General features: G+C 69.0%; 54 protein-coding genes. 33 read left to right on the forward strand and 21 right to left on the reverse strand.

Translation table 11 applies throughout. The features are described from left to right. The coding region (locus AB0L60_RS13270; protein ID WP_364612065.1) for a phosphoenolpyruvate carboxykinase domain-containing protein at positions 1-339 on the forward strand (339 nt) is incomplete at its 5' end. A gap of 2 nt (positions 340-341) precedes the next feature. Continuing rightward, complete coding sequence (locus tag AB0L60_RS13275; RefSeq protein WP_364612068.1) at positions 342-722, forward strand: DUF5313 family protein; 381 nt, start codon at positions 342-344, stop codon at positions 720-722. Between the two features lie 12 nt (positions 723-734). On the opposite strand, the gene AB0L60_RS13280 is transcribed toward AB0L60_RS13275, so the two are convergent. Beyond that, positions 735-1,778 carry an extracellular solute-binding protein gene (locus AB0L60_RS13280; protein ID WP_364612071.1) on the reverse strand — a complete coding sequence of 348 codons (1,044 nt, stop codon included), beginning with the start codon at positions 1,776-1,778 and terminating at the stop codon, positions 735-737. Positions 1,779-2,128: 350 nt separating this feature from the next. Here AB0L60_RS13280 and AB0L60_RS13285 point away from each other — a divergent pair, with 350 nt between their 5' ends. The 11 genes from AB0L60_RS13285 (at position 2,129) to pdxS (ending at position 16,783) form a co-directional block, all read left to right on the forward strand. Further along, the gene (locus AB0L60_RS13285) at positions 2,129-4,339 is read left to right on the forward strand and encodes a SulP family inorganic anion transporter (RefSeq protein ID WP_364612074.1); all 2,211 of its coding nucleotides are present in this window, start codon (positions 2,129-2,131) and stop codon (positions 4,337-4,339) included. Positions 4,340-4,524: 185 nt separating this feature from the next. After that, a complete protein-coding gene (locus AB0L60_RS13290) occupies positions 4,525-6,732 on the forward strand; it encodes a bifunctional SulP family inorganic anion transporter/carbonic anhydrase (RefSeq protein WP_364612077.1) in 2,208 nt (735 codons plus the stop codon). A 264-nt stretch (positions 6,733-6,996) separates the two neighbouring features. Then, entirely contained in the window at positions 6,997-7,776 is a 780-nt protein-coding gene (locus tag AB0L60_RS13295) for a (2Fe-2S)-binding protein (RefSeq protein ID WP_364612080.1), read from the forward strand. Positions 7,777-8,262: 486 nt separating this feature from the next. Next, positions 8,263-10,320, forward strand: a complete 2,058-nt coding sequence (gene thrS / locus AB0L60_RS13300; RefSeq protein ID WP_364612083.1) for a threonine--tRNA ligase — start codon at positions 8,263-8,265, stop codon at positions 10,318-10,320. Beyond that, positions 10,317-10,910, forward strand: a complete 594-nt coding sequence (locus AB0L60_RS13305) for an HIT domain-containing protein (protein ID WP_364612086.1) — start codon at positions 10,317-10,319, stop codon at positions 10,908-10,910. Before thrS ends, AB0L60_RS13305 begins: the two co-directional genes overlap by 4 nt. Position 10,911: 1 nt before the next feature. Continuing rightward, a complete protein-coding gene (gene pgsA, locus AB0L60_RS13310; protein WP_354837122.1) occupies positions 10,912-11,583 on the forward strand; it encodes a phosphatidylinositol phosphate synthase in 672 nt (223 codons plus the stop codon). A gap of 20 nt (positions 11,584-11,603) precedes the next feature. After that, positions 11,604-12,566 (forward strand): phosphatidylinositol mannoside acyltransferase, encoded by a 963-nt coding sequence (locus AB0L60_RS13315; protein WP_364613067.1) that lies wholly within the window; start codon positions 11,604-11,606, stop codon positions 12,564-12,566. Beyond that, positions 12,563-13,687: a glycosyltransferase family 4 protein gene (locus AB0L60_RS13320; protein ID WP_364612090.1), complete on the forward strand. Its 1,125-nt coding sequence runs from the start codon at positions 12,563-12,565 to the stop codon at positions 13,685-13,687. Before AB0L60_RS13315 ends, AB0L60_RS13320 begins: the two co-directional genes overlap by 4 nt. Further along, positions 13,687-14,727: an NUDIX domain-containing protein gene (locus AB0L60_RS13325; RefSeq protein ID WP_364613070.1), complete on the forward strand. Its 1,041-nt coding sequence runs from the start codon at positions 13,687-13,689 to the stop codon at positions 14,725-14,727. Before AB0L60_RS13320 ends, AB0L60_RS13325 begins: the two co-directional genes overlap by 1 nt. A gap of 114 nt (positions 14,728-14,841) precedes the next feature. Next, positions 14,842-15,510, forward strand: a complete 669-nt coding sequence (locus AB0L60_RS13330) for a hypothetical protein (RefSeq protein WP_364612093.1) — start codon at positions 14,842-14,844, stop codon at positions 15,508-15,510. A gap of 352 nt (positions 15,511-15,862) precedes the next feature. Further along, complete coding sequence (pdxS, locus tag AB0L60_RS13335; RefSeq protein WP_354837128.1) at positions 15,863-16,783, forward strand: pyridoxal 5'-phosphate synthase lyase subunit PdxS; 921 nt, start codon at positions 15,863-15,865, stop codon at positions 16,781-16,783. An 81-nt stretch (positions 16,784-16,864) separates the two neighbouring features. On the opposite strand, the gene AB0L60_RS13340 is transcribed toward pdxS, so the two are convergent. From AB0L60_RS13340 to AB0L60_RS13390, 11 genes are all read right to left on the reverse strand, one after another. Next, on the reverse strand, positions 16,865-17,353 hold the full coding sequence (locus tag AB0L60_RS13340; RefSeq protein ID WP_364612097.1) for an MmpS family transport accessory protein: 489 nt from the start codon (positions 17,351-17,353) through the stop codon (positions 16,865-16,867). 772 nt (positions 17,354-18,125) lie between these two features. Continuing rightward, complete coding sequence (locus tag AB0L60_RS13345) at positions 18,126-18,737, reverse strand: hypothetical protein (RefSeq protein WP_364612100.1); 612 nt, start codon at positions 18,735-18,737, stop codon at positions 18,126-18,128. Positions 18,738-18,778: 41 nt separating this feature from the next. Continuing rightward, positions 18,779-20,239: a hypothetical protein gene (locus AB0L60_RS13350; protein WP_364612103.1), complete on the reverse strand. Its 1,461-nt coding sequence runs from the start codon at positions 20,237-20,239 to the stop codon at positions 18,779-18,781. Next, positions 20,236-20,937 carry an FHA domain-containing protein gene (locus tag AB0L60_RS13355; RefSeq protein ID WP_364612106.1) on the reverse strand — a complete coding sequence of 234 codons (702 nt, stop codon included), beginning with the start codon at positions 20,935-20,937 and terminating at the stop codon, positions 20,236-20,238. Before AB0L60_RS13355 ends, AB0L60_RS13350 begins: the two co-directional genes overlap by 4 nt. An 11-nt stretch (positions 20,938-20,948) precedes the next feature. Beyond that, a complete protein-coding gene (locus AB0L60_RS13360; protein ID WP_364612109.1) occupies positions 20,949-22,241 on the reverse strand; it encodes a VWA domain-containing protein in 1,293 nt (430 codons plus the stop codon). Further along, on the reverse strand, positions 22,238-23,149 hold the full coding sequence (locus tag AB0L60_RS13365; RefSeq protein ID WP_364612112.1) for a protein phosphatase 2C domain-containing protein: 912 nt from the start codon (positions 23,147-23,149) through the stop codon (positions 22,238-22,240). Before AB0L60_RS13365 ends, AB0L60_RS13360 begins: the two co-directional genes overlap by 4 nt. Positions 23,150-23,152: 3 nt before the next feature. Continuing rightward, entirely contained in the window at positions 23,153-25,420 is a 2,268-nt protein-coding gene (locus tag AB0L60_RS13370) for a tetratricopeptide repeat protein (RefSeq protein WP_364612115.1), read from the reverse strand. Beyond that, complete coding sequence (locus AB0L60_RS13375) at positions 25,417-25,641, reverse strand: hypothetical protein (RefSeq protein ID WP_364612118.1); 225 nt, start codon at positions 25,639-25,641, stop codon at positions 25,417-25,419. The genes AB0L60_RS13370 and AB0L60_RS13375 overlap by 4 nt, the downstream gene beginning before the upstream one ends. Positions 25,642-25,789: 148 nt before the next feature. After that, a complete protein-coding gene (locus AB0L60_RS13380; RefSeq protein WP_364613073.1) occupies positions 25,790-26,611 on the reverse strand; it encodes a PaaX family transcriptional regulator C-terminal domain-containing protein in 822 nt (273 codons plus the stop codon). 84 nt (positions 26,612-26,695) lie between these two features. Then, a complete protein-coding gene (locus tag AB0L60_RS13385; RefSeq protein WP_364612121.1) occupies positions 26,696-27,898 on the reverse strand; it encodes a saccharopine dehydrogenase NADP-binding domain-containing protein in 1,203 nt (400 codons plus the stop codon). Between the two features lie 19 nt (positions 27,899-27,917). Next, positions 27,918-28,940 carry a CocE/NonD family hydrolase gene (locus AB0L60_RS13390; RefSeq protein ID WP_364612124.1) on the reverse strand — a complete coding sequence of 341 codons (1,023 nt, stop codon included), beginning with the start codon at positions 28,938-28,940 and terminating at the stop codon, positions 27,918-27,920. A gap of 89 nt (positions 28,941-29,029) precedes the next feature. Here AB0L60_RS13390 and AB0L60_RS13395 point away from each other — a divergent pair, with 89 nt between their 5' ends. Then, entirely contained in the window at positions 29,030-29,881 is an 852-nt protein-coding gene (locus AB0L60_RS13395; RefSeq protein WP_364612127.1) for an acyl-CoA thioesterase II, read from the forward strand. An 82-nt stretch (positions 29,882-29,963) separates the two neighbouring features. Here AB0L60_RS13395 and AB0L60_RS13400 read toward each other — a convergent pair whose 3' ends face one another. Then, the gene (locus AB0L60_RS13400) at positions 29,964-31,655 is read right to left on the reverse strand and encodes an APC family permease (RefSeq protein WP_364613076.1); all 1,692 of its coding nucleotides are present in this window, start codon (positions 31,653-31,655) and stop codon (positions 29,964-29,966) included. Between the two features lie 208 nt (positions 31,656-31,863). Here AB0L60_RS13400 and pdxT point away from each other — a divergent pair, with 208 nt between their 5' ends. From pdxT to ruvB, 7 genes are all read left to right on the forward strand, one after another. Next, positions 31,864-32,487: a pyridoxal 5'-phosphate synthase glutaminase subunit PdxT gene (gene pdxT / locus AB0L60_RS13405; protein ID WP_354837552.1), complete on the forward strand. Its 624-nt coding sequence runs from the start codon at positions 31,864-31,866 to the stop codon at positions 32,485-32,487. A 52-nt stretch (positions 32,488-32,539) separates the two neighbouring features. After that, positions 32,540-33,292, forward strand: a complete 753-nt coding sequence (locus AB0L60_RS13410) for a YebC/PmpR family DNA-binding transcriptional regulator (protein ID WP_364612130.1) — start codon at positions 32,540-32,542, stop codon at positions 33,290-33,292. 95 nt (positions 33,293-33,387) lie between these two features. Further along, positions 33,388-33,912: an O-acetyl-ADP-ribose deacetylase gene (locus AB0L60_RS13415; RefSeq protein WP_364612133.1), complete on the forward strand. Its 525-nt coding sequence runs from the start codon at positions 33,388-33,390 to the stop codon at positions 33,910-33,912. A gap of 97 nt (positions 33,913-34,009) precedes the next feature. Then, complete coding sequence (locus AB0L60_RS13420) at positions 34,010-34,456, forward strand: hypothetical protein (RefSeq protein WP_364612137.1); 447 nt, start codon at positions 34,010-34,012, stop codon at positions 34,454-34,456. 114 nt (positions 34,457-34,570) lie between these two features. Continuing rightward, positions 34,571-35,140 (forward strand): crossover junction endodeoxyribonuclease RuvC, encoded by a 570-nt coding sequence (gene ruvC / locus AB0L60_RS13425; protein WP_364613080.1) that lies wholly within the window; start codon positions 34,571-34,573, stop codon positions 35,138-35,140. Further along, entirely contained in the window at positions 35,137-35,742 is a 606-nt protein-coding gene (gene ruvA / locus AB0L60_RS13430; RefSeq protein WP_364612140.1) for a Holliday junction branch migration protein RuvA, read from the forward strand. Before ruvC ends, ruvA begins: the two co-directional genes overlap by 4 nt. Positions 35,743-35,748: 6 nt before the next feature. Beyond that, entirely contained in the window at positions 35,749-36,837 is a 1,089-nt protein-coding gene (gene ruvB / locus AB0L60_RS13435; protein ID WP_364612143.1) for a Holliday junction branch migration DNA helicase RuvB, read from the forward strand. 81 nt (positions 36,838-36,918) lie between these two features. Here the strand turns inward: ruvB and AB0L60_RS13440 are convergent, their stop codons facing one another. Continuing rightward, positions 36,919-37,887, reverse strand: a complete 969-nt coding sequence (locus AB0L60_RS13440) for an NADP-dependent oxidoreductase (RefSeq protein ID WP_364612146.1) — start codon at positions 37,885-37,887, stop codon at positions 36,919-36,921. Between the two features lie 69 nt (positions 37,888-37,956). Here AB0L60_RS13440 and AB0L60_RS13445 point away from each other — a divergent pair, with 69 nt between their 5' ends. Further along, positions 37,957-38,943, forward strand: a complete 987-nt coding sequence (locus AB0L60_RS13445; RefSeq protein ID WP_364612149.1) for a helix-turn-helix domain-containing protein — start codon at positions 37,957-37,959, stop codon at positions 38,941-38,943. Between the two features lie 4 nt (positions 38,944-38,947). Here the strand turns inward: AB0L60_RS13445 and AB0L60_RS13450 are convergent, their stop codons facing one another. After that, complete coding sequence (locus tag AB0L60_RS13450; protein WP_364612152.1) at positions 38,948-39,643, reverse strand: GntR family transcriptional regulator; 696 nt, start codon at positions 39,641-39,643, stop codon at positions 38,948-38,950. Between the two features lie 149 nt (positions 39,644-39,792). Here AB0L60_RS13450 and AB0L60_RS13455 point away from each other — a divergent pair, with 149 nt between their 5' ends. The 4 genes from AB0L60_RS13455 to AB0L60_RS13470 are packed head-to-tail and all read left to right on the forward strand — an operon-like array spanning position 39,793 to position 43,611. Further along, positions 39,793-40,941, forward strand: coding sequence for an acetamidase/formamidase family protein (locus AB0L60_RS13455; protein ID WP_364612155.1), 1,149 nt, complete (start codon positions 39,793-39,795; stop codon positions 40,939-40,941). Then, positions 40,941-42,137, forward strand: coding sequence for an amidase family protein (locus tag AB0L60_RS13460; protein ID WP_364612158.1), 1,197 nt, complete (start codon positions 40,941-40,943; stop codon positions 42,135-42,137). Before AB0L60_RS13455 ends, AB0L60_RS13460 begins: the two co-directional genes overlap by 1 nt. A gap of 23 nt (positions 42,138-42,160) precedes the next feature. Next, positions 42,161-42,343 (forward strand): hypothetical protein, encoded by a 183-nt coding sequence (locus tag AB0L60_RS13465; RefSeq protein WP_364612161.1) that lies wholly within the window; start codon positions 42,161-42,163, stop codon positions 42,341-42,343. Further along, positions 42,328-43,611 carry a DUF222 domain-containing protein gene (locus AB0L60_RS13470; protein WP_364612164.1) on the forward strand — a complete coding sequence of 428 codons (1,284 nt, stop codon included), beginning with the start codon at positions 42,328-42,330 and terminating at the stop codon, positions 43,609-43,611. Before AB0L60_RS13465 ends, AB0L60_RS13470 begins: the two co-directional genes overlap by 16 nt. Before the next feature lie 838 nt (positions 43,612-44,449). Here AB0L60_RS13470 and AB0L60_RS13475 read toward each other — a convergent pair. Together AB0L60_RS13475 and AB0L60_RS13480 are read right to left on the reverse strand one after the other, a co-directional pair. Continuing rightward, on the reverse strand, positions 44,450-45,745 hold the full coding sequence (locus AB0L60_RS13475; RefSeq protein WP_364612167.1) for an amidohydrolase family protein: 1,296 nt from the start codon (positions 45,743-45,745) through the stop codon (positions 44,450-44,452). An 81-nt stretch (positions 45,746-45,826) separates the two neighbouring features. Then, positions 45,827-46,537, reverse strand: a complete 711-nt coding sequence (locus AB0L60_RS13480) for a GntR family transcriptional regulator (RefSeq protein ID WP_364612170.1) — start codon at positions 46,535-46,537, stop codon at positions 45,827-45,829. A 225-nt stretch (positions 46,538-46,762) separates the two neighbouring features. On the opposite strand from AB0L60_RS13480, the gene AB0L60_RS13485 reads away from it, so the two are divergent. From AB0L60_RS13485 to AB0L60_RS13510, 6 genes are all read left to right on the forward strand, one after another. Beyond that, complete coding sequence (locus AB0L60_RS13485) at positions 46,763-47,962, forward strand: amidohydrolase (RefSeq protein WP_364612173.1); 1,200 nt, start codon at positions 46,763-46,765, stop codon at positions 47,960-47,962. Between the two features lie 69 nt (positions 47,963-48,031). Beyond that, entirely contained in the window at positions 48,032-48,877 is an 846-nt protein-coding gene (locus AB0L60_RS13490; protein ID WP_364612176.1) for an ABC transporter ATP-binding protein, read from the forward strand. Then, a complete protein-coding gene (locus tag AB0L60_RS13495; RefSeq protein WP_364612179.1) occupies positions 48,874-49,773 on the forward strand; it encodes an ABC transporter permease in 900 nt (299 codons plus the stop codon). Before AB0L60_RS13490 ends, AB0L60_RS13495 begins: the two co-directional genes overlap by 4 nt. A gap of 46 nt (positions 49,774-49,819) precedes the next feature. Then, positions 49,820-50,953: an ABC transporter substrate-binding protein gene (locus AB0L60_RS13500; RefSeq protein ID WP_364612182.1), complete on the forward strand. Its 1,134-nt coding sequence runs from the start codon at positions 49,820-49,822 to the stop codon at positions 50,951-50,953. 13 nt (positions 50,954-50,966) lie between these two features. Beyond that, positions 50,967-52,247, forward strand: coding sequence for a cytosine permease (locus tag AB0L60_RS13505; protein ID WP_364612185.1), 1,281 nt, complete (start codon positions 50,967-50,969; stop codon positions 52,245-52,247). Between the two features lie 9 nt (positions 52,248-52,256). After that, positions 52,257-53,765, forward strand: a complete 1,509-nt coding sequence (locus AB0L60_RS13510; protein WP_364612188.1) for an amidase family protein — start codon at positions 52,257-52,259, stop codon at positions 53,763-53,765. On the opposite strand, the gene AB0L60_RS13515 is transcribed toward AB0L60_RS13510, so the two are convergent. The 4 genes from AB0L60_RS13515 to AB0L60_RS13530 all read right to left on the reverse strand — a co-directional run bounded on the left by AB0L60_RS13515 (position 53,725) and on the right by AB0L60_RS13530 (position 55,594). Then, positions 53,725-53,883, reverse strand: coding sequence for a hypothetical protein (locus AB0L60_RS13515; protein ID WP_364612191.1), 159 nt, complete (start codon positions 53,881-53,883; stop codon positions 53,725-53,727). The two genes, AB0L60_RS13510 and AB0L60_RS13515, sit on opposite strands and share 41 nt — an antisense overlap. Further along, positions 53,880-54,131 (reverse strand): hypothetical protein, encoded by a 252-nt coding sequence (locus AB0L60_RS13520; RefSeq protein ID WP_364612194.1) that lies wholly within the window; start codon positions 54,129-54,131, stop codon positions 53,880-53,882. Before AB0L60_RS13520 ends, AB0L60_RS13515 begins: the two co-directional genes overlap by 4 nt. Before the next feature lie 140 nt (positions 54,132-54,271). After that, positions 54,272-54,841: a DivIVA domain-containing protein gene (locus AB0L60_RS13525; RefSeq protein WP_364612197.1), complete on the reverse strand. Its 570-nt coding sequence runs from the start codon at positions 54,839-54,841 to the stop codon at positions 54,272-54,274. Positions 54,842-54,928: 87 nt separating this feature from the next. Next, positions 54,929-55,594, reverse strand: a complete 666-nt coding sequence (locus AB0L60_RS13530; RefSeq protein ID WP_364612200.1) for a TetR/AcrR family transcriptional regulator — start codon at positions 55,592-55,594, stop codon at positions 54,929-54,931. Positions 55,595-55,666: 72 nt separating this feature from the next. On the opposite strand from AB0L60_RS13530, the gene AB0L60_RS13535 reads away from it, so the two are divergent. Then, positions 55,667-57,160 carry an NAD(P)/FAD-dependent oxidoreductase gene (locus AB0L60_RS13535; RefSeq protein ID WP_364612203.1) on the forward strand — a complete coding sequence of 498 codons (1,494 nt, stop codon included), beginning with the start codon at positions 55,667-55,669 and terminating at the stop codon, positions 57,158-57,160. Positions 57,161-57,223 lie beyond the last annotated feature (63 nt).

A 57,223-nucleotide genomic window follows, 5' to 3' on the forward strand; every position in this document is an offset into this window, starting at 1 on the left:
AACTGGTTCCGGCGCAGCGCCGACGGGAAATTCCTGTGGCCCGGCTTCGGCGACAACGTGCGCGTGCTGAAGTGGGCCCTGGAGCGCCTGGACGGCACCGCTCCGGCCGAGCGCACCCCGATCGGCTTCGTGCCCACCGCCGCCGCGCTCGACCTCGACGGACTCGGCGATGGCTATCGCGGCCTGATCGACGCCGCCCTCACCGTCGATCGCCGCGAATGGGTGCGCGAGCTCGAATCGATCGATGAGTGGTATGCCACCATCGGCGGCAACCGTCTCCCGGATGCCCTGCGCGCCGAACTCGCCGCCCTGAAACTCCGCCTGGCCGAGGAAGTCTGACCGTGCGCGACCGGACCAGCCCGAATCCGCTGCAGCGCCTGCGCTACATCTGCGGCGGGACGCTGCCGCCGGCCATGTCGCAGTGGGTGATCGACGATCTGACCGGGCCGGGGGCGGCGCGGCGCTACATGCTGCGCATCCTCATCCCGATCATCCCGCCGCTGTGCCTGTTCCTGCTCATTCCCGGTCCCCTGTGGATCGGGCTGGCCATGATGGCGCTGCTGTACCTGCCGCTGATCTACTTCACGGCCGCGCTCATGTACGTGTTCCGCCGGGCCCGTCTCACCAAGCACGGTCTGAATCCGGCCCTGGCCGACCAGCGCGAACGCGATCGCGCCGCCGCCGCGCGGGCCGCCTACGAGCGAGCGCACGGCCGCGGCTGAACCCGGGGCGGATCAGCTCAGGTAGCGCTGCGTGAATTCGGTCAGGATGCCGGTGCCGTTGCCCTTCACCTGATCCCAGGAGAAGGGCAGCTGCTTGACCTCGTCGTAGGAGCGGGTGCCGGGTGCGACCGGGACGTCGGTACGGGCGGGAATCATCTTGTGCGCGGCGGTGATCTGCTGGGCCTCGGGGGTGAACATGTAGTCCACCAGGGCTTTCGCGGCCGCTGGGTTGTGGGTGGTGTTCAGGATGAAGACCGGCCGCGGGGTGATGACGGTGCCCGAGGACGGTGAGATGACCCGCAGCGGAACGCCTTTGGCGGCCGCGTCGTAGGCCGCGTAGTCGACGCCGCCGAGGATGACGGCGTAGGCGCCCGCGGTCACCTGGTCGAGGGCGGGGCCGTTGCCGCCGCGCACCACCATGCCATTGTCGAAGAGGGCGTCGAACATGGCCCAGGTGCGGTCCTTGCCCCACGCACTGACCATGGCGGCCAGCAGGTCCCGGGCGGTGCCGGATTCGCGCGGGTCCGGCATGATCACCCGGCCGCGGAATTCGGGTGCGGCCAGATCGGCCCAGTCGTTGGGCAGGCGCGGGCTCGCCTTGCTGTTGATCACCATGGTGAGCGCCGACCCGTCCCGGCCGATGAAGCCGTGATCCTTGCCGATCCAGCCGTCGTGCACCCGGTCCGCGCCGCGCGGGGTGTAGGGCAGGGTGCGGCCCTGCAGGTCGTACTCCGCCGCGGGCGTCCAGGACGCCAGGTACACCACATCGGCCCGCGGCTGCGGGCCCTCCTTGTCGAGTATGGCGGTGATCTTGCCGGTTTCGCCGTTGACCACGTTCACCTTCACCCCGGACATCCGGGTGAACCCGGCCAGCAGGTCGTCGGTGAGGTCCTGCGGATTCGCCGAGTACAGGGTGAGCTGCCCGGACAGCCCGGGCGGCGGGGTCCACGAACTGGTCACGGCGGGAACGGATGCGGGTTCGGCGTGCGTGCCGCAACCGGTGGTTACGAGCGCGGTGGCGACGGCCGCGATGACGGCGCGGCGGGGGAGCGACATTCCGCGGAACCCTTTCCGAAGGACCCCGTCTCACTTCGGGTTCCACAGCAATCTGGCGCGAGAGATTAGGCAGCGTCTCTGACTCGTCAGGGTGCGCCGGGTGAACATCCGGTGACATCTTGGACCGCGGCGGTCCTTTTGCGCGGCGCAGTGAGCTGTGTCACAGTTTGATAGCGGTTCGCCTCAACTGTCGCAAACGTTTTTCATTTCTTTTGCACTGTCTTTACGATTACCCGCGATCTGCCAAGCGTCGTGGTTCTCCAGCCTCGCCCGCCGCTGCCTCTCGATTCGATGCCAGTACATGTTGACCGATGAACCGGGCGGCCCGGCCGTGCCGGCGAAGGAGAGATATGTCCACCGACACCGATCAGCCTCCACGGACGTCGCTTCCCGGTTTCGCCGCCCTGGTGCGCCACGATCTACCCGCCTCGTTCGTCGTCTTCCTGGTCTCCCTGCCGCTGTCCATCGGCATCGCCGTCGCCGTGGGCGCGCCGGTCGCCGCCGGACTCATCGCCGCGGTGGTGGGCGGCGTGGTCGCCGGACTCTTCGGCGGATCGACCCTCCAGGTGAGCGGGCCCACCGCCTCGCTGACCGTGGTGGTCGCCGAATCCATCACCCAATTCGGCTGGGCCGCTACCTGTTTCATCACCATCCTGGCCGGTGGCCTGCAGATGCTGTTCGGGCTCAGCCGGATCGCACGCGGGGTGCTGGCCATCGCGCCGGTGGTGGTGCACGCCATGCTCGCCGGAATCGGCATCGTCATCGCGCTCGAACAGGTGCACGTGCTCATGGGCGGCGATTCGCTGACCTCGTCCTCGGACGCCATCGTCGCGCTGCCGCACCAGCTGGCCTCGGTTCACCCCGGTGACCTGTGCATCGGACTGGTCGTCATCGCCATCCTGCTCGGCTGGCGGCGGCTGCCCGAACCGGCCACCCTGGTGCCGGCGCCACTGGTGGCGGTGGTGGTCGCGACCCTGCTGGCGCGCGTGCTGCCGGTGCGGGTCGAGCGCATCACGCTCAATGGCTCACTGCCGGCGGAACTGCACCTGCCCCAGGTGCCGCACGGCAGCTGGACCACGGTGGCGCTGATGGCGGTGACCATCGCGCTCATCGCCAGCGTGGAGACCCTACTATCGGCCGTGGCGGTGGACCGGATGCGCCAGAACTCCAGGCGCCGAACGGATCTGGACCGCGAGCTGCTCGGCCAAGGCGCGGCCAACATGGTCTCCGGACTGGCCGGCGGCCTGCCGGTGGCGGCGGTCATCGTGCGCAGCATCACCAATGTCAAAGCGGGAGCGCGCACCAAGGCCTCGACCATGCTGCACGGGCTGTGGATCCTGCTCTTCTCGGTGGCGCTGGTCGACGTGGTGCGCTCGATTCCCAAGGCGGCGCTGGCCGGACTGCTCATCGTGGTCGGCATCCAGCTGATCAAACTTGCCCACATCCGGCACGCCCGGCGCACCGGCGACCTGGTGGTGTACGCCGCCACCGCCTTCGTGGTGGTGTTCTGGAATCTGTTGCTGGGCATGCTGGTCGGGCTCGCACTGGCCTTCGGCCTGCTGCTGTGGCGGGTGGTGCGGGTGTCGGTGTCGGCCGAGGAGGTGGACGCACGGCGCTGGCGGGTCACCGTCGACGGCAGCTTCACCTTCCTGGCGCTGCCCAAGCTCACCGCCGAACTCGCCAAGGTGCCCGGCAGCGCCGAGGTGGTGGTCGAGATGACCGTCGACTTCATGGACCACGCCGCCTACGACGCGGTGCAGGACTGGGTGGACCAGCACCGGAGTGCAGGCGGCACAGTCGAATTCGTGGAGGTCGGCGCGGTGCGCATGGCCGATGTCGCCGACGGGCCGCCCGCCCGCGGGCACTCCCGGCATCTGCTGAACGAGGTCCTCGGACCCTGGCGGCGCACCGCCACCGACGTGGACCCGATCGTCGCCGGCGTGGCGGCCTATCACCGCAGCCACGCGCACGTCGTGCGCCCGCACCTCGGGGTGCTGCGCGACGGTCAGGAACCGGACTCACTTTTCGTCACGTGTGCCGACTCCCGCATCGTGCCGAACGTGATCACCAACAGCGGTCCGGGCGACCTGTTCACGGTGCGCAATGTGGGCAACCTGATTCCGCGTGGCGCCCAGGACTCGTCGATGGAGGCCGCGCTCATCTACGCCCTCGACAAGCTGGATGTCCGCTCGGTGGTGGTGTGCGGGCACTCCGGGTGCGGCGCCATGGGCGCGCTGCACAGCGAGCTCGTCACCGGCTCCCAGCTCGACGACTGGCTCGCGCATGCCCGGCCCAGCCTCGAGCGCTTCCGGCTCGGCCATCCGGTCGCGGTGGCCGCCGCGGCGGCCGGATTCGGTCCGGTCGATCAACTCGGCATGGTGAACGTGGCGGTGCAGCTGGAAACGCTGTACGCGCATCCGGTGGTTCGCCGCGGCGTGCAGGAGCGCGGCGTGGTGCTCTCGGGCCTGTTCTTCGATATCGCCACCGCGCGCGTGGTGGAGGTCACCGTGGACGGGATCGCCGAGATCGATGACGTCGGGCGGGTGGCCCAACCCGCGTGACGGCCGGGGAAGGAAGGGGTGTGGGCCCGACGGGGTTCACACCCCCTGTGCATTGGGGGCCTTCTTTCTCAGATTTTGCTAAGTCTTTACCTTTAATCTTGGCTCTGCTCGTCCGGTGAGTCTGCGGCCAGAGCTGTCCGCAGCCTTTATTCGATGCCCCCTGTACATGCTCGCTGAGGAGCGAAATGTCTCGCGACACCGATTCACCGCCAGGTAGGACCGGCGGCCGGCTCGACAGCCTGCTGCGTCATGATCTTCCTGCATCCCTTGTCGTCTTTCTCGTCGCACTGCCGCTCTCGCTCGGCATTGCGGTCGCCTCCGGCGCGCCCATCGCCGCCGGACTCATCGCCGCCGTGGTCGGCGGCCTCGTGGTCGGCCTGCTCGGCGGTTCGCCGCTGCAGGTCAGCGGGCCCGCGGCCGGCCTGACCGTGGTGATCGCCACCACCATCAACGAATTCGGCTGGAGGACAGCCTGTTTCATCACCGCGCTGGCCGGTGTGCTGCAAATCCTGTTCGGGCTCAGCCGCATTGCCCGCGCCGCGCTGGCCATCGCGCCGGTCGTGGTGCACGCCATGCTCGCCGGTATCGGTGTCACCATCGCGCTGCAGCAATTCCATGTGCTGCTCGGCGGCACCTCGCAGAGCTCCGCGTGGGAGAACCTGAAGGAACTGCCGAACCAGCTGCTCAACCTGCACGGCGACGACTTCGTCGTCGGCCTGGTGGTCATCGCCATCATGCTCAGCTGGAAGTACGTGCCGGGCAAACTGAAAGTGCTGCCCGGCCCCCTGATCGCCGTGGTCGCCGGCACCGTGCTGTCCTTGGTGCTGCCCGGTAATCCGGAGCGAATCGTGTTGAGCGGCTCGCTGTTCGACGCCATCGGCCTGCCCGACCTGCCCTCCGGTGAGTGGGGTGAGGTGGTGCTCGCGGCACTGACCATCGCCCTGATCGCCAGCGTGGAGAGCCTGCTGTCGGCGGTCGCCGTGGACAAGATGCACACCGGCGAGCGCACCAACTTCGACCGCGAGCTGATCGGTCAGGGCGCGGCCAATGTGATCTCCGGCGGCCTCGGCGGCCTGCCCGTCACCGGCGTCATCGTGCGCAGCGCCACCAATGTGCAGGCCGGCGCCCGCTCGCGCGCCTCGGCCTTCCTGCACGGCCTCTGGATCCTGGTGTTCTCGGTGGCGCTGGTCGGCCTGGTGCAGCAGATTCCCAAATCGGCCCTGGCCGGTCTGCTCATCGTGGTCGGTATCCAGCTGGTCAAGCTCGCCCACATCAAGCTGGCCCGGCGCACCGGCGACCTGCTGGTGTACCTGGTGACCGTGTTCGGCGTGGTGTTCCTGAACCTGCTCGAGGGCGTCATCATCGGCCTGGCGCTGGCCTTCGGCCTGCTGCTGTGGCGGGTCGTGCGCGTCTCGGTGACCGCCGGCGAGGTGGCCGGCACCGATCGCTGGCTGGTCAGCATCGACGGCACCTGTACATTCCTGGCCCTGCCGAAACTGTCCTCGGAACTGGCCAAGGTGCCCGGCGGGACCGACGTGCTGGTCGAGATGAGCGTCGACTTCCTCGACCACGCCGCCTACGAGGCCATCCACGACTGGGCCAGCCAGCACGAGAGCACCGGCGGCACAGTCGAATTCGTGGAACTCGGCACCGCCCGCATGGCGCACGCCCTGACGGGCCCGCCGGTGCGCGGGCGCGCCCGCACCCTGCTCGACGATGTGCTGCGCCCCTGGCGCGAGGACGACGGCAACCCGATCACCCAGGGCGTGGCCGCCTTCCATCAGCGCAACGCCCACCTGGTGCGCCCGCACCTGGACGAGCTACGCGACGGGCAGAACCCGCACTCGCTCTTCCTGACCTGCGCGGATTCGCGGATCGTGCCCAACATGATCACCAACAGCGGGCCCGGTGACATGTTCACCATCCGCAATGTCGGCAACCTGGTGGTCCCCGGCGGCCGCGACAGTTCCATCGAGGCGGCGCTCGCCTTCGCCGTCGACGATCTGGTCGTGGACAACGTCGTGGTCTGCGGTCACTCCGCGTGCGGGGCGATGAAGGCACTGGTCGCGGGCGGGCCCACCGGACCCGGCATGGGCAACTGGCTGGTCCACGGCCGGGCCAGCCTGGATCGCTTCCACTCCGGTGACCCGGTCGCCGCCGCGGCGGCGCGGGCCGGATTCGGGGTGGCCGACCAGCTGTCCATCGTGAATGTGGCCGTCCAGCTGGACACGTTGCGCGCCCACCCGGTGGTCCGGCGGGCGATCCTGGAACGCGGCCTCGAGGTTTCCGGCCTGTTCTTCGACATCGGGTCCGCCCGAGTCCTGGAGGTCACCGCCACGGGCATCCGGGAAATCGACGCACCCGAGCTATCGGCGTTGGCCCACACCCACTGATAGCGCCCACCCTGCGATGGTGCGGGCTTCCCGTTCGGGAATGCCCGCACCATCGTGTTTCCCGGGGTGGCGATCCGGGCGATGCTCGCGGCCGGGCGCGTCGGCGCGGTGGGGGAACTCGCGCGGCATACGCTGAGCGCGCCTCGCGGCATCGCGAGTCGTACGGGTGTGCCGGGGGTCGCGGGGGAGCGGCCCACATCGGCGCGAAACGTGACATCGTGGGTAGTAATCACCGTGGATCGGCCGGATCGGAGTCGAATGGAAATGGTTGCGCAGCCCCCCGTTTCACAGGCGCTGGTGCCGGGCACCGACCTACTACGACCACAGTGGCTGGCCGAGCGGATCGCCGACATGGGGATCTCGTGGGGGACTGCCAACACGCGGGTCTCGGGGACGCTGTGGTGGTGCATGGCGGCCTCGTCGCTGGTGGATCCGATCGTCGCGGCCATCGCGAGCGGGCGGCCCGCGTTCGACCCCGCGCTCGAGCACATCGCCCTGGAGATCCGGCCCGACGGCGGCGTGGAGCGGGTGCTGCCGGAACCGCGCGGCTATCTCGTCGGCGCGGGTCCGCTGCCCATCGAATCCTGGTCTCCGATCGCGCCATCACCGCGATCCGGGGAGACCGCGGGCCCCGCGAGTGCCGGTCCGGTGGTGCCCGCCGAGGACGCGAACGCCGAGTCCGGAGGCTGCTGTGCGACGGCGTCCGTCGGACATGCGTTGCGGCACACACTGTCTCGCGTGATTCCGGTGGTGGCCGAGGTGTCCGGCGCGGGTGCGGCCTCGCTGTGGGCGATCGTGGCCGACGCCATCGGCAACCGCGCCCTGGACATCGGGGCCGAGGACGCCGGTGCCCGCCTGGCCCGCGATGTCGCGGGCCGGCTGCCGGTGCCACGATTCCAGGACGTCGGCGGCCGCACCTTCGTCCGCCGCATCTCCTGCTGCCTGGTCTTCGAGGTGCCGGGCTGCGAGATGTGCACCAGCTGCCCCAAACGCCCCGCCCCCGAACGCGAAGCCCTGCTCGCCGAGGTGGCTGCGCGCGGCTGACGGCCGGCGGAGCGCGTCGGCGCGACCGTGCCCGCCCGCAGCCGCCGCCCCCGGCTGCCCGAAACCTCCTGCGGCGCACGACAAGCGCACACGTCCGAGGCCGCCGCACGCGGGTGGCGGTCTCGGCCCCGCGATGAATTCGCTTGCCGTGCCGGTGCGGTCGCTCGGAGAATCATGCGGTCGACCTGCCCGGGAGCGCTGGACTCCGCGGTTCGGGCCGATCTTGTTCCACAGGTGCCGCCGGATCCTCGATTCTTCGTGCTGATCGGGTGTTCCACCTGGTCATCGGGGCGGGATCGGCCGGGGCCGGGACCCGCGCGGTGGCGGGCGACGCGGCGGGGCCGGTCCATCGGCGCGCGGTGACAACCGTGCCGATAGAGTGGTGCCGCCGGGGCTCTGCCCTTCACGAAGGGGGTGCCCGGTCATCCAGTCCAACCTGTACGGCGGATCGACCACCCGCCGTGAACCGCCAAGGAGTGTCCAGCCGTGACCACCTCACCCCAGCAGACCCCAGTCGCCCGCGTCCGGGTTACGGCTGGGACTACCGCCGGGGCCGCGGTGCGCGAGGCGGACCTGCCGAGCAAGGGCCCGGCCGCGGTCATCGTGGTGCGTGATGCCGAGGGCGCGCTCAAGGACCTGTCCTGGGTGCCCGAACTCGACACCGAGGTCGAGGTCGTCACCGCCGATTCCCCGGACGGCCGCAATGTGATCCGGCACTCGGCCGCGCACGTGCTGGCCCAGGCGGTGCAGCAGGAGTTCCCCGAGGCCAAGCTGGGCATCGGCCCGTTCATCAAGGACGGCTTCTACTACGACTTCCAGGTCGACCGCCCCTTCACCCCCGAGGATCTGGCCAAGCTGGAGTCCCGGATGAAGAAGATCATCAAAGGCGCGCAGCGGTTTTCGCGCCGGGTGGTCGAGGTCGACGAGGCCCGCGTCGAGCTGGCCAAGGAGCCGTTCAAGCTCGAGCTCATCTCCGACAAGTCGGGCATCGACGATCCGGAGGTCATGGAGGTCGGCGGTAAAGAGCTGACCATCTACGACAACCTGGACCCGCGCACCGGCGAGAAGCTGTGGGGCGACCTGTGCCGGGGCCCGCACATCCCGACCACCAAGTACATTCCGGCCTTCAAGCTGACCCGCTCCTCGGCCGCCTACTGGCGTGGTGACCAGTCCCGCGAGGACCTGCAGCGCATCTACGGCACCGCCTGGGAATCCAGCGAGGCGCTGGACGAGCATCTGCGCTTGCTCGAGGAGGCCGAGAAGCGCGACCACCGCAAGCTCGGCCTGGAACTCGACCTGTTCTCCTTCCCCGACGAGCTCGGTTCCGGTCTGCCGGTGTTCCACCCCAAGGGCGGCATCATCCGCAAGGAGCTCGAGGACTACTCGCGCCGCCGCCACATCGCCGCCGGCTACGAGTTCGTCAACACCCCGCACATCACCAAGGGCCATCTCTTCGAGGTCTCCGGCCACCTGGACTGGTACCGCGACGGCATGTTCCCGGCCATGCACCTCGATGCCGAACTCAACGAGGACGGCTCGGTGCGCAAGCCCGGCCAGGACTACTACGTCAAGCCGATGAACTGCCCGATGCACAACCTGATCTTCCGGTCGCGCGGGCGCTCCTACCGTGAACTGCCGTTGCGCATGTTCGAATTCGGCTCGGTCTACCGCTACGAGAAGTCGGGTGTCGTGCACGGCCTGACCCGGGTGCGCGGCATGACCCAGGACGACGCGCACATCTACTGCACCAAGGAGCAGATGCACGCGGAGCTGACCAACACCCTGCAGTTCGTGCTCTCGCTACTGCGCGACTACGGCCTCGACGACTTCTACCTGGAGCTGTCCACCAAGGACCCGCAGAAGTTCGTGGGCTCCGACGAGCTGTGGGAGGAGGCCACCGAGACCCTGCGCAAGGTGGCCACCGACTCCGGTCTGGAGCTGGTGCCGGATCCGGGCGGGGCCGCCTTCTACGGCCCGAAGATCTCGGTCCAGGCCAAGGACGCGCTCGGCCGTACCTGGCAGATGTCCACCATCCAGCTGGACTTCAACCTGCCCGAGCGTTTCGAGCTGGAGTACACCGGCTCCGACGGCGGCAAGCACCGCCCGGTCATGATCCACCGCGCGCTCTTCGGCTCCATCGAACGCTTCTTCGGCGTGCTCACCGAGCACTACGCGGGCGCGTTCCCGGCCTGGCTGGCGCCGGTGCAGGTGGTCGGCATCCCGGTCGCCGAGACCTTCGTCGAGCACCTGGACGGCGTGATCGAACGCCTGCGGGACAACGGCATTCGCGCCGAGGTCGACCGCAGCGACGACCGCATGCAGAAGAAGATCTTCAACCAGACCGCGCAGAAGGTGCCGTTCATGCTGCTGGCCGGCGCGCGCGATGTGGAGAGCGGCGCGGTCAGCTTCCGCTTCCGCGACGGCACCCAGGTCAACGGCGTGCCCGTGGCCGACGCGGTGGCCACCATCGTGGACTGGATCGGGCGCCGCGAGAACGAGTCGCCGACCGCGGAGGGCTTCGAAATCCGCAAGGCGGATCGATGAGTGAATGGATTGCCCCCGTGTCCGAGCAGATCGTGGATACCGGTGCCGGGGATCCGGACCGCCTGCAGCGGTTGTGGACCCCGTACCGGATGTCCTACATCACCGGCGAGGCCGAGGATCAGAAGATCGACGCGGCCAAGAAGACCGGGCACCCCTTCACCGACATTCCGGAGATGTCGGACGAGGACGGCCTGATCGTCGCGCGTGGTGAATGGGTGTACGCGGTGCTGAACCTGTATCCGTACAACCCGGGCCACATGATGGTGGTGCCCTATCGCCGGGTCGCCAACCTCGAGGACCTGACCACCGAGGAGAGCGCCGAGCTGATGGCGTTCACCCAGCAGGCGATCCGGGTGATGAAGCAGGTGTCGCGGCCCGAGGGCTTCAATGTCGGCCTGAATCTCGGTGGCGTTGCCGGTGGTTCACTCGCCGATCACCTGCATCAACATATCGTGCCGCGCTGGAGTGGGGACGCGAACTTCATTACCGTCGTCGGCGGAGTGAAGGTGATGCCGCAGCTGCTCCGGGAAACCCGGGCGCTGCTGGCACAGGCGTGGAAGGAAGCCGACGCATGGAAGGACGCGGGATAGCGTGCTGAGCTTCTTCGGTCGCGAGACGTTCGCCAAAGCGACTGCGCCCCTGGGCAAAGCGCTGGTGAGCACGGGGCTCACGCCCGATGCGATGACGCTCATCGGCACCACCGCCTCGATCGTCGCGGCGGTGACCCTGTTCCCGACCGATCACCTGTTCTGGGGAACCATGGTGATCTGGTTGTTCGTCATGTTCGACATGCTGGACGGGGCCATGGCCCGCGCCCGGGGCGGCGGCACGAAATACGGTGCGGTGCTGGACGCCACGTGTGACCGCGTGGCCGACGGCGCCATCTTCGCGGGGCTGGCCTGGTGGTCGGTGTACCACGCGAACTCCAAGCATCTGTTCGTGGCGACCCTGGTGGTGCTGGTGACCTCGCAGGTCATCTCGTACGCGAAGGCGCGGGCGGAGGCCAGCGGGCTGTCTGCCGACGGCGGCCTGATCGAGCGGCCCGACCGGCTGGTCATCGTGCTGGTCGGCGCCGGATTCACCGGTATCGGCGGCTATTTCGGCATCACCTGGCTGTCGTACGCGGTGTACGCGGCCATGTACGCGCTGGCCGTGCTCAGCATCATCACCGTCTTCCAGCGGGTGCTGGCGGTGCGCAATTCCCCCGGCGCCCGCGACATCATCGCCCCCACGGCGAAGGCTCCGGAGGAACCGCAGCGGTGACAACCGATTTCACGTCCGCGATGACCGACAAGGCGTACGCGGCCGGGTGGCGGCTTGTCCGCAGCCTGCCGGAGGGCATGGCGCGCAAGGGCTTCGACGCGGGCGCGAACGCCGCCGCCCGGCGATCGAACCGGAAGGCGCACCGCGGGCACCCGAACCAGCTGCGCCGCAACCTCGCCCGCGTGCTGGGCACGACACCGGAGGCGGTGCCGGACAGCCTGATCGCGGCGAGTATGCGGTCCTATGCCCGCTACTGGCGCGAGGCGTTCCGGCTGCCGTCGATGGACCACGCCGCGCTCGGACAGCTGCACGTGGACGGTGTCGAACACCTGGACGCGGCGCTGGCCCGGGGCAAGGGCGTGCTGCTGGTGCTGCCGCACTCGGGCAACTGGGATATGGCCGGGGTCTGGCTGGTGCAGAACTACGGCCAGCTCTCCACGGTCACAGAGCGTTTGAAGCCGGAGTCGCTGTTCGAGCGGTTCGTCGAGTACCGGGAGAGCCTGGGCTTCGAGGTGTTCCCGCTGACCGGCGGCGAGCAGCCGCCGTTCCCGCAGCTGGCCGATCGCCTGCGGGACAACAAGGTGGTCTGCCTGATGGGGGAACGCGACCTCACCGGCAAGGGGGTGCCGGTCACCATGTTCGGTGAACGCACCTGGCTGCCCGCCGGCGCGGCCAAACTGGCCGCCGACACCGGCGCCGCGCTGCTGCCCGTGCACTGCTGGTTCACCACCGGGGCCGACAGCCGCGAGGGCTGGGGCATGCAGGTCTTCGAGGCGCTGGATCTGTCCGGGGGCATCGCGCCCGCCACCCAGGCGCTGGCCGATGTGTTCGCCGCCAATATCGCCGCCCATCCGGCGGACTGGCACATGCTGCAACCCCTGTGGGAAAGCGACCTGTCGCAGGCCAGACTGGAACGTATCGCCGCTGCGCAACAGGCGCTGGGCTATGACGCGCAGGGGTCGCAGGGAACAGGGGCGCTATGAGAATCGGCATGGTCTGCCCGTATTCGTTCGATGTGCCGGGCGGGGTGCAAGCCCATGTCGTGGAGCTGGCGCAGGTGCTCATCGAGCGCGGCCACAAGGTGAGCGTGCTCGCGCCCGCCGCCGACGACACGCCGCTGCCCGATTTCGTGGTGTCGGCGGGCAAGGCCGTGGCCATCCCCTACAACGGCTCGGTGGCGCGACTGTCCTTCGGGCCCACCGCCTATACCCGGATCCGCCGCTGGATCGCCGAGAACGACTTCGACGTCCTGCACATCCACGAACCCAACGCACCCAGCCTGTCCATGCTGGCGCTGAAGATCGCGGAGGGGCCGATCGTGGCCACCTTCCACACCTCGACCACGAAGTCGCTGGTGCTGAGCACCTTTCAGGGTGTGCTGCGGCCGTACCACGAGAAGATCAGCGGCCGGATCGCGGTGAGCGAGCTGGCGCGGCGCTGGCAGGTGGAGGCGCTCGGCGGGGACGCGGTCGAGATCCCGAACGGCGTCGACGTGCCCGCGTTCGCGCACGCGCCGCTGCTGGCCGGGTATCCGCGCGCGGGGAAGTCGGTGCTGTTCCTGGGCCGGTTCGACGAGCCGCGCAAGGGCATGGAGGTGCTGCTCGGCGCGCTGCCGGAGCTGGTGCGCCGGCATCCGGAGCTCGAGCTGCTGATCGTCGGCCGCGGTGACGAGGACCGGCTGCGCCGCGAGGCGGGGGAGAACGCGGGACACCTGCGCTTCCTCGGTCAGGTGTCGGATGCCGAGAAGGCCTCGGCCATGCGCAGTGCCGACGTCTATGTCGCCCCCAATCTCGGCGGTGAGAGCTTCGGCATCGTGCTGGTCGAGGCCATGGCCGCCGGGACCGCCGTGGTGGCCAGCGATCTGGACGCCTTCCGCCGGGTGCTGCGCGACGGCACCGCGGGCCAGCTGGTGCCGGTCGGGGACTCGGCGCGGCTGGGCGAGGCGATCAGCGGCATGCTCACCGACAACGCCCGGCGCGAGGAGTTCATCCGCACCGCCAATCAGGTTGTCGGCGAATATGATTGGCCGGTCGTGGCCGAGCAGATCCTGCGGGTGTACGAGACCGTGACCGTCGGCGACGTGCGCGTCAGGACCGCCGGATGATCACCTTCTCCGCGACGACCATCCTGGTCCTCGCCCTCGTCGCGGCCCTCGTCGTCACCGCCGCGGTCTGGGCCTACACCACCGCCAACCGCCTCGACCGCCTGCACGTGCGCACCGACCAGGCCCGCCACGCGCTGGACGCGGCCCTGGCCCGGCGCGCGGTGGTCGGGCGCTCGGTGGCCACCACCCTGGCAGGGCTCTACGATCCATCCCTGGTCGAGCAGGCCCGCCGGCTGACCGCCCTGGCCGACCGCGCCGAACGCTCCAACTGGCGCGACCGCGAAACCGTCGAAAACCAGCTCGCCGCCGCCCTGTCCGCGGTCGACATCGCGCTGCTGCCACCCCAGCTGGTGGCCGAACTCGCCGATGCCGAGGCCCGGGTCCTCATCGCCCGCCGCTTCCACAACGACGCGGTCCGCGACACCCTCGCCCTGCGCACCCGCCGCCTGGTCCGCTGGCTGCACCTCGGCGGTACCGCACCGCTGCCAACCTACTTCGAGATCGCCGAACGGGTCACCCCCGCCGCCTCCACCGGCCTCGACGTCGACACCGTCCGCACCTCGGCCCGCGTGGTCCTGGTCGACGAGAACGACCGGGTCCTGCTGCTGCAGGGCGTCGACCCCAAGGTTCCCGACGTCCCGTTCTGGTTCACCATCGGCGGCGGCGTCAACCCCGGGGAAACCCTGCGCGAGGCCGCGATCCGCGAGCTCTACGAGGAAACCGGCCACGCCGCCGACTCCTCGGCCCTGCGCGGCCCCCTCTGGCGCCGGGTGGCGGTGTTCCCCTTCAACGGCGAACTCATCCGCTCGGAGGAACTGTTCTTCGCGCTGCGTGCCAAGGCGTTCGACCCGGTTCCTGCCAACCTCGACTACATCGAACGCCGCTCCATCACCGGCAGCAAATGGTGCACTCCCACCGACATCGCCCAGATCGACCACTCCGGCGAGACCGTCTACCCCTACCACCTCGACCAACTCCTCGCCGAGGCCATCGCGGCCGCCGATTCCGACATCGATCCCGAAGTCCGCTCCATCCGCTGACAACCGCCGGCCTCGGTCCGGTGGGTGGGATCGGCGGCTGAAAGCTCGCATTCCGGGCGGCGGGCGGGGCTACGGTGGGGCGATCAATGGTGATCTGTGGCAAGGACTTACGGCATGAAGCTGATGTATGTGTTGTGGGGCGCGGGGCTGGGGGAGCGGCTGCGGGGCGAGGAGCTGCGCAAAGAGCTGGCCGGGGTGGGGGTGACGGCCTATCAGGTGAATGTGCGGGATGCCGATGTCGAGGCCGCGCAGGTGAAGCACACCACCTATGACGCGCCGATCGACGCCGTCGTGAGCGTGTGGACCGAGGGCGCGCACGCGGCGGTCACCGATGTGCTGCGGACGGTGGCCGACGACGTGAACGGCTGGGTCGTGGACGAGCGCCGGCCCATCGAGCCGCCGGTGGTCGAGGACGGGGTGCGGACCGACGCGCTGGCGAATATCGCGATTCTGCGGATTCCCGAGGACCTGACGCGCGAGGAGTGGCTGCATCGGTGGCACGTCCTGCACACGCCAGTGGCTATCGAGACGCAGGACACGTTCGGCTACGTCCAGAACACCGTCACCGAGGCGATCACCGACGGCAAGCAGGTCGACGCCCTCGTCGAGGAACTGTTCCCGATGGCGGCCATGACCAGCGCACATGCCTTCTATGGCAGCGGCGGGGACGACGCGGAACTGCAGCGGCGCGTGACGGCCATGATGGAGAGCGTCGTCCGCTTCGGCGCACACCTGAATCTGGATCTGGTGCCCACGAGCCGGTACGTCTTCACCCTGGGCTGACCGGCTGTGTCCCGGACCTTCCGTGATCTACAGCGCGATCTCCGCTAGGGTCCCTGGGAAGGTTTGCCGCGCAACGGAATCGGCGGACCGTGTGTGGAAGGTGGAATTCTTCGTGTCTTACCTGCTCTATGACTTCCTGGAGCCGTTGATGGGTCCGGCCGCGGCCGAGTACTGGGCGACGATTTTCGTCGTCGGACCGCTGTAGTAGCGACGCGGTAACCCTGGCGCTGTGACGCCCGTCATCCTTTGCGGGGCGGGCAGTCCAGTCGTGTTGGACTGGCTATGAAGTGGCCTGAAAGCGCCGCCTAGAATCGACCTGTTCGATTCCGAGCGATCCGACCGATTGGCCCACATGACCCAGGAGTTTGCCGTGACCACGCCCGACACCACCCCCACCATCGGTACCGCCCGCGTCAAGCGCGGCATGGCCGAGATGCTGAAGGGCGGTGTGATCATGGATGTCGTCACGCCGGAGCAGGCCAAGATCGCCGAGGATGCCGGCGCCGTCGCGGTCATGGCGCTGGAGCGGGTCCCCGCCGACATTCGCGCCCAGGGTGGCGTGTCCCGCATGTCGGATCCGGACATGATCGACGGCATCATCAACGCCGTCTCCATCCCCGTCATGGCGAAGGCCCGCATCGGCCACTTCGTCGAGGCGCAGATCCTGCAGTCGCTGGGTGTCGACTACATCGACGAGTCCGAGGTGCTGACCCCCGCCGACTACGCCAACCACATCGACAAGTTCGCCTTCACCGTCCCGTTCGTGTGTGGCGCGACCAACCTGGGCGAGGCGCTGCGCCGAATCACCGAGGGCGCGGCCATGATCCGCTCCAAGGGTGAGGCCGGCACTGGCGACGTCTCCAACGCCACCACCCACATGCGCAAGATCCGCGACGAGATCCGCCGTCTGACCTCCCTGCCGAAGGACGAGCTCTACGTCGCCGCCAAGGAACTGCAGGCCCCCTACGAGCTGGTCGCCGAGGTCGCCGAGACCGGCAAGCTCCCCGTCGTGCTGTTCACCGCGGGCGGCATCGCCACCCCCGCCGACGCCGCCATGATGATGCAGCTCGGCGCCGAGGGCGTCTTCGTCGGCTCGGGCATCTTCAAGTCCGGCAACCCGGCCGAGCGTGCCGCCGCCATCGTCAAGGCCACCACCTTCCACGACGACCCCGACGTCCTGGCCAAGGTCTCGCGCGGCCTGGGTGAGGCCATGGTCGGCATCAATGTCGAGGAGATCCCCCAGCCCCACCGCCTCGCCGAGCGCGGCTGGTAATCGGCTCGGGCCGGTAAACGGCTCCGCGACAATCTGATTCGACATCGCCGGGTGGTCTTCGAACCACCCGGCGATCGTCGTTCACTTGCTCCCGGTGATATTGCTCAGATCCGTGGTGCAGGTGGCCATGGCCAGCGAACCGGTGGCCGTGTTCTCCACCAGCACCTTGTCGCCCTGCACGATGCGGCAGCTGATGGTCGCACTGTCATCGTCGGCGGCCGTCGCGGTGAGGGTGGCCATCTTGAGAATGCCGGTCAGGGTGACATCCTTGCTCCACGGCAGTTGCGTCGCGGTGCTGGTCCCCGATCCCGTGTCGCCGATGCTGTAGGTGATCGACGGCTTGACGTACGTGCCTTCGCCGGACCCGGTCACCTCGTAGCGCACATCCACGGTGCGCTTGGACTCCTTGGCGACGTCGTTCGCGGCCTTGCCGAACACCGCTGTGCAGGCTGCGAACGGCAGCACGATGAACAGCAGCAGTGCCCCCACGATCCACGGCCAGATCTTCCGCTTCTTGGGCGGTGGCGGCTGCATCGGATATCCCGGAGCCGGAACACCTTGGTACGTCATGAATCCCCTTGATTTGTATTGCTGTGGACCGGAGCGGAACCGTATCAGCGGGATTGCGCGGTGAGAACCGCCCCAAGCGGGGAGGGATAGGTCAGTGAATCGGTCAGGGAATCCGTTGGTATCGGGCGGAATTGGAGATTTTTGCCGAAGTCGGCAGACCGAGGATCTCAGGTGATTTCGCGGTTGCGGTGTGCACTGTTCCGCAACTGCCTTGTGCACGAGTGGCCTTCGGCCCTTGTCGGGTTGCCGGGTGAGTGCTAGGTGTCAAGGATCGCATACGTGGCACGCGGCGCTCCAGGCCCGCCCATACCGGCGGCTACCTGCGTGCATACCGTTCAGCAAACCTCGGCTAACTATTTCGGACGGTACTGCGGCAAAGTTCTACCTGGCATTTCCTCGCTAGTCTTCGGCTCGGCCACCGGTGAACGGTCATGAACAGCCATTCCGGCAAGGAGCCCGCATGCTGGTAATCGACCACTCCACCTATGGGTGGCTCACTCCTGTCCTGGCCTCTGTCATGTCCGTCACGGGATCGTTGCTGGCGCTGCGATGCATGGTGCGGACACGCAACCGGAACGGTCACGGCGGGTGGTCCGGAACTTGGCCCGATAGGCGGACAGGGTGATGCCGAAGCGCCGGAAGAAGATGCGGCGCAAGGATTCCTCGCTGCCCAGACCGGATCGGTGGGCGGCGGTTCGGGGCCCTGGCGGAGCGGGCGGGATCGCGCTGAGTTCCGTGCCGTGGCTCGGCCGATCAGGATTGCCGGGCGGGTTCAGCCGACCCGGATCGCCGGCCGATCCGGATGGTCCCAGGCGACCTGGATATCGGGTTCCTCGGCGTGCGCGCGCTGGAACTCGAGCAGCCCGTCCACGGTGAACTGGCTCGCGGCGTCCGTCCGGCGACGCAGCGCCCCCGCCGACATGCGCAGGCCGACAGTCAGATCGAAGTCCAGGCCGCGCCCGAGCAGCATGGGTCCGGCGATGAACAGCACGGTGGTGTCATCGGCGGTGCGGATACGAGCGCGGGCGGAGCGATCGGCGCGTTCGTCCCAGAGCGCGGGCAGGTAGCGCCCCGTGTCCCGGAGCGGTTTGAGGACTTCGCGATTCAGCGCCGCGTAGTCGAACCACGCTGTGCGGTAGGTGAATTCGCTGTCGCGATCGTATTCCAGGCGCACGGAGGCGGGCCGGACGAAATCGTGCAGCGACACCACCGCGGCGGGACGGCCCCGGGTGCGCAGGAGTTCGGCGACCCCGTTCGCGACGGTGAGCGGATCCGCGGCATCCGCGCCATCGACCGCGATCACCGCATACCCCGCCAGCGTCATGGCCCGCTCGGCGATGAGTGCGTGCAGGGCGTCGGGGCTGATGGCGGTGAAATCGGGCACGAGACCATCTTTGCCGAGGTCTCGTGCCCGGTCACCTCCGGTCAGCGGTACTCGGCCAGGCGCGGGCGGACACCGAGCAGCACCAGCACCGCGACGACCACGGCCGCGCCGTACGGGAGCCAGGTGCTCCAGCCCGACAAATCGTTCTCGCCCCGGGTGATCGCGGTGTCGAAGGCGCGCTGGTTGATGTCGATGGTCGACACCAGGGCCGTGTCGTAGGCGGCGAAGTGGTCGTTGGACGCGCCGGTGTCGAGGGCGATGGCCGCCCGCAGGTCCGAGCCCGCCAGTCCGCGCAGCGCGTGATCGTCGTGCTGGTAGGCCTGATAGGTGAGCAGGCTCTGCTCGGCGGCCTGGCGCTCGCCGGAGAAGGTGATGTTGCGCAGTTCCTCGCCGAGGAAGGAGTCGGCGCTGATGGCCTGTGCGAGATCGCCGCTGTGTGCGCCGATCGCCTGGTCGAGCGCGACCGCGTAGTCGTCGACGCCGCGCGCCTGGACGCCGGCCAGTCGCTGCGCTTTCTCGAAGTAGCTCTGCTGGTATGTCGCCGCGTGTGCGGGGTCGAGCAGGTACCGGCTCTCGTCGGCATTGGCGTCGTAGCTCAGCGCCCGCGCCTGCCGCAGCGCCAGCAGCGAGTCGAAGGCGTCCTGCTTGGCGACGGTGAGCTGGTGTGCCGCCGAGGCATTCGCGAGATAGCCGCCGGTCAGCACCCCCAGCATCAGCACGGTGGTCGCGGCCAGCGCCGGGTTGACCCGCCGGTGCAGCATCACCCGCAGCACGACCTGCAATCCCGCCAGCACGACGAGCAGCAGCAGGCCCAGCACGGCGATGCGTACGCGAGCCGCGACCGTGGTGTGCTCGCTGTCCTGGTAGGCCTGGCTCAGCACACCGCTGTTGGTGTCGGCCAGCTTCTGGGCACGCGACAGCAGATCCGGCACCATGCCCGTCGCCGCCCGGTAGGCCTCCAGGGTGCGCGCCGAGGGCTGTCCCGCGGCGCCGCGGTCGAGATCGCCGAGCTGGAAGGTGTCCGCGGCCAGTGCCTCGTACTGTCCGAACTTGTCGAGCAGCTCCCGGATCTGCCGGGACGCATCGTCATTGGTGGCGATGGTCATGGCCTGCTGCAGATCGGTGTCGGCCTGCACCCGGCGTTGCTCGTAGCCGGCGAGCGCGTTCTCGCGCACCGTGGCCAGCGTCGAATCGTTGCCGGCGAGCAGCACATTCGCCAGTTGGGCGTCCATATCGGCCAGTGCGAAGTACAGGTCCTCGGTGGCGGTCACGGTCGGCGCGGTATGCCGGCCGATCACCTCGATGCCGTGCCGGGTCGACCGCGCGTCGGCGGCTATGACCAGCGCGGTCACCGCGGTGAGCAGCACCGCGGCCACGGCCAGCAGCCGGATCCAGCCCGGGGTGTCCGTGCGGCCCGGGAGCAGCCCGCGCACCTGCGTGAGTACCCCGACCCGACCGGTCTCGGGCCGCGGAGTCCGGGGAGGGGTGAGCATCGTCGTCATGACGGGGTGTCCTGCTTCAGGGTGAGAGTGGTCCACGCGCCCAGGTGGATACGGTCGCCGGATCGCACCGGCACCGCCTGTCCACGCGGAATGGGATCGGCGGCCGCGTTCACGCGGGTGCCGTTGGTGGAGCCGAGATCGATGACGGCCCAGCCGTTTCCGGGCTGGGCGACGAACAGCACGTGCAGGTGCGAGACGCCCGGATCCTGTGGGGGACCGGTGAGATCGATCTCGGGATCGATGCTCTTGGAGGCGCTGTAGCGGCCCACCCGGACCTGCGCGCCCCGCAGCGCGAAGACGCGTTCGGGGCAGTACACGGGGAATTCGACGTCGTCGTCCTCGCTGCGCATGGTGTCGAAGTACTCGCGGTCCGCGAAAACCGTTGCCGTCCAGGCATTTATGGAAGCCGTGGAGTCGGGCGGCGGCGCTACCATCGCCGGTGCGGGCGCGATCACGGTCGGTGCCGGCACGACCACCGTGGCAGCGGGCGCGGCCCTGGTCACCCCGGGCCCGCCTGCCACGAAGTCGTAACTGCACCCCTCGCAGAACCGTCCCGTCTGCGGCTCGCCGCACACCGGGCACGGCACCCCCGTGGTTTCCGGTGCGGGCGAGGGCTTCTCGCCCGCCTCCATGAGCAGCCCGCACACATCGCAGTAGTCGCTGGCCGCCGAATCGTGTCCGGCCGGACAGGTCAGCACGGTCGTCCTCCTCACCGCTTGTGCACGCGGGAGGTCTTGGTCGACCGCGTGTCCAAGGTCATCTCGTCGGCCTTGCGCACCGCGGACTTCAGCCGCACGGTCCCGGTCCGCGCGTCGAGCACGTCGACCACGCCCTCCAGAAGTTCGGCGGTGTCCGCATTGCCGGACGCCGCGGCGATCTGTACCGCGCGCCCGAGTCTCCTGGTGGCCGTGTCGAGGTCGCCGTCGCGGCGTGCGGCGAGGCCCTCCTGGATGACCCCGGCGAGTTCGGCCTGCCCGGTGTAGTGGGCCACCTCCGGGCTGATCTTGCTGGACTGGGCGACGTCGTCGGTCCACACGGCCTTGATCAGCCCCTGCCCCAGCACCTCGGCCTGATCCCCGCTGCCGCGCACCAGCGCGACCCGCCCGGCGAGCATGACATCGCCGAGTCCGCCGGGCGCGACCTCGACGCAGATGTGGTAGTCGCGGCTCTCCGCGCCACCCCAGGACCCGGTCGGGTATTCGCCGGTCTGCGTGCCGGTTTCGGTGCGCCGCCCGGTCAGGTCGAGCAGCTCCGGCGCGACCTGCTTGACGAATTTCACGGTAGCCCCGCGCGGGGTCCACAGCCGCAGCGCGACATCGGCGACCGACTTGCCCATGGCGGCAGTGGTCATGGCCTGGAAGTCGGCCACCAGATCCCGGGGGTCGGCGACGATGTCGACGGTGCCGAGCAGCGCGCTCGAGATCTTGCGCAGTTCCGCGATCTCCCAGTCGGTGCCGACGCCGCGGCAGTCGCACACGTACACGCCGGTGCTGGCCTGGATTTCGGCGTCGAGCTGCTGCGGCGTCTCGTGCTCGTCACGGCCGTCGGTGAGCAGGATGGCGTGGCGCAGCCCGCCGCGGTCCCCGAACAGCTGCCGCGCCAGCCCCAGCCAGGTGCCGATCGCGGTGCCGCCCCCGGCGCGCAGGTTCTGCACGGCCGCAATGGCATCGGCCTTGTTGCCGGGGGAGGCGGTGATCAGCGACGGCGTGACCGGGTACACCATGCGCGCCTGGTCGGTGCCCGCCACCACGGCGAAGTCCACGCCGTCGCGCACCGCCGAGATGGCGGCGGCGGTGGCGTTCTTGGCGGCGGCCAGTTTGCCGTAGGCGTGGTCCATGCTGCCCGAGCAGTCGACGATGATCACCTCGGCCGCCCCGCTGCCGGCCGGTATCGCGCCGCCGCCGGTCGCGGTCACGGTGACGACCGCGTCGACCCGCGTCGCACCGGCGGGCAGGTACTCGTTCTGGAAGGTGTCGATGCGGAAACCCAAGGGGTCGTTCATGATCGGTCATTCCTCGAGAGGGCGGGAAACGGTGCGACGGCGACGGTGATGTTGTCGCCGCCGCCGGCGGCCAGCGCCAGATCGGCCAGCTGGTGGGCCGCCGCGCGGGGGTCGGTCAGGGCGGACGGCAGGGCGAGCGCGGTGAGCGCGGCGGCGTCGGGGTGGTAGTTCCACAGTCCGTCGCTGCACAGCAGCACCGCGCCCGGCCCGTCCGGGACGAAGGTGCGCAGATGGGGTTCGACGCCGTCCGCGTCGGCCCCGAGCCAGGCGGTGAGGGTGTGCGCGTCGGGCATGGACATGGCGGTCACCTCGTCCACGCCCAGGTCCACCAGCCCGGCCGCCACCGAATCGTCGATGCTCAACCGGCGCGGCGGGGTGGCCGCGGGGTCGGCGGTGAGCCAGTAGGCGCGGCTGTCGCCGATGGACCCGACGGTGACCGCGGTCGCCGTGACCGCCGCGGTCACGATGGTGCAGGACGGTGTCAGCTCGCCCCGATCACCCAGGGCCGCAACGGCTTCGGCCGCCGCGCCGATGGCCAGCAGGGTCGCTGCCTCCGCGCCGAGACCCGCGCCGAGCTCGGTCGCCAGCCGGTCCGCGGCGGTGGCGGCGGCCCGCTGGGCGGCGTCGGCGGCGTGCTCGGAGCTGGACACCCCGTCGCACACCACCAGGATCCGGGTGCCGTCGAGGACGCGCAGCGCCATCGCATCCTCGTTGTGCGCGTGCCGTTTCCCGCGATCGCTGACCGCGGCGAGCGTGCCGAGGTCGAGCTGCCACCGGTCGGGCACGGCCGCCGGCGTGATCTCACCGGTCAGCGAGGCGCCGCAGTCCTCGCAGAATCGGTCGCCGTCGGCGCATCGCGCTCCACATGCCGGGCACACGTCGGTCGTCTCCTCGAGTGTCGTCGTCATGGCTCACACCCAGCTGACGGGGCGAATGGCATTGGCGCGGTTGACCAGATCCCGCCGCGTCGATGTGTCGGGGGCCAGTCGCGCCAGCGTCCGGAACTGGGATTCCAGCGCGGTCCGCAGCTCGCGATCGGCGAATCGGCAGCCCAGCACGGTCGCGCCCGGTTCGACCGGCTGTGCGGCCGCCAGGGTTCGCGCGGCGTCGAGGACGGCAATGCTCCGCCACGCCCTGTGCTCCGGATCCAGCGGCAGGCCGCTGAGGCGATCGCCGGCGGCGACGAGATACCCGTGCCGGCCCGACCCGCCCGCGAGTTGCGCGCCGAACGCGGCGAGCTGGGCGGCGGTGTGGTGGCTGGAGCCGGCGGGCACCGATTCCGCGGCGGCGATGGCGCCGTCGATATCGCGCTCCTGCAGCCGGGTGCGGGCCAGACCGAAGGCGGCACTGGGGTATCCGTGGTCGGTCCGCCACACCTGCAGGTACAGCCGGGACGCGGCGTCGAACTCACTCGCGCACTCCCGGGCCGCCGCGAGCGCCAGCTTGGCCGCCGCCTCACCGGGCAGCATGCCGTAGACGGTGTCGAAATGCTCGCGCGCGGAGGTGCAGTCGCGGCGGGCCAGGGCGGTCGCCCCGCGATACCAGGTGATCCGCCAGTCGGCGTCCTCCGACTCCTCGAGTGCGGCGAGTTCGGCTGTGGCCGTGTCGAAGTCGCCGCACTCGATGCGGGCGCGGACCAGTGCCAGGGCCACCTCCGGCGAGGACACCGGTGCGGCCTCCAGCGCGGTCACCAGCTGCCGGGGATCACCGATCGAGGTGGTGGCCAGGAAGCCCGCCGCGGGATCGGACGGATCGACCATGGGCACCGGCAGTGCCGCCACGATGGCCAGCGGGTCCGGTGTTGTGGGCCACTGTTGCGGGTCGGCGCCGAAAGCCGCACGCTCGCCGCTGAACACGGTCGACAGTGCCGGTCGCGGCTGCCCGTCCTCGGCGGCCACCACTTCGCGCAGCACGCCGGTGACCTGCTCGGCCATCTCCGAGGCGGACCCGAACCGCTCGTTGGGATCGGCGGCGGTGGCGCGCTCGAGCAGGCGCCGGAACGACGGGAACTGCGCCAGCAGCGGCACCTCCGTCGCGGGCGGCAGGGTGTACCGGTAGGCGCGCTGATAGTCGAAGTTGAAGGTCAGCACCGCCAGTGTCCGCGCCACGGTGAACAGATCCGACTCCACCGACGCGCCTTCGGTTTCCAGCTCCGGCGCACAGTAGCCGTCGGTCTTGAACCCGGCACTGTCCTCGTCGTCCATGTGCCGGACCGCGCCGAGGTCGATGAGCTTGAGCTGCTCCTCGGTCTGAATCATATTGTCGGGCTTGAAATCGCAGTACAGCAGATTCATGCCGTGCAGGTAGCCGAGCGCGGGCAGGATCTCGAGAATGTAGGCCAGCCCCCGGGCCAGCGGCAGCGGCTGCAGCCGTCCGGCCGGATCATGCTGGGAGCGTAGCTCTTTCAGCGACGCCCCGCCGATGTACTCCATGACGATGTAGCCGACCGGCTCCTGCGTGCGGGGGTCGGGATGCCGCACGAAGTTGAAGATCTTGACGATGTTCGGATGCTCCACCGAGGCCAGGAACTGCCGCTCGGCCACCGCCGCCGCCAGGGCGTCGGCGTCACCGGTGTCGAGCAGGCCCTTGAGCACCACCCAGCGGTCGCTGACATTGCGGTCACGGGCCAGATAGATCCAGCCCAGGCCGCCGTGGGCCAGACAGCCCAGCACCTCGTACTGCCCGGCCACCAGATCACCGGCCGTCAGCTTCGGGGTGAAGGAATAGGCGGTGCCGCACTGGCGGCAGAAGCCCTCGGTGCGGCCCGGCACCCCCTCGCGGCCGCGGCCCACCCGCTGATTGCAGTTGCTGCAGAAGCGTTCGTGCTCGGGCACCTGCGGATCGGTCATGACCGCCGTGGACGGATCCCGGTAGGGCACCTGCGGAATCGACACCAGGCCCGCGCCCAGGCGGCCCCGGCTGGACCGCGCGGTGCGGGTCGAGCGGGAGGAGGAGCGGCTGGAGCCGCGACGGCTCTGCCGGCCCGAGCGGGACGAGCCCACCCCGGTCCGGGAAGCCGGATGCCCATTGGGCGTCGGCGCGGCCCCGGCGAAGCCGGCCGCGAGGACCGGTGTCGAAACGTGCTGTGCCGGTGCGGCGGGCGCCAGCCCACATTCGTCGCAGAAGCCGTCCTGAATCGTGCCGCCGCAATCCGGCCGCAGGCAGTTGGTCATGGTCATGCCGTCTTCTCGGTGATAGCCCGCTGATACTCACTCACCGCGCGGGTGGCGGCGGCGAGATCGCAAGGGGCGGAATGAAGTAGCTCGTAGGCGCGGCGGTAGGACATTACGCCCAGAAACCGGACGGCCGGATCGTCTTGCAGCTCCGCGAGATTCGCGGCGATTTCACCATGGTCGGCATCGAGCCGGGCCAAGGCCTGATCGACCTCGGCTATTGCCAACACTGGCACCCCCCGTTTCAGCGATGTCCCTCATCGGGCGTGAGCCCGATCAGCACATGCTGCCACTGCTGGGCGTAAGCAAACCGTAAGTATTTTCCGGGTTCCGGGTCACTGTCACGGCCGGGCCGGGGGATGATGTGCTGTCGGTCTAATCCCGGGCGCCGGTAGGGGCGGTGATCTCGGCGACCGCCTCCGCGTACCAGCGGAACAGCCGAATCGGCGGCAGGGGAGCGGCATTCAGCTCCGCCCAGCACTCCGCGACGGCAGCGCGCGCGGTCACCCCGATCCAGTGTGCGGGAAGCAGTTCCGGCGGCAGCAGCGGATCGGACACGATCGCACGATCGAACTCGCTCGCCAAAGTGATTGCCAGCGAGAGCCGTCGGGTCGGATCCGCGGTGCGCAGTGCCGGCAGGGTGCGCTCGGCGGCCGCGAGCAGCCGCTCGTGCCCGGCGGCCAGCCGGTCCAACGGCCACAGTCGCGCCGCGAGCTCGACACCCGTGGTGATCCCCCCGACCGAGAGCTCGCCGGTCGACAGCGTGGTGAGCTGCCCTTCGATGCCGAGTTTCCTTGCCAGGGAACGGATTCTGTCCTCCCACGCGTGCGGCGACACATACAGCCCGCCCTGGATCGGCGCGCCGCCGCGGTACACGATGTCCTCGCGCATGGCGTCACGCGCCTGCCGATTCGCCTCCGGCACCGCGAACGCCACCAGATGCCAGACACCGTCCCACTGCACCTCCCCGCGATCCTGGGCATAGGCGAAGCGCAAATACTCCAGATCGGGTTCGATGGTCCCGCGGGTGTCCTCGGTGGCGCGCAGCACCGCCTTGCGCCCGCGCCCCTCGTGCGTGAATCGACCCTCGGCCACCAGCCTTTTGATGCACAGCCGCACCTGCTGATCGCTCATGCCGAGCACGGCCGCGACATCGTAGAGCTCACCGGCGTCGATCGTGGCGTCCTCCCGGATCATGCTCTCCACGAGCGTCCGGGTCGGAATCTCGGTGGCCGGAATCAGATCGTCCACGGCGTCCTCCTCACTCCACGATGCACAGTGCTACCCGACCGGTTCCCGCTCGATGACGACCGGTGAGCCGCCACCGACTTCGCGGCCCAGATCCGCGAAGAACCGCGGCGCGTCGATGACCGCCTCCGGCGGATGCACCCCCGGTCGGCGGGCGCAGCCGTCGATGACCTGGGACATGCCCAGCGCCAAGGGCATCCCGGTCGCCCGCGCCATATCGCCGAACAGCTTATCGATGCCACCGGCCACCGACGGGTCCAGGTGTGCCAGCACCCGATGTTCGCGCCCGGCTCGCCGGCCCGACAGCGCGGCGAAGAACGGCGGCAGATTCCCCGGCCCCCGGGTCCGCAGGGCCGTCGGCACCGAGCGGGCGATCCGCGCCAGCGTCGGCCGCGCCAGCTCCTGCGCGGCCGCCTCATTGGTGAGCCGGCCCGCGTCGATATCGCGGCGCAGCATCTCCAGATAGGCCAGCGTCGACGGCGTCACCACCATCAGGTTGGCCGCGTCGCCGACCGGTTTCAGGCTGCGCTGCAAGGTGATCGGCTCGGGGTGACCGATGGTGTAGGCGGTGCCGCGCCGCCCGCCGGGCAGGGCGAGCTGGACCGGGCGCAGGGGGCGCTGCGCGACCACCCGGCCCGCCGTCACCGCCGAGATGCTGCCGCTGCTCTGCTGCATCCAGTGGACGGCCGCCGCTGTCGGCTGCTCGTCGGCGAGCAGCGACTCCGCACCGCCGCCCGCGCCCGGAACATCCACCGGCCAGGCGGTATACGCGTCCAGGACGGTGTCGAGCTCGGCCGCCGCCAGCGCCGCCAGCAGATTGCTGATCCCGGGGCTGGCGCCCATTCCCACGATCGCGCACACCCCGGCCGCTCGCGCCCGGTCATCGAGACCGAGCATGTCGACCGTCGGCTCCCAGTCGTCGCAGATATCGAGATAGTGCGTGCCGGTGTCGATCGCGGCGCTCAGCACGGTGCGGCCGAATCGGTAGTAGGGGCCGACGGTGTTGAGCACCAGATCGACCTGCGCGAGTGCGTCGCGCAGTGCGGGCGCGTCGGTGACATCGAGCGGGCGCGCGGACACCGGTACCCGGGCGCCGGCGAAGCGCCGGGCCACCGCCGCGGCGGCCTGCCCGTCCCGATCGGCGATCACGATCCGCTCGACGCCCAGCAGCCGGGCGGCGGTGTCGACGGCGGCGGCGCCCATCGCGCCCGCCGCGCCGAGGGCAAGGACCTTCATGGCGTACTCCTGTGCGGCATCAGTGGTTCGGTGGCTGGGCGGCGTATTCGCGCAATGCGTCGAGATAGCCCGGGGCATAGAGGGATCGGGGCGCGAACAGCGCGACCAGGAAGGACCGCAGGCTGTCGGGCTTGTCGAGATCGAACTTCACGATGTTGTGCGAGGCGTCCGGGAAGGTCCGGACGGTGAGCAGGCGCGCGGGTATCGATTCCCGGTACACGCGCGCCGTTTCGGCGACATCGACATTGAGGTCGCGCTCGCCGAGCAGCAGCAGCGTCGGAACCCGCAGTTGCGCAAGGGCTTCGGTGGCATCGGAGCGGAAGTTCTTGCCCACGAACCGCCAGCGGTCCGCCGACATGGGCGGGGAATCCGCGGTGGCCGCGAGGTAACGGTCATAGCTCGCGCCCGCGCGCAGCAGTGACAGATCGTTCTCGCGCCGCCGCAGCTCGGCGGCGATCTCGTCGTCGGAGGCGTGCCGCTCGCGTAGTTCGGCGCGCAGGTTGTACTCGCCCTGCCGGATCCAGTTGACGGCCGTGCCGACCGCGATCATGAACCGCAGCTCCGGATGCCGGACCGCCACCTCGGGCAGGACCCACCCGGCCTGGCTGATGCCCCACAGGCCGATGCGGCCCGCGTCGATGTCCGGGCGCCCGCGTGCCCACGCGATCGCGGCCTCGGTCTCGGCGGCCCGGTCCGGCATGCTCTGGTCCAGCCAGTTGCCCGGCGCGCCGTCGACACCGGGCTTGTCCCACGCCAGTGACGCGTACCCGGCGTGCGCGAAGCTCTCCCAGATCGGCCGGTAGAACTCGTCGCGGTCGGCGGTGGCCGGGCCGTCGCCGTGCACGAAAACCACCAGCCCGAACGGTCCGTCCCCGTGTTCCGGCAGCGCCAGCGTGCCCTGCAGCGGTTGAGCGCCCCCGGTGATGGTGACCCGCTCCGCGCGAATGTCGAAGTCGTGCTGGACGATCACCCATCCGCCCGCCGACAGCGCCAGTGCGGCAACGCAACTCACGGCGATGAGGGTCCGGCGCTTCCAGCTCATGAAACTATCGTAACAGAAACGATCGTGTAGACATTGATAGATTTGCACGGTTGTTAGCCTGAGCGCGACAAACGCGAAGGGACGGGTGCATGGCGACGATCGAAGAGGCGCTCGAAATAGAGCAACTCGAACGCGACATCTTCCGTGGCGCGTCCACCAAGACGCAGCTGCCACGCACATTCGGCGGGCAGGTGGCGGGGCAGGCGCTGGTGGCGGCGGTACGCACGGTGGATCCGCACTATCAGGTGCATTCACTGCACGGGTATTTCCTGCGGCCGGGCAATCCGGAGCGACCCACCGTCTACCTGGTGGACCGCATCCGCGATGGCCGCTCCTTCTGCACTCGCCGCGTCACCGGCGTGCAGAACGGCGAGGCCATCTTCACCATGTCGGCCTCCTTCCACGTCGGCGACGCGGGACCCGAGCATCAGGACCGGATGCCGTCGGTGCCGCCGCCGGCCGAATTGCCCGACGCCAAGGAGTCCATGAGCCCGGAACGGCTGTGGGCCATGCGCGAATGGGAGCACTGGGACATTCGCACCATCCCGCAGGGGGAGGTGGATCGCCGGGACGGCCTCGCCGCCCAGCAGCAGGTGTGGTTCCGCTACCGGCACGCGCTGCCCGACGATCCGCTGTTCCACGTCTGCACCCTGGCGTACATGAGCGATATGACCCTGCTCGGCTCGTCCAAGGTCATCCACCCCGACGAGCCCACCCAGAACGCCTCGCTCGACCACGCCATGTGGTTCCTGCGCCCGTTCCGCGCCGACGACTGGCTGCTCTACGACCAGCAGTCGCCCTCGGCGGGTGCGGGCCGCGCGCTGACCGGCGGGCGGATCTGGAACCAGGCCGGGGAACTGGTGGCGGTGGTCGTGCAGGAGGGGCTGATCCGTACCTTCCGTGACGAGCAGGCCGAGTCGTACCCGGCCGGTACGGCCTGAGCCGCACCCGAAACCGTTCGAGCCACCAACAAATCGAGCGCGCCGCCGGTGAATTCCGGCGGCGCGCTCGGGTTTTCGGAGATCAGGCGGTCTGCACCCGCAGGTGACACACCACCGTGTCGTTCATCTTGCGCAGCACCCGCTCCAGCTCGTCGCTGCGATGGCTGGGCAGCACGTGGTTCCACCCGGCGGGCGGCTCGATCTCGGCGATCACCACCACCTTGCGGCGGCCGGTGAAATGGTCGGCGACATAGCGCGCCACCGGGCCGCCGACCGTCGAATCACCGTCCTCGAGCAGCACCAGGCGCACATCCGGATGCCAGGCCTCCCACTCCTTGGTGAAGACGGTGATGTTCTCGCCCGGCAGGCACACGTGCACCGCGGTGACGTCGCGGCCCAGCGACATGGCCGCCGAGAGCGCCTCCCGGCTCAGCTCCGACACCTCCGACACCGGCACCACGATCGCGGTCTCGGTGGCCTTCGGCTCGGCGGGCACACAGCCCACGCCGCGGCAGCCGTCGATGCGGGTGTAGATCGTGCGGATCCGCTCCATGGCCACCACCAGCAGCGGCAGCACCACCACGATCAGCCACGCGCCCTCGGTGAATTTCATTGCGGTGGTGACGATCAGCGCCACGCAGGTGAGCACCGCGCCGAAGCCGTTCAGCGCCGCCCGCCACTGCCAGCCCTGCGTGCGCACGTCCAGCCAGTGCCGGACCATGCCGACCTGGGCGATGGTGAAGCCCACGAACACGCCGATCGCGAACAGCGGCACCAGCGCGTTCATATCGCCGCGGGACGCGGCCAGCAGCACCGCCGAGGACACGCCCAGCGCCAGCACACCGAACCGGTACACCTGCCGTTGCGAGCTCACCGCGAACCGGTGCGGCAGCGAATTGTCGTCGGCGAGAATCTTGGTCAGCGTGGGCAGGCCGCCGTAGGAGGTGTTGGCCGCCAGCGCCAGCAGGATCACGGTCGCGAATTGCACGATGTAGTAGGCGATTCCGTGGCCCAGTGCCGACTCGGTCAGCTGCGACAGGATCGTGGTGCCCTCGATCGGGTGGATCGAGAACTTGCCGATCAGCGTGGCCAGCCCGAGGAGCATGAGGCCCAGCAGCACACCCAGCGCCACCTCGGCCCGCTGTGCCCGCTTGACCTTGGGCTGGGCGAAACTGGGCACCGCGTTGGCGATGGCCTCCACCCCGGTCAAGGCCGCGCAGCCGCTGGAGAAGGCCTTGAGCAGCAACAGGATTCCGATGGTGCGTGCGTTCTCCGCGACCGCCGCGCCGGTGGCGACCGTGGCCGGTTCCGACCGCAGCAGGCCCGCGACGATCACCACGAAGACGCCGAGCACGAACACCACGGTCGGGGCCATGAAGGCGCGGGCGCTCTCGCGGATGCCGTACAGATTGAGCACGGTGATCCCGGCCAGCACGGCCAGGCAGATCCACACCGTGTAGGGGAACAGCTGGGGGAACGCGGAGGTCAATGCTGCCACGCCCGCGGCGATCGACACCGCGACATTCAGCACGTAGTCCACGATCAGCGAGGCCGCGGCCACCAGACTCGTCCGCCGGCCCAGCCGGGCCTTGGCCACCGCGTACGCGCCGCCGCCGTTCGGGAAGGCGGCGATGACCTGCCGGTAGGACGCGATGAGCACGGCCAGCAGCACCACGATCGCCAGGGTCACCGGCAGCGTGAAGCCGAGCCCGGCCGTTCCGGCGGCGGCCAGCACCAGCACGATCGCCTCCGGCCCGTAGGCCACCGAGGCCATGGCGTCCAGCGAGAGCCCGGCCAGCCCGGTCGCTACGGTCAGCCCGTGCCGGGGCGGCGGTGCGTCGACTCCGCCGCGCGGCCCGGGCGAGGTTTGCGGTAGCAAATCAGTCACATGCCGCAGTGTTCACCCGAAACGCCTGTTGGACACCCGCCCTAACGGAACCCTGACACCGTAGGTGAGCAGGGCCACACACCCCCGCAACCGTATGCTCGACGGCGTGAAACCGAGGATTGGTGTGCTGGCGCTGCAGGGCGATGTGCGTGAACACCTGCATGCTCTCGAGGCGTGCGGGGCGGATGTGGTGCCCGTGCGCCGCGAATCCGAGCTGGCCGCCGTCGACGGTCTGGTGCTGCCCGGTGGCGAATCCACCACCATCAGCAAGCTGCTCGAGGTCTTCGACCTGCTGGAACCGGTCAGGCAGCGACTCCGTGACGGCCTGCCCGCCTACGGCTCCTGCGCCGGCATGATCCTGCTCGCCTCCGAGGTCCTCGACACCCGCCCGGACATGCAGCCGCTGCACGGCATCGATATGACGGTGCGCCGCAATGCCTTCGGACGTCAGGTCGACTCCTTCGAGGCCGATCTGGACTTCGCGGGCCTCGACGACGGCCCGGTCCGCGCGGTGTTCATCCGCGCCCCCTGGGTCGAGCGGGCCGGGGACGGCGTCGAGGTGCTCGCGCGGGTGCCCGCGGGCCCGGCGGCCGGGCGCATCGTCGCGGTCCGGCAGGGCAATGTCATGGCCACCTCCTTCCATCCGGAGGTGACCGGCGATCTGCGGGTGCACAAGCTGTTCGTGGACACCGTGGTGCGACCGCGCGCCGGAGTCTGACGTACTCTCGAATGTCGGAAACACACAGACCCCCGAAGCGAGGAAGTAGGGAATGAGCGGCCATTCAAAATGGGCCACCACCAAGCACAAGAAGGCTGCCCTCGACGCCAAGCGCGGCAAGCTGTTCGCCAAGCTGATCAAGAACATCGAGGTCGCGGCGCGCACCGGTGGTGGTGACCCGGATGGCAACCCGACGCTCTACGACGCCATCCAGAAGGCCAAGAAGAACTCGGTGCCGCAGGACAACATCGAGCGGGCCCGTAAGCGCGGTGGCGGCGAAGAAGCCGGTGGTGCCGACTGGCAGACCATCATGTACGAGGGCTACGGCCCCAGCGGTGTCGCCGTGCTGATCGAATGCCTCACCGACAACCGCAACCGTGCGGCGGGCGAGGTCCGCGTCGCGGTCACCCGCAACGGCGGCAATATGGCCGACCCGGGCTCGGTGTCGTACCTGTTCTCCCGCAAGGGCGTGGTGACGCTGGACAAGGCCGGCCAGACCGAGGACGACGTCCTCATGGCCGTGCTGGACGCGGGCGCCGAGGAGGTCAACGACCTGGGCGACGAGTTCGAGATCATCTCCGAGCCGACCGACCTGGTCGCGGTCCGCACCGCGCTGCAGGAGGCCGGCATCGACTACACCTCGGCCGAGTCCGGCTTCCAGCCCTCGGTCTCCGTCCCCGCCGACGCCGACCTGGCCCGCAAGGTGTTCAAGCTGGTCGACGCCCTCGAGGACTGCGACGACGTGCAGAACGTCTTCACCAACATCGACGTCTCCGACGAGGTGCTGGCCGAGCTCGACGCCTGATCGAGCTCCGAACGACGCGGGCCGCTTCCCGAACCGGGAGGCGGCCCGCGTCGTATTTCCCGGGCTCCACGGGTGCCGGGTGCGAGAATCGCGGCGTGCCCGAATTGCGCGCCGTACGAGGCGATATCACCGAACAGCAGGTCGATGTCATTGTGAACGCCGCGAATTCCTCCCTGCTGGGCGGCGGGGGAGTGGACGGGGCGATCCACCGCAAGGGCGGACCGGAGATACTCGCCGCCTGCCGCGCACTGCGGGCCTCCCGGTACGGCGGCGGCCTGAAGACCGGGCAGGCGGTCGCGACCACCGCCGGAAACCTCCCCGCCCGCTGGGTGATTCACACCGTCGGCCCCGTGTGGTCGGCGACCGAGGACCGCTCCGCACTGCTGGCCTCCTGCTACCGCGAATCCCTGTGCGTGGCAGACGAACTCGGCGCGGATACCGTGGCGTTCCCGGCTATCTCCACCGGCGTGTACGGCTGGCCCATGGACGACGGCGCCCGCATTGCCGTGGAGACCGTGCGCGGCGCCGAGACCCGGGTGCGGGAGGTGCGGTTCGTCCTCTTCGGCGATGAGGCGTTCGGAATCTTCGCCGCGGCACTCGCCGCGAATCAGGGTGGGTGAGCGGGCGAATTCCGGGTTTACCCCGATAGGCGTGAAACCTCCTGTGCGGCAAGCTGAATCCCGGGTCGGGTCACAGTCGATAGGAGTTGATTCACACATGGCTCAACGGTTGCTGGTCGGTCTGGGCGCCGCGGCCCTGATCACCGCCGCGGCCGGTGCCCTGGCCCCGGCGGCATTCGCGACGGATCTGGCCGAGGGGGTTTCGTGCAGTGATCGCAGCTGCCGCAACGACACCGACGACATCTATCGCATCCAGGTGCGGGTGCACTGCTCGGGATTCGGAGGCGGGTACCAGACGTCGGTCTGGGTGAACAGCCACACCACCGAACCGACGCAGGTCGGGTGCACCGGCCGCTGGGTGCCCGGCGGATACAGCCTCGGCACGCCGTCGAGGAACCCCGACGGCACCTGGAAGCCGGCTCCGATGGAGAAGAACCCCGACAGATTCGAGCCCAGTTACCTGACGGGCATCGACTACCTGAGTGCCGTGGTCGACAACAGCGGCCGCCGTCGCCCCGGCGCGCCCGCGCCCAGCGGCTCCTGATCCCGGCCGGATCACCCGAGCCCGCACCGCGACCGGCCGTGTCGATGGACAATGTCGCCGCGAGGGTCCGTTAGACTCTCGAACAGTTGTTCGTTCATGGTGAGAGGGGTTTCGGTGCGAGTGATGGGCGTCGACCCCGGGCTCACCCGGTGCGGCCTCAGCATGATCGTCGGCAGGATGGGCCGGCAGGTCTCCATGCTCGCCGTCGACGTGGTGCGCACCCCGCCGGAAATGGAGCTGGCGCAACGGCTTCTGCTGGTCGCCGACGCCGCCGAGGCCTGGATGGACACCCATGAGCCCGAGGCCGTGGCCATCGAACGCGTCTTCTCCCAGCACAATGTGCGCACCGCCATGGCCACCGCGCAGGCCGGCGGCGTCATCGCGCTCGCGGCCGCCCGGCGGCAGATCCCGGTGCACTTCCACACGCCGTCTCAGGTGAAGGCGGCGGTCACCGGCAATGGTTCGGCGGACAAGGCGCAAGTGACCGCCATGGTGACCCGTATCCTCGGGCTGGCCGTCGCGCCCAAGCCCGCCGACGCCGCCGACGCGCTCGCCCTGGCGATCTGCCACTGCTGGCGCGCACCCATGCTGGAACGCATGGCCAAGGCGGAGGCGATGGCCGAGCGGCAACGGCGCATGTACGAGGAAAGGCTTGCCCAGCAACGGAAGGCGGTAACGCGGTGATCGCGTCGGTACGCGGCGAGGTACTCGAGATCGGGCTCGACCATGTGGTCATCGAGGCGGCGGGGGTCGGCTATCGGCTCAATGCCACCCCGGCCACCCTGGCCGGGCTCACCCGCGGCGAGGACGCCCGGCTCTACACGACCATGATCGTGCGTGAGGACTCCATGACGCTGTTCGGCTTCGCCGACACCGAGGCGCGGGAGCTGTTCGTGCTGTTGCAGACCGTGTCGGGTGTGGGCCCGAAGCTGGCCATGGCCGTGCTGGCGGTGCTCGAACCCGAGGCGCTGCGCAAGGCGCTCGCGGAATCGAATGTGGCGGCGCTGACGCGGGTCCCGGGTGTCGGCAAGCGCGGCGCCGAACGCATGGTGGTCGAGCTGCGGGACAAGGTGAATCTGGTTCCGGTGCAGTCCGGCCCGCCCGGATCCGGGCCCGCGCCCGTGGCCACCCCGGTGCGCGAGCAGGTGGTGGACGCGCTCATCGGGCTGGGCTTCCCGGCTCGGCAGGCGGAGGGCGCGGTGGACGCCGTGCTGGCCGACGACCCCGGCATCGGCACCTCGCAGGCGCTGCGCACGGCGCTCGGGCTGCTCGGCAAGAATCGATAGGCCGTCATGACCGACGAGTTCGACGATGTCGACGACACCGAATCCGCCGTCAGCGCAAGCTATCTGCAATCCGACGGCGAGATCGAGGCCAGCCTGCGCCCGAAGTCCCTCGACGACTTCATCGGCCAGCCGCGGGTGCGCGAACAGCTGGCGCTGGTGCTGCGCGGGGCGAAACTGCGCGGCGGCACCCCCGACCACGTGCTGCTGTCCGGCCCGCCGGGGCTGGGCAAGACGAGTATGGCCATGATCATCGCCGGCGAACTGGGCACCGCGCTGCGGCTTACCTCCGGCCCGGCGCTCGAACGCGCGGGCGACCTGGCCGCCATGCTCAGCAATCTGGTCGAGGGCGATGTGCTGTTCATCGACGAGATCCACCGCATGGCGCGGCCGGCCGAGGAAATGCTGTACCTGGCCATGGAGGACTTCCGCGTCGACGTGGTGGTCGGCAAAGGCCCTGGCGCGACATCGATTCCACTCGATATCGCGCCTTTCACACTGGTCGGCGCGACCACTCGATCAGGTGCCCTGACCGGCCCGCTGCGCGACCGCTTCGGCTTCACGGGCCACATGGACTTCTACGAACCCGAAGAGCTGCAGAAGATTCTGGAACGCTCGGCCCGAATCCTGGGCGTGCGCCTGGAGTCCGACGCGGCGGCCGAGATCGCGGGCCGCTCCCGTGGCACGCCCCGCATTGCGAACCGGCTGCTCCGGCGCGTCCGTGATTATGCCGAGGTCAAGGCCGACGGACTCGTCACGCGTGAAATCGCCTGTGCCGCACTGGCGGTGTACGACGTGGACGCACTGGGGCTGGACCGCCTCGACCGCGCGGTGCTGAGCGCGCTGATCCGCAGCTTCAACGGTGGCCCGGTCGGGGTCTCGACCCTCGCGGTCGCGGTCGGCGAGGAAGCGGCCACGGTCGAGGAGGTGTGTGAACCCTTCCTGGTACGGGCCGGATTGGTGGCCCGCACGCCCCGCGGCCGCATCGCGACGGCGGCGGCGTGGGAGCACCTCGGCTTGGTCCCGCCGCCGGACCTGGTCTTCGGATCGATCGAAGTGCGGCGTCACGAGCCCCAGCTGGATCTGTTCGAGCCGTAAACCGTTCACGGGTGCGAACTTCCGCGAACAGAACCGCGCCGCTTGCCGCTCGCCGGCGGGCGGCGCGGTTCCATCGCTACGTCACTCGACGGTGAGGACCAGCTTTCCGACGGTACGGCCGGTCTCGCCGAGAGCATGGGCCTTGGCCGCGTCGGCGAGCGGGAAGGACCCCGCGATGGTGGGGCGCAGCGCGCCGGATTCGGCGAGCTCGCGCAGCGCCTGCATCCCGGTGTGATCGGCCTCGACGAGCAGGATTTCGGCATGCACGCCGAGCTGCTCGGCATCGGCCTTGTAGTGGTCACCGCCATTGGCGCGCAGGGAAACCAGAATGCCGCCGGGCCGCAGCGTGCGCAGGGAGCGCTGGGCGTGGTCGGCATCGATGGGGTCGAGGACCATATCGATATCGCGGACCGTCTCCGCGAAATCGGTGGTGCGGTAGTCGATCACCTCGTCGACGCCGATGCCGCGCAGGAAGTCGTGGTTGGCGGCGCTGGCGGTGCCGATCACGTACGCGCCGCGCGCCTTGGCGATCTGAACCGCGAAGTGCCCCACACCGCCGGCGGCGGCGTGGATCAGCACCCGCTGCCCGGCCTGCACATTCGCGGTGTCGACCAGCGCCTGGTAGGCGGTCAGGGCGGCCAGCGGGATGGCGGCGGACTGTGCGTGGTCGAGATTGGCGGGCTTGCGGGCGAAGGCCCGGGCCGGTCCGGTGACGTATTCGGCGGCCGCGCCGTGCCCGTGCGGGTAGGGGAGCATGCCGAACACCTCGTCGCCGGGCTTGAACAGGGTGACGCCGATCCCGGTCGCCACCACCTCGCCGGAGACGTCCCAGCCCAGCACGAACGGGGGCGGGGGCAGGAACAGGCCCGCGCGGCGGCGGTGACCCCAGTCGGTCGGGTTCAGGGCGGTGGCGCGTACCCGCACCAGGATCTCGCTCGGACCGGGCTGCGGCACCGGCAGTTCCACCTCGTGCAGGACCTCGGGACCGCCGAGGATGTCCTGGCCGATGGCCTTCATGGTGGTGGGGATGGTGATCTCCTTTTCGCTCATGCCTCCAGCTTGCCGCCGGGGGAGCAGGGAGGAAATGGCACGATTGCCAATATTCGATAGGATCGTGCCATGCAGTCGGACAAGGTTCAGCCGCACCAGGTCGTCGTCCTGGCGCTCGACGGGGTCTACCCGTTCGAGCTCGGCATCCCGAACCGGGTGTTCGGCACGGCGGACGGACTGTACGAGGTGATCACCTGCTCGCTGGACGGGCGGCCGGTGCGCAGCAGCTCCGACTTCGACATCGCGGTCGCGCACGACGCGAGCCTGCTGGAAACCGCCGACACCGTGGTGATTCCGCCGTGCGACGTCGTGCCGATCCTGGAAAACGGCCTGCCGCAGTCGGTTTCGGATGCGCTGGTCTCCATCCGTCCTGGCGTACGGCTGGTCTCCATCTGCACCGGCGCGATCGTGGTCGCCGCCGCGGGCCTGCTCGACGATCGGCCCGCGACCACCCACTGGAACTTCGCCGACCGGTTCCGGCGGACCTTCCCGAGGGTCCGCGTCGACCCGAACGTCCTCTACGTCGACGACGGCGACATCCTCACCTCCGCCGGCGCCACCGCCGGAGTCGACCTGTGCCTGCACCTGATTCGCGCCGACCACGGCAGCGAGGTCGCCAATATGGTGGCCCGCCGCTGTGTCGTCCCGCCCTGGCGCGAAGGCGGCCAGGCCCAGTTCATCGAGCAGCCGGTGCCCCCACCGACCGCCGCGGGCACGGCCACCGCTCGTCAGTGGGCGCTCGAGAATCTGGACCGGCCGCTGACCATGGCCGACCTCGCGGATCGAGCGCGCATGAGCGGCCGCACCTTCGCCCGCCGGTTCCGCGACGAGGTCGGGATGAGCCCGGGGCGGTGGCTGATTCAGCAGCGGGTGTTCCGCGCCCGCGAATTGCTGGAGACCACAGAGCTTTCCGTGGATCGGATCGCCGGGGAGGTCGGCTTCGCCACCGGAGCCTCCCTGCGCCAGCACCTGCACGAGGCGATCGGTGTGTCGCCGCTGGCCTATCGGCGCACCTTCCGGACCGAGGTGGCGGCGGTCGGCGCGATGCGCGCCTGAGCGCTCAGCGCGGTGCGATGCTGAGTTCGCGTACCTCCCGCAGGTGCCGTTCCATGGCGGCGGCCGCGGCCGCGCTGTCATGGGCCGCCACGGCCGCGTAGATCCGGTGATGGCCCTCGAGCGACAGGCGGCGGGCGTGACGTGAGCGGTGGGAGAGCGTGCGGGTGCTCCTGGTCCACTCGGTGGTCATGGTGCACAGCGTCACCAGGAGCGGATTCTGCGCCGCGTGCGCCAGCAGCGTGTGGAATTCGATGTCGAGCCGGAGGGATTCGGCGGGGGAGAGGGTGTCGCTGGAACGGGTCAGGACGTCGTCGAGGGACAGCAGGTTCGAGTCCAGGGCACGCAGGGCGGCCAGCTCCGCGATGCGGGGTTCCACCAGATCACGCAATTCGATGGCATGACCGAGCTCGATGTCCAGCGCCCGCAGGCCCTCCGTCAGCGCGTCCGCGTGCCGCGGGGTTTCGGTGACGGTGCTGCCGCGGCCCTGACGGCGTTCGATGAGCTGCTTGGACTCCAGCTCGAACATGGCCTGGCGCAAGGATGATCGCGACACGTTCATATTCGCGGCCAGCTCGCGTTCCGACGGCAGCCGATCCCCGGCCCGCAGCTCGCCATTGGTGATCAGCGCCTCCAGATGCGCGGCGACCTCCGCGCTGACGCTGCGCGCACGCCGGCGCAGCGGGGGAATCGATGCTGTCATCGCCCGAGTTTAAAGCCGTTCCCGGCCAAGCTATTTCGGTCAGGTAAAACGCCAGTTACGTTCGGTTTCGAGCCCCGTCACCGCCCGTTCGCCCGGCTTATGGTCGGCACATCGGATGGTCCGACCAATTCGGTCGGGTAGGAGAGGTAGTGAGCGTGACGTCGATCGTGCGGGAGTTCATCCCGGCGTTTCCGGTGCTGCAACCGGGTGAGGGGATCGGCTCGGAGACCGGTTATCTGCCGGTCGATCCGTCGGCGGTGCTGTGGGGGCGACTGCCGTGTGCGCGGGACCGGCCGATCGCGGCCGTCGAGCCGGGACGCAGCATCGTGGTCGACACCGTCAGCCACGAAGGGATTCTCGACGACCAGGGCTCGGATCCCGTCGGGTATTTCGCGCGGAACGGTGTCGAACGCGACCAGGTGCTGGCCGACGCCGTCGAGGTCGCCGCGACCAGGAACCGTGACTCCCTCGCCGGGCCACACATCGTCACCGGGCCGATCGCGGTGACCGGGGCGCAGCCGGGCGATCTGCTCGCCATCCGCATCGACGAACTGACCATGCGCGCACCCTACGGCGTCATCTCCACGCGGCACGCGCGCGGTGTCCTGGCCCATCGGCGCGGATTCGACGGGAACTACGGGCAGTTCTGTGCGGTGGAATCCCGGGACGGGAGGTGGTTCGGCACCATGCCCATGCATCCGGATCGGCCGCAGCGGGCGAGTTTTCCGCTGCATCCGTTCCTGGGGATCATGGGGGTCGCGACCGACACCGAGAGCCGGGTGTCGTCGGTGCCGCCGGGGCTGCACGGCGGCAATATCGACATCCGCCGCCTGACGGCCGGCGCGACACTGTTTCTGCCGGTTCAGGTTCCGGACGCGCTGTTCTATATCGGTGACCCGCACTTCGCCCAGGGCAACGGCGAAGTGGCGCTCACCGCGCTGGAAGCGCCACTGCGGGCGCGGTTGACGGTCGACGTGATTCCGGGCGCACAGGTCGCGGCCGGACTGGGCCGGACGATCGGGCCGTTCGCCGCCGCACACGGGCTGGTCATTCCGACCGGGTTGGACGAGGACCTGAACCGGGCGCTCGAGGTCTGCGTCCGCAATGCGGTGGAACTGGTGGTCTCGCTGTTCGACGCCCACCCGCAGCAGGCCTACCTGTATCTCAGCGCCGCAACGGATTTCACCATCTCACAGGCAGTGGACCAGGTGCGCGGGGTGCACGGCGAGGTACGGGTGGCCGACTTCGCCCACCACGCCGCGACCGAGCTGGCCCGGCGCGTCCTCGAGCGGGCCTGATGACGATCGTGAAGCAGATCCCGGATCGGGCAACGGATTTCGATCGGCGGGTATGGCGTGAACTGGGTGCACCGCTGGTCCATGCCACCGGCGACGGCGTTCTCAGCGGGCACACCGTGGCAGTGAAGGATCTCTACTCCGTCGCCGGGTTTCCGCTCGGCGGAGGAGTTCCGGACTATCTCGGCGCGCCCGCGCCGACCCACGCGCCCGTGGTGGCCCGCCTGCTCGCGGCCGGTGCCGACATCACCGGCATCGCGCAGACCGACGAATTCGCCTACAGCATCACCGGCGGCAACGGACGCTATGGAATGCCGGTGAATCCCGCTGCTCCGCAGCGAGTTCCGGGCGGATCGTCGAGCGGCTCCGCGGTCGCCGTGGCGAGCGGCGCGGTGACCATCGGGCTCGGCACGGATACGGCCGGGTCGATCCGGGTTCCGGCCGCCTATCAGCGATTGTGGGGAATCCGTACTTCGCACGGCGCGATACCCACGACGGGAGTGCTGCCGCTCGCTGGATCATTCGACACGGTCGGCTGGATGACGCGTGACGTGCTCACCTTGGCGGCGGTGGCGGAATGCCTGCTGCCCGAACAGGAATCGGGCGACGCACAGTTGATCGTGGATCCGAGGTTGTGCGCTGTCGCCGATGACGAGCCGGCGGCCGCGAGTCTCGCCGCCGCGAAGCGGATGGGTGCCGTCGAGACAGATCTGAACGCCGACACCACATCGTGGTTCACGGCGTTCCGGACCGTCCAGGCCTTCGAAGCCTGGACCAACCATGGAGCCTGGATCCAGGCGCATCCCGGGGCACTCGAATCCGAAGTGGCGCAGCGCTTCCGGTTCGCATCGACGATCACCCCCTCGCAAGCGATAGAGGCCGCCGAAGTGCTACGTACCGCCGCCGAACATCTCCGCGCCGCACTGCGCGACCGAATTCTGGTATTGCCCACCACCGCCACACCGCCGCCGCCCCGGACGGCCGCCGCCGAAGTATTGGAATCGGGCCGGAAGCGCACCCTGCGTTTGACATGTTTGGCCGCTATCGCAGGCGCACCTGCCGTCGCCTTTCCACTGGTGGATATCGATGGAATTCCAAATGGTCTGTGTTTGATTGGGGCGCCCGGTATGGATCGAACCCTCATTCGATATTCAATCGAAAGGATAAGGGATACTGGACAATTCGGGTTCTCTCAATGATCGCACGGCGGTAGAATTAGCACATGGATTCGAAAGGGGAAACACTCGACACGTGCGGCATCGCCGACCTGGCGACCGCCGTTCAATCTCTGACGAATTCCGTCTTGCACGGAAACCTGAACCCGTTTTCCGATGGTGATGTTGTCAAATTGATGCAGCGGCTCGAAGCCTGCAACGTCAACTGTCGGCGTTGGATTCACGTTTGATCGTCGAAGCCTGCAATCGTTCGCTGCCCGAAGGCAGCGGGGCGAAGGGCGTAGTGCCGTTCCTGCGGCAGACGTTGGGCCTGTCGCGGTACGACGCGTCGGTGCGGGTGAAGATCACCCGTCAGTGCGGGGAGTTCTTCGAGCCCACCGGTCATCTGCGTCCGGCCGCGTTGGAGAAGACCGCCGAAGCCTATGAGGCAGGCGATATCTCGCGTGATCATGTTCGCAACATCATCGACGTGATGACCCACCTGCCTGCCGACATCCCCGCCGAGACGCGCGCGGAGGCCGAGAACATCCTGGTCGGCCACTCCCGCACTGGTTGGCCCGATGACCTGCCCAAGATCGGGCGCGACATCCTCGCCCGCATCGACCCCGACGGCAAGGTCGTCACCGACACCGACCGCCGTCGCCGCCGCGGCCTGATCCTGGGCCGCCCCGGCGTCGATGGCATGTCGTGGATCGAAGGCTGGATCACCCCCGAACTGCGGGCCCTGCTCGATGCCGTCTTCGCGAAGCTGGCGCGTCCGGGCATGTGCAACCTCGACGACACCGACAGCGTTTCCGCCACGGCCAAGGTCGTCGATTCGACGGTCCTCGAGGCTGCTGCGCGTCGTGACCGTCGTGATGCCGGTCAGCGCACCCACGACGCGTTGTTCGCGTTGCTGCAGCCCGGTGTCGACCCGGCCAGGCTGGGTTCGCATCGTGGTTTGCCGGTGCAGGCCATCCTGACCATGAACCTGGCCGATCTCGAGCGTGGGGCCGGGGTCGCGACCACCGCTTCCGGCGGGCATGTCTCGATCGACGAGGCGTTGAAGTTGGCCGAGGGTACCCGTCCGGTGCTGGCGGTCCTCGACGCCGACGGGTTGCCGCTGTATCTGGGTCGCTGCGATCGCCTGGCGAGCCCGGCGCAGCGGTTGGCGTTGATCGCTCGCGACAAGGGTTGCACCCGCCCGGGATGCGAGGCGCCCGCGAGCATGTGCGCGGTGCACCATGTCACCGACTGGGCCAAGGGCGGGCCCACGGATCTGACCAATCTGACCTTGGTGTGCGATCGCTGCCATGCGCTGGTGAACGACAGTGCCGGGGGTTGGAAAACCGTTGTCATGGGCAAGGATTCCCCGTATCGGGGGCGTACCGGGTGGATTGCCCCGAAACGTCTCGACCCGACGGGCATGGCGCGGGTGAACGATCGACATCACGTGGGGGAGTGGGTTGCCGCTGCGATCGATTCGAGTTGCCGGAGGTGGGGTGCACGGGCGGCGTGATTCCCGGCTGCTCGTGTGCTGCTGGTGTGCGCAGGGACCGGGGAGTGTGGTCACCTCGCCTGCCCTGCCGGACTTGGGCTGCCGCCGGGTCGGGAGACGCCACCCGCCGATCCCGGCCCAGGGACTGCACGCATCACCTTTTACAGACAAACCCACCGCTACCTCACCGATGATCCCTGAACCCACAAAGCCCACAGTGATATTCGCGCCACCGCGATTGCCGCGGCCATCTGGCTCGGCGGTTCTCGCCGATGACGAACGCCCACACCGGCATTCCTGCCACTGCCACTCCGACCGCTGCGGCCACCGCCGCCCAGATCGTCAGCGCCGCCGCGATTGCCGCCTCGGCCACTACTGTTATCGCTGCCCGACCCGCGAGCGCATTCGGCACCTGGCGCGGCCACCACTGCGACAGCCGCCGCCATCTCCACCGCTTCGCAGGCGACCGCCGCCGGGGGATCGCGATCGAATCGACAGACCACATCTTCACGGCCCAAGGTCTCGGAGTCCTGCCAACTGGTCAGCACTCGCACCCAACGCTGAAGCCCATCAAGCCGGTGACCCAATCCCCGGCAGCACGGACCCATCGCCAACCCGCCGACCCCAGTCCTCACCACAGTGCCTCCTGCCGGGAGGTCGATCCACGGCGTCACTACTGATCGGCAATGTCCCTCCAAGGGGCGCAAGCGATCATGTGGCGACCCCAACCCCGTGATCTGAGGGAATACCTCCTGCAGTAACCCCACATGCGGCTTCAGAGGTGAGGGGGCTGGGAGGTGAAGTTGCGGACGTGAGCCCGGCACCCCCCCTTCTCCAGGCGTCTTTGTCTTTTGGTCTTTTAGTTTTTGTAGCTTGGGTTTTCGTCATTTCGGACTACCTCGTGCACGCGGGTGGTGCGGGCGGTCAGGCGTCCGGACTTGAAGACATAGTTTCGATCGGGGCGGTCGAGTAGGGCACCTTCGACTCTCCGCGTGGACAGCACCACCAGATCGGCTGCCGCGCCGACGCGTAGCCCGTACCGCTCCGAGATGCCAATGGTGCGGGCCGCCTCGGTGGTCGCCATTGCCAGCACCCGGGTCAAGTCCTCGGGGCCGGAGAGATGCGCGGTTTGGGCCAGGAAGAGGCCGATATCGAGCATGTCGGCGTTGCCGTATGGGGTGAAGGCGTTGCGGATGTTGTTGGATGAGTAGGCCGTTGTGATTCCTGCCTGCCAGAGTTCGCGGATCGGGGCGATGCCGCGGCGCACGTTGGTGACGTCCGATCGGCCACCGAGATGCATGTCGGTGGCCGGCAAAGGGACGACGGAGATTCCGCTCGCCGCCAATTGCTCCAGGGTACGGGCGCGGTCGGCGCGGGGACGACCGGCCAGGGATGTCATGTGACCGAGGGCGACCTGGCCGTGCCGGCCGTTGCGCTCGGTGACCTCGGCGATGTAGTCGGCCATGGCATAGCGGGGGTCGGTGGCGTCGTCGCCGAAGTCGGCGTGGATGTCGAGCGGGACATCGAATTCGGCGGCCAGGTCGAAGATGAGGTCGATGTGGCGGCGGCAGTCTTCGACGGTGCGTTCGTTGTAGGCGCAGCCGCCGAGGACGTCGGCGCCCGCGTGCAGACTCTCGCGGAGGAGGTCGAGGGTGCCGGGAGCTTGGAGAATGCCCTCCTGCGGGAATGCGACGATTTGAAGGTCCAGGCGGTCGCGGTACTCCTCGCGCAGATCGAGCAGCGCGGTCACCCCACGCAGGCCCACGATCGGGTCGACATCGGGGTGCGCGCGAATGGCGGTGGTGCCATTGCCGATCGCCATGTCGAGGACACGTCGGGCGCGGTCGCGGATGGCGGCGACGGTGAAGCCGCGCTTGAGTTCAGCGGTCACGCTGATGGCCCCGGCCAGGGTGCCGTCCGGATTCGACTTCTCGGCGTCGAGGAGCGCCTTGTCCAGGTGCACATGGGATTCGATCAGGCCCGGGATGACGACGCGTCCGGCACAGTCGATTTCCTCGGCGCCCCGGCCGGTGAGCGCGGGCTCGATCGCGGTGATGACACCGCCGTCGATCGCGATGTCGACCAGCTCCGCGTCGTCGGCGATACGCGCGGCGCGCAACATCAGATCCACGGTGTACGGCAACGGATCCGCCATGGTGACCTCCCCGGACGAAGTGACTCCATTTTGTATACGAGAGCCGTGTTTCGTTCCGGGGTGGCAATTGCTGCGCCGATGTTACGAAGTGGGCGACCTCGAAGCACGCTGTCGCGCAGTGTTTTCGGTGCGCGGCAACGCGGTGTCCTCGGTGTGTTTCCGGAATCGGTAGGCGTTCGCGGCGTGCGCGATGTGGGCGCTCACCACATCGGCCGCGCGGTCGGGGTCACCGGCCTCCAGTGCGGCGCAGATCTCTTCGTGCTCGCTCCACGAATCACTGGCGCGGCGTGGCAGTTCGACCGAGTACACCCAGGCGATCTTCCAGCTCAGCTGCATGATCAGCTGCGCGAGCAGGGTACTGCCCGACGCTTCGGCGAGCACCTCGTGGAAGCGGCTGTTGAGCCGGGCCAACTCGTCCAGGCGGCCCGCCCGCACCGCGTCCAGGCCCAGCGCGGTGAGTTCCTTGAGGCGGCCGAGTTGTTCGGGCGTGCGCCGCACCGCCGCCCGTGATGCGCAGAGCGGTTCCAGGCGGGCCCGGATCTCCAGCAGGTCGGCGGCCTCATCCTCGGTGAGTTCCGCCACGAACACCCCGGCGTAGGGCCGTGACGAGGCGAAACCCTCGGCTTCCAGGGTGCGGAGCGCTTCCCGGACGGGCACGCGGGAGACGCCGTAGCTCTCGGCGAGCGCCTCCTCGGTGAGTCGTTGGCCGGGGGCGTACGCGCCGCGAATGATGTCGTCACGGATGGCGCGGCACAGCTGCTGCGGTGTCATGCGCCCGGCGGTGCTGGTCACTACGGCCTCATCTGACGATCGGTGGAATGGGGATTTGCATACGATCCATCGTGGCCTCGCCCGACAGGATCCCGCAAATCTACTACACCTGTCGGATATCGCGGGTCCAGCTGTGTCGCAAGGGTTTCGGGTCGCTGAGCAGGCGGTATTTGTATACGATGCGGCCATTCCGTCCGGAAGGATTCCCGAATTGCCGTTCTCTCTTCGACACAGGTGGTGCACTCCATGAACGATCTCCTGCTGCGCGGCGGCCGCCCCTGGACTCCCGGAGTCCCGCTCGCCGGCGCCGACATTCTGGTCCGGGACGGCCGGATCACGGCGATCGCGCCCGATCTGAGCGCCGAGGGCGTCGACACCGTGGATCTGGCCGGGGCGCTGGTGCTTCCGGGCCTGGTCGAGTCGCACTGTCACCTCGACAAGACCATGTTCGGCGGTCCCTGGGTGCCCAATACCGGCGGGCCGACCCTGGCCGGGCGCATCGCCAACGGCGAGGGCCGCCGCGACGAGCTCGGGCTGCCCAGCGCCGACTACGCGTCGAACCTGCTGGGGGCCATGGTGTCCGGCGGGACCGCGCACGTCCGCAGTCATATCGACATCGACCCGGAGGTGGGGCTGCAGGGCGTGGAGGCGGTCCGGGCGGCCGCGGCGCGGCACGCGGACCGGGTCGACGTGCAATTGGTCGCCTTCCCGCAGGGCGGTCTGCTGACCCGGCCGGGCACCGGCAAGCTGCTGGAGGCCGCGCTGGCCGAGGGCGTCGAGGTGATCGGCGGTCTGGATCCGGCCGGCTACGACGGGAATCCGACCGGCCAGCTCGATCTGATCTTCGGTCTCGCCGAGAAGTATGGCGCGCGCATCGATATCCACCTGCACGACCGGGGCGCGCTGGGCGCCTGGCAGTTCGACCTGATCGCGGCCCGGACCAGGTCCACGGGGCTGGCGGGACGGGTCACCATCAGCCACGCCTACGCGATGGGTGAGCTCGCCCCGGGTGAGCAACGCCGGATTGCCGAAAACCTCGCCGACGCCGGGGTTTCCATGATCACCTGCGCGGTGGGTGACGCGCCGGTGGTGCCGGTGCGGGTGATGCACGAGGCAGGAGCCGGGCTGGCGCTGGGCAATGACGGCGTCCGGGACCTGTGGACGCCCTACGGCGACGGCGACATGCTGCGCCGGATCATGCAGGTGGCCTTCCGGGATCGGCTGGTGTCCGATGCCGATATCGAACTCGCGCTGGCGGCCGGAACCTATGGCGGCGCCGCGGTTCTCGGGATCGAGGATTACGGGTTGCGGGTGGGTGCGCCCGCCGACCTGTTCACCGTCGACGCCGAAACACCCGCTGCGGCCGTGGTTTCCGTTCCGACCCGAAAGCTGGTGGTCAAGCGCGGCCGGGTGGTCGCGCGGGACGGCCGGCTCAGCGTGGGCTGATCGTATACGAAACAAAGGTGTAATCGCGTGGACCGCGTCCGGCAATGATCCGCCGATAGAACTGTGGACATGCGCACCACCGCCTCAACCATCGTCAAAGGCCAAGGCCCGGACGGGAATACGGAGGCCGCCGAGGGCGGCAATGTATACACCGATCCGGCCTTGGCCTTTCAGCATGTCGGCCTGACCTTCGAGAACGGCACGCACGCGCTCGACGGCATCGATATCGCCATTCGGCCGGGAGAGTTCGTCTCCCTGGTCGGCCCGTCCGGCTGTGGCAAGTCCACCCTGCTGCGCCTCGCCGCCGGATTCGAGCACCCCACCGCCGGAACGGTTTCCGTCGCCACCGGCAAACTCGGCTACGTCTTCCAGGAGGCGACGCTGCTGCCGTGGCGGTCGGTGCTGCGCAATGTCGAGCTGCCCGCGGAGCTCGCCGGCGTGGACAAGGCCATCCGGCGAGCGGCCGCGCGCGAGGCGCTGGAGCTGGTCGGGCTGACCGGCTTCGAGAACCACAAGCCCGCACAGCTTTCCGGCGGCATGCGTATGCGGGCGTCGATCGCGCGGGCCCTGACGGGGGCGCCCGAACTGTTCCTGTTCGACGAGCCGTTCGGGGCGCTCGACGAGATCACCCGGCAGCGCCTCAACGAGGAGGTGAGCGGGCTGTACCGGCGATCGGGCTTCACCGGGGTGTTCGTGACGCACTCGGTGGCCGAGGCGGTGTTCATGTCGACCCGGGTCGTCGTGCTGACCGGGCGGCCGGGTCGCGTGGCGGCGGACATCCCGGTGCCGCTGGACTTCCCGCGATCACCGGAGTCGCGGTACACGCCCGAGTTCGGCGCCGTCGCGGCAGAGGTGTCGGCGGCGTTGCACGACGCGGAGCGGGGAGCCACGCGAATCAGGGGAAGGGCCGCATGACCGCCGCGACCGCTGACAGCGGAATCGTCGTGCCCGCGACGGCCGTGCCGCCCGAGACGACCGAGGCGACGGCGCGGCCGCCGCGCAAGCCCCGGAAACTCCGCTGGCCCTTCGCCGTCACCCCGGTGCGCGTGCTCGCGCCCGCGCTGGTGTTCGCACTGGTCATGGCCGCCTGGACGATCGCGAGCCACCTCCTGATCCCGCAGGAATCCCGATTCCTGTTGCCGCCACCGGAATCGGTGGTGTCCAAGGGCCTGCTCAATGCCGCCACCCGCGCCGAGATTCTCACCGCCCTCGCCTCGACCGTGCAGATCGCGCTGGTCGGTCTGGTGATCGCCATCGTGCTCGGGGTCGCGTTCGCGGTGATCATGAGTCAGGCCCGCTGGGCCGAGTATTCGCTCTACCCGTATGCCGTGATCCTGCAGACGATTCCGGTGCTGGCCGTGGTGCCGCTGTTCGGCTTCTGGTTCGGCTACGAATTCGGCAGCCGGGTCATCGTGTGCGTGATGGTGTCGCTGTTCCCGGTCATCACCAATACCCTGTTCGGCTTGAAGTCGGTGCGGGTGTCCGAGCACGACCTGTTCACGCTGCACGGCGCCAACCGATGGCAGCGGCTGCTGAAACTCCAACTCCCGGCGGCGCTGCCCGCCATGATCTCGGGATTCAAGATCTCGGCGGGCATGGCCGTGATCGGCTCGATCGTCGCCGACTTCTTCTTCCGCCAGGGCAATCCGGGCATCGGCCGGATGATCGACGTCTACCGGCAGCGGCTGGCCACCGAGGAACTGCTGACCGCGCTGCTGCTGTCCTCTCTGGTGGGCCTGGTCCTCTTCTGGATCTTCGATTTCCTGGCCGGGCGTGTGGACCGCGCCCACGGCAAGCGCGCCGGCGAATAGCCGAACAAATTCTCCCGCAATCGGTTTCAACCCTCTAGGAATGCTCGTGAAGAAACGTGTCCTCGCCGCTGCCGCGATCACCGGCAGCGTTCTGCTCACCGCCGCCTGCGGTGGCGGCGCCTCCACCCCGAAACCCTCCGGGCAGGGCGTGCTGGCCGGAGTCTGTCCGTCCACCATCGTGATCCAGACGGACTGGTACGCCACGCCCGAACGCGCGGCCGCCTATCAGCTGGTCGGCCCGAACGGCACCGTCGACCCCAAGAAGGGCGCGTACACCGGCCCGCTGGGCGACACCGGCGTGAATGTCGAAGTGCGGCTGGGCGGTCCGTTCCTCGGCGGCCAACCGGTACCCGCGCAGATGTACCAGGACAACTCCATCACCCTGGGACTGGTCCCGACCGACGAGCAGGTGCGAGCCAACGCGAAATTCCCGCTGACCGGTGTCTTCGCCTCACTCGCGAAGAACCCGCAGATCATCATGTGGGATCCCGCCACCTACACCGTCAACTCGTGGAAGGGCGTGGCCGCGACCAACGCCCCGATCCTGTACTCCGAGGGCAAGATCTACATGGACTACCTGATCGCCAACGGCTACGTGAAGAAGGAACAGGCCGACGCCTCCTACGACGGCACCCCCAGCCGCTTCGTCGCCGAGCACGGCCGGGTCATGCAGCAGGCCTACGTCTCCAACGAGCCGTACCGCTGGGAGCACGACGTCAAGGGCTGGCAGAAGCCCACCGGTCACCTGCTGGTCGCCGACGCCGGATACGAGAGCTACCCGCACGCCTGGTCGGTCCGCAGCGGCGAACTCGACAAACTGCGCCCCTGCCTGCAGAAGCTCGTCCCCATGCTGCAGCAGGCCCAGATCGACTACGTCACCAACCCCGACCCCACCAATCAGGCCCTGCTCCGCATCGCACAGACGATCCCGGACGGCCCGCCCATCTCCGCCGCCGGCAATACCGACTCCGTCCGGGTCCAGCTGGAGAACAAGATCGTCGCCAACGGCCCCGGCAACACTCTCGGCAATTTCGACACCGACCGCGTCACCCGCGCCATCGCCCAGGTCACTCCGCTGCTGCGCGCCAAGGGCCAGCAGGTCCCCGACAACCTCACCGCCGCGGACCTGGTCACCAACGAATTCATCGACCCCGCAAAGGGTCTCGAGCAGCACGGATAGGCGGGGCCGAACCATGTCGAGTCACGAATACGAGCAGGAACCGGTCCCCGTCACCGAACGCCGGAGCCTGCTCTCGGTGGCGGCGGTCTGGGCCGGATTTCCGATGTGCCTGGGCAACGCGGTCTTCGGCGGCTTGATCGTCTACAGCCAGGGCATGGGCCGCGGGCTGCTGGCGATCCTGCTGGGCAATCTGCTGCTGTTCGGCTACATCGGCACGCTGAGCTGGATCGGCGGGCAGACCGGCCGCAATTTCTCGCTGCAGGCGCGACGCGCCTTCGGCGACCGCGGGCGCGCCGTGGTGGTGGGCTTCCTGGCCACCGTGGTGATCGGCTGGTTCTCCTATCAGGTCGGGCTCACCGGCACCACGCTCCAAGGCATGTACGGGTGGAATCCGTTCTGGGGCGGGGTGATCGGCGGGACGCTCTTCGTGCTGCTCACCCTCGCCGGAATCCGGGCCCTGTCGCTCATCGGCCTGATCGGCACGCCCCTGTTCCTGATCATGGCCGGCTTGGCCCTGTATTACAGTCTCGGGCACGCGCATTCGCTCTCGGGGGTGCTCGGCTACGCCGGCGGCGCCGGGCCGCTGGGATTCTGGGCGTGCGTGAGCATCGTGGTCGGCGGTTTCGCCGATTCGGGCACCATGACCGCCGACTTCACCCGCTGGGCCCGAGACGGCCGAGCGGGGGTGCTGGCTGCGGCCGCGGCCTTCCCGTTCGCCAATTCGATCGCGTTCCTCGTCGGTGGCGTGGTGGTCGCGATCGGCGGCGCGACCGATCCGGCGTCGAACGGCGGGGCCTTCCTCGGACTGCTCGCCGGGCACGGCTCTCTGATCACCGGGCTGTCGGTGCTGTTCGTGTTCGCGAACCTGGGATCGGTTGCGGCGCACTGCCTCTACAACGGGGCGGTGGGCTGGGCCGGGATCACCCCGCTACGCATGCGGCCGCTGGCGGTGACGCTGGGCCTGATCGGCACCGTGGTGGCGCTGACCGGAATCTGGGCGCACATCGTCAACTGGCTGGTACTGCTGGGCGTGGTGGTGCCGCCGATCGGCGCGGTCCTCATCGTCGATCACCTGCTGGCCCGGCGCCGGGCCGCGGCGGGTGCGCCGGTGCGGCCGGTCGCGTTCGCGGCGTGGGGGATCGGGGCGGTGGCCGCCGGGATCGCGCACTATCAGCTGCCGGGCTCGGTGGACGCGGTCGTCGGGTTCGTCACCGCGGTGGCGGTGCAGGCCGGAATCACGGCGGTACTGCCGACGGCCGCACGCGAACCCGCCGTCGCCGCCGTGAGCGGGTGAGGACGCACGGTGAATTCCGCTGAGCGAGAGGAACTCTGCTTTCTCCCCGCCACCGAACTCGTCGCCCGGGTCCGGTCACGGGAGCTGTCTCCGGTCGAGATCGTCGACGCGGTCCTCGACCGGATGGCGGAGCTCGACCCACTGCTGCACGCCTTCTGCACCCCCACGCCGGACCTGGCGCTGCGTCAGGCGCGGCGGGTGGCCGATGGACTGGCGCGCGGCATCGATCCGGGGCCGCTCGGGGGAGTGCCGCTCGGGATCAAGGACCTGCTGTCCACCAAGGGAATTCGCACAACCTCCGGGTCGTGGGCCTATCGCGATCACATCCCGGACGAGGACGACATCGTGGTCGAACGCGCCCTCGGGGCGGGAGCGATCTGCCTGGGCAAGACCAATACCTCCGAATTCGGTTACAGCGCAACAGGGCTCAATCGTCTGTTCCCGGCCACCCGCAATCCGTGGGACCTCACGATGAGCCCCGGCGGATCCAGTGCGGGGTCGGCGGCGGCGGTCGCGGCCGGGCTCGGGCCGGCGGCCCTGGGCAGCGACGGCGGATGCTCGGTCCGCGCGCCCGCGGCGCTGTGCGGGCTGGTCGGAGTGAAGCCGTCGATGGGGCGGGTGCCGGTGTATCCGGGCAGCCGCGACGCGCGGCTGCCCGGCGTATCTGGCTGGGAGAGCCTCGAACACATCGGCCCGATCACCCGGACCGTCGGTGACGCGGCGCTGCTGCTGTCGGTGCTCGCCGGTCCCGATCCGCGCGATCGGCACTCCATCCCGTGCCAGGACGCGGACTGGATCGGTGCGGCCCGGGCCGGTGCGGAGCATCCGGAGTCGGTGGCCGGGCTGCGGGTCGGATTCAGTCCCGATCTCGGGTATCTGGCGGTGGATCCCCAGGTTCGGGCGGTGGTGGAACGCGCGGTGCGGGAGGTCGTGGGCGGCCGCCTCGGATGTCGCGTCGAGCACGTGACGCCCGCGTGGGCGGACCCCGCCGCCGCCTTCTCCGCGCTGATCATCGCCGAGACCGATCTGACCGGCATGCGAGCCATGATCGACTCGCACGGCGAGCGGATATCGCCGTACGTGATCGACTGGATCCGGCAACCGTGGACCGCACAGCACTTCACCGACGCGAACATCGCGCGCAAGGCGCTGGTGAACGCCATGGCCCGGCTCATGCGCCACCACGATGTCCTCATCACTCCGACCACGGCCGTCCCGGCCTTCCCGGTGGAGCTGACCGGGCCCGAAATCATCGACGGCACAGCGGTTTCCGATTCGGCCTGGATCGGATTCAACTATCCCGCCAATCTCACCGGCCAGCCCGCCGCCAGCATTCCGGCGGGCTGGACCGACACCGGCCTCCCGGTCGGACTCCAGATCATCGGCCGCCACCTCGACGACGCCACCGTGATCCGGCTGGCCGCGGCCATCGAGCGCGTCGCCCCCTGGGCACACCGCAGGCCGCCGGTGGCACCGGTCATCTCGGCGCCACGGCCGGCTGCGTCGGTGCCGGGATGATGGTGGCGTCGGCTGCGGGGGCCGCCGGTTCCGGGGCGGCCGATTCCGGTGTGCCCCGGAAGAAATCGGCGTAGACGCGAAATGCCATGGCCAGGTAGGCGAGGGTCTTGGGAATCATGAGCAGACCCCGCGGGGGATGCGGCGAGCCCACAGGATGACGGGCAAGTAGCAGCCGAACGACGCGGCCATGGCGTCGGAGAGGAAGCGGAAGGTGCGGTCGCCGGTGCGGGTGGCTTCGCGCCGCATGAGGTAGATCTCGCCGGCGCCCACAGCCAGCAGCGGGAGATTGCGGTCCACGCGGTACCCGGCGGGCGTCTCGTCCCTGTCCCAATTGTCGAACGGCGTTGCCAGCAGGATCAATCGCACGAACGACAGCCCCAGCAGCGATTTGGTGATCGAATCGTCTGCGCATGACGATCAGTCTGTTGCGCCGGCTCCTCCGGAGGCAGGGCCCGAGGTCCCTCCGCGCGGGATGTCCGATGGAGATTCTCCTCCGCCTTCGGGTCTCAGTGCCGGGATGCTTCGGACTTCTCGAGCTGGTGGACCACCAGGTCGAGAAAGGCGTCGACCTCCTCGCGGTGATAGGCGGGCGCGCCGTCGGTGGCGAGGTGGAAAGTGATGTCCCGGACATCCTTCGGAGTGAGGCCGTTGGGGCCGTGGTGGGCGAGCGTCGCCGCCAGGCGGTCGAGGAACGCGCCCACTTCGTCGGCCAGATATCCGGGGAAACCGAAAGGGGGTGCGGAGAAGTGGATGCGCAGGACGTCGTCGTGGGTGAGGGTGTCGGGGGTGCGACCGGCTGGGAGGCGCCCGCGGCCGCGGCGTAGGTATTCCAGTTCCATGCAGACGTGGTCGAGGAAGTCGTCGACCTCGTCGATGTCGTAGCCGCGATGTCCGGGTGGGGGACCGTCGAATTCGATGTGCCTGATATCGGCGATGCTCAGATGGTCGCGGCCGAGCATGGTGTCGGCGATGCGTGCGCAGAAGGCGTCCACCTGGGCGGGGTGGTAGCCGTGGGGCCCGGACGGAGCGTGGCCGAACCGGGTGCGGCGGACGTCGTCTGGGGTCACCCGGGTCATTGTGCCAATGGTTGCATGTCCGAATTACCTCCGCCCCCAGCCGAATCCGGCCGCACCGGACAAACGGTCCGTTTGTGCAAGGTGGGTTCAGTGCTTGCGGACGCCGTCGATGAGCAGATGCCGGATGGCGTGGCTGAGATCGTCGACCGCCTGCACCTCGGGCGTCCGGATGCCGTGCAGAATGGCGGCCAGCAGCATGCCGGTCACCGCCCGCGCGGTGTTCACGGTGTCGAGATCCGCACGCAGGTAACCGCGTTCGACCCCGTGCTCGAGGTACCCGGCGGTCAGCATGTCGGCGGTGTCGAGCAAACCGTAGAGCCGCGCGGTCAATTCGGTGTCGATGCCGGTGGCCTGGAACAGCAGCAGCTGCGCCACCCGCCGGTCCTCGAGGAAGATGTGGTTCAGTGCGTCGCCGATGCGGTCCACCTGGGCGCGGTACTCCTCGAGGCTGTCGGCGGCGTCGGGGGCATTGTCGGTCCCGAGCGACTCGATGATCCGCGCGGACAGATCGTCGATGACGTGGTCGATGATGTCGCGCTTGTTCTCGAAGTACCGGTAGAACGTCCCGTGCCCGATACCCAGCTCGCCGGCGATGTCGGCGATGCCGGTGGCGTGGTAGCCCCGCTCGGCGAAACATGCGAACGCGGTGTCGATGATCTCCTGCCGGAGTTCGGCCTTGCGCCGTTTGATTCTCGAGGATGGCTTCGTCACGAGCCCGATGATACGGTGATCACAAACGGAATGAGATGTCATTCCGTGACATGTGCATCATTTCTTTGTTTGAACACAGTTTTGTGCGAACACAGTTCTTGCAGGAGGTTCGGCGTGGCACCTCAGTACGACGCCATCGTGGTCGGCGCGGGATTCGGCGGTATGGGCGCGGGCATCGAGCTGGATCGGCTCGGCCTGAGCAATTTCGTCATCCTCGAGCGGGAGAACGACCTGGGCGGCACCTGGCACGTCAACCGCTATCCGGGCCTGGCCGTGGACATCGCCTCGGTCACCTACTCGTACTCCTTCGAGCCCAACCCGTACTGGTCGCGGCTGTTCGCCCCGGGTTCGGAGCTGAAGAAGTACGCCGAGCACGTCGCCGACAAGTACGACCTGCGCCGTCGTATGCGGTTCGACACCGTCGTCGGGGGTGCGCGCTGGGACGAGGAGCGGCAGCACTGGGTGGTCTCCGTCGAGAACGGTGAATCGCTGACCGCGCGCTACCTGGTGGCCGCCACCGGATTCCTGTCGCAGCCCTACACCCCGCCGTTCCCGGGCATCGACACCTTCGCGGGCAAGATCATCCACACCACCGCGTGGGACGACGAGGTCGATCTCACCTGGACCAGGGCCGCCATCATCGGCACCGGCGCGACCGCCGTGCAGCTGATCCCGGAGGTCGCCGAGCAGGCACGGGCGCTGACCGTCTTCCAGCGCACCCCGATCTGGGTCGTCCCGAAGGTCGACGCCCCGATTCCGCCCGCGGTGCAGAATCTGTTCGCGCGAGTTCCGTTGACGCAGAAGGCCGCTCGCCTGGTCAACACCTCCATGCTGGAGGCGCTCATGGTGGTCGGCGTGCTGCACTTCAAGGAGGCCAAGCCGCTCAACAGGGCCGCGGGCATCCTGGCCAAGGCACATCTGCGAACCCAGGTGCGCGACAAGGAGACTCGCAAGAAGCTGACGCCGGACTACGATTTCGGCTGCAAGCGCCCCACCTTCTCCAACCTCTACTTCAAGACCTTCAACCAGCCGCACGTGCGCCTGGAGACCAACTCCATCGACCACATCGAGCCCGACGGCATCGTCACCGCCGACGGCCACAAGACCGAGATCGACACCCTCATCCTGGCCACGGGCTTCAACCTGTGGGACGTCAACTTCCCGGCCATCGAGATCATCGGCCGCGACGGCCGCAATCTCGGAAAGTTCTGGCGCGACAACCGCTTCCAGGCCTACGAGGGCATCACGGTGCCGAAGTTCCCCAACTTCGTCAGCCTCAACAGCCCCTACTCCTACAGCGGCCTGTCCTATTTCACCACCATCGAGGCGCAGATGAAGCACATGGCGCGCCTGTTCGGGGAGATGTTCCGCCGTGGCGAGCGGGTCTTCGAGGTCACCGAGCGCGCCAATGCCGAATTCCTCGACCGCGTCACCGAGAAACTGGATTCGTCGGTCTTCTACGGCGGCCAGTGCGCCACGGCCCGCAGCTACTACTTCAACCAGCACGGGGAGGCCGCGCTGCTGCGCCCGACAAGCACCCTGAACGCCCACCGCGAGGCGACCACCTTCCCGCTCGACGACTACACCTACGGGCAGCAGCCGGCCTGAGTGGGACTGCCCGGTCGGCAGAGTCGGCGGTCGACCGCGCAGCTGGGGAAACAGGATGAATCA

Source organism: Nocardia sp. NPDC051981, from assembly GCF_040680715.1.
Classification (GTDB): Bacteria; Actinomycetota; Actinomycetes; order Mycobacteriales; family Mycobacteriaceae; genus Nocardia.

Coding starts and splice junctions, on each gene's coding strand:
- AB0L60_RS13420 (WP_364612137.1), top strand. CDS start 34,010: ATGGCTCAACGGTTGCTGGTCGGTCTGGGCGCCGCGGCCCTGATCACC.
- AB0L60_RS13390 (WP_364612124.1), bottom strand. CDS start 28,940: ATGAGCTGGAAGCGCCGGACCCTCATCGCCGTGAGTTGCGTTGCCGCA.
- AB0L60_RS13485 (WP_364612173.1), top strand. CDS start 46,763: ATGAACGATCTCCTGCTGCGCGGCGGCCGCCCCTGGACTCCCGGAGTC.
- ruvB (WP_364612143.1), top strand. CDS start 35,749: ATGACCGACGAGTTCGACGATGTCGACGACACCGAATCCGCCGTCAGC.
- AB0L60_RS13280 (WP_364612071.1), bottom strand. CDS start 1,778: ATGTCGCTCCCCCGCCGCGCCGTCATCGCGGCCGTCGCCACCGCGCTC.
- AB0L60_RS13320 (WP_364612090.1), top strand. CDS start 12,563: ATGAGAATCGGCATGGTCTGCCCGTATTCGTTCGATGTGCCGGGCGGG.
- AB0L60_RS13495 (WP_364612179.1), top strand. CDS start 48,874: ATGACCGCCGCGACCGCTGACAGCGGAATCGTCGTGCCCGCGACGGCC.
- AB0L60_RS13525 (WP_364612197.1), bottom strand. CDS start 54,841: ATGACCCGGGTGACCCCAGACGACGTCCGCCGCACCCGGTTCGGCCAC.
- AB0L60_RS13445 (WP_364612149.1), top strand. CDS start 37,957: ATGCAGTCGGACAAGGTTCAGCCGCACCAGGTCGTCGTCCTGGCGCTC.
- AB0L60_RS13395 (WP_364612127.1), top strand. CDS start 29,030: ATGGCGACGATCGAAGAGGCGCTCGAAATAGAGCAACTCGAACGCGAC.
- AB0L60_RS13505 (WP_364612185.1), top strand. CDS start 50,967: ATGTCGAGTCACGAATACGAGCAGGAACCGGTCCCCGTCACCGAACGC.
- AB0L60_RS13330 (WP_364612093.1), top strand. CDS start 14,842: ATGAAGCTGATGTATGTGTTGTGGGGCGCGGGGCTGGGGGAGCGGCTG.
- AB0L60_RS13490 (WP_364612176.1), top strand. CDS start 48,032: ATGCGCACCACCGCCTCAACCATCGTCAAAGGCCAAGGCCCGGACGGG.
- AB0L60_RS13515 (WP_364612191.1), bottom strand. CDS start 53,883: ATGATTCCCAAGACCCTCGCCTACCTGGCCATGGCATTTCGCGTCTAC.
- AB0L60_RS13340 (WP_364612097.1), bottom strand. CDS start 17,353: ATGACGTACCAAGGTGTTCCGGCTCCGGGATATCCGATGCAGCCGCCA.
- AB0L60_RS13410 (WP_364612130.1), top strand. CDS start 32,540: ATGAGCGGCCATTCAAAATGGGCCACCACCAAGCACAAGAAGGCTGCC.
- AB0L60_RS13315 (WP_364613067.1), top strand. CDS start 11,604: ATGACCGACAAGGCGTACGCGGCCGGGTGGCGGCTTGTCCGCAGCCTG.
- AB0L60_RS13450 (WP_364612152.1), bottom strand. CDS start 39,643: ATGACAGCATCGATTCCCCCGCTGCGCCGGCGTGCGCGCAGCGTCAGC.
- AB0L60_RS13530 (WP_364612200.1), bottom strand. CDS start 55,594: ATGACATCTCATTCCGTTTGTGATCACCGTATCATCGGGCTCGTGACG.
- pdxS (WP_354837128.1), top strand. CDS start 15,863: ATGACCCAGGAGTTTGCCGTGACCACGCCCGACACCACCCCCACCATC.
- AB0L60_RS13290 (WP_364612077.1), top strand. CDS start 4,525: ATGTCTCGCGACACCGATTCACCGCCAGGTAGGACCGGCGGCCGGCTC.
- AB0L60_RS13385 (WP_364612121.1), bottom strand. CDS start 27,898: ATGAAGGTCCTTGCCCTCGGCGCGGCGGGCGCGATGGGCGCCGCCGCC.
- AB0L60_RS13465 (WP_364612161.1), top strand. CDS start 42,161: ATGGATTCGAAAGGGGAAACACTCGACACGTGCGGCATCGCCGACCTG.
- pdxT (WP_354837552.1), top strand. CDS start 31,864: ATGCTCGACGGCGTGAAACCGAGGATTGGTGTGCTGGCGCTGCAGGGC.
- AB0L60_RS13400 (WP_364613076.1), bottom strand. CDS start 31,655: ATGGCCTCGGTGGCCTACGGGCCGGAGGCGATCGTGCTGGTGCTGGCC.
- AB0L60_RS13440 (WP_364612146.1), bottom strand. CDS start 37,887: ATGAGCGAAAAGGAGATCACCATCCCCACCACCATGAAGGCCATCGGC.
- AB0L60_RS13370 (WP_364612115.1), bottom strand. CDS start 25,420: ATGACCATGACCAACTGCCTGCGGCCGGATTGCGGCGGCACGATTCAG.
- AB0L60_RS13360 (WP_364612109.1), bottom strand. CDS start 22,241: ATGAACGACCCCTTGGGTTTCCGCATCGACACCTTCCAGAACGAGTAC.
- AB0L60_RS13475 (WP_364612167.1), bottom strand. CDS start 45,745: ATGGCGGATCCGTTGCCGTACACCGTGGATCTGATGTTGCGCGCCGCG.
- AB0L60_RS13305 (WP_364612086.1), top strand. CDS start 10,317: ATGAGTGAATGGATTGCCCCCGTGTCCGAGCAGATCGTGGATACCGGT.
- AB0L60_RS13350 (WP_364612103.1), bottom strand. CDS start 20,239: ATGACGACGATGCTCACCCCTCCCCGGACTCCGCGGCCCGAGACCGGT.
- AB0L60_RS13285 (WP_364612074.1), top strand. CDS start 2,129: ATGTCCACCGACACCGATCAGCCTCCACGGACGTCGCTTCCCGGTTTC.
- AB0L60_RS13460 (WP_364612158.1), top strand. CDS start 40,941: ATGACGATCGTGAAGCAGATCCCGGATCGGGCAACGGATTTCGATCGG.
- AB0L60_RS13380 (WP_364613073.1), bottom strand. CDS start 26,611: ATGATCCGGGAGGACGCCACGATCGACGCCGGTGAGCTCTACGATGTC.
- AB0L60_RS13295 (WP_364612080.1), top strand. CDS start 6,997: ATGGTTGCGCAGCCCCCCGTTTCACAGGCGCTGGTGCCGGGCACCGAC.
- AB0L60_RS13365 (WP_364612112.1), bottom strand. CDS start 23,149: ATGACGACGACACTCGAGGAGACGACCGACGTGTGCCCGGCATGTGGA.